Consider the following 57,671-nt stretch of genomic DNA (forward strand, 5'->3'; position numbering starts at 1 on the left):
TGACAGCGGTTCGCCGCTGGCATTTGGCCCTTCCGGGTTGACGTAAATCAGGCCCATTTCAGTGGCAGCCAAAGGACGTTTTGCCAGCGCTTCAGGATCGCGGTGGGTCAGCCAGGCTTTTTCATCGCCCCAGTTAACATCCAGATCTGGCTCCCAGACGTCTTCACGCCCGGCACCAAAGCCAAAGGTACGGAAGCCCGAGTTTTCCAGCGCCACGTTACCCGCCAGGATAAACAGGTCAGCCCAGGAAATTTTCTGCCCATATTTCTGTTTGATAGGCCACAACAGGCGGCGTGCTTTATCCAGGCTCACGTTATCTGGCCAGGAGTTCAGCGGCGCAAAGCGCTGTTGACCGCGTCCTGCACCACCGCGTCCGTCAACGGAGCGATAAGTACCAGCACCGTGCCAGGCCATGCGAATAAACAGGCCCGCATAGCTGCCCCAGTCGGCAGGCCACCACGGTTGAGAATCGGTTAAGAGTGCTTTGAGATCGCCCTTGAGGGCTGAGTAATCGAGTTTGCTGAATTCTTTGCGGTAGTCGAAGTCTTCACCCAGTGGGTTCGAACGGCTGGAATGTTGATTCAAAAGATCGACGCGAAGTTGCTTAGGCCACCACTCTTTACTGCCGGTGCCAGCACCCGCGCTTAGATCAACGCCGCCCTGATGGAACGGACACTTACCGGCTGATGCCGCTTTATTGGTATCGTCTGACGTGCTCATCGTTGTGCTCCCTTTACAGTGTTACCGTTACGATATATGCCCTTATTGATAAGGTATAGTTGGGATAACCCACAGATTCGATAGTTAATTCCGTTTAATTTCACATGGAAAATATGTGACTTTTGTACGTCAAAGGCAGCATTGCTGAAATGGCAGGAAAATAAAACCCTTATAAATCAAAAAACCCTCCGAAGAGGGCTTTTTTTTGTTACACGCCAGGTCGAACACCGAGCGTGTGGCAAATGGCGTAACTCATTTCCGCGCGGTTCAGAGTATAGAAGTGGAAGTCCTTCACCCCTTCACGACTTAAGATCTTCACCATGTCCATCGCGATATTTGCGCCCACCAGCTTGCGTGTTTCCGGGTCATCGTCCAGCCCTTCGTACATTTTAGACATCCAAAGCGGAATGCGCACGTTGGTCATATCAGCGAATTTTTTCGCCTGTTTGAAGTTAGACACCGGCAAAATGCCTGGGATGATTTCAACGTCGATGCCAGCAGAAACGCAGCGGTCACGAAAACGCAGGTAGCTTTCTACATCGAAGAAGAACTGGGTAATGGCGCGGTTTGCCCCGGCATCCACTTTACGCTTCAGGTTGAGCAAATCCGCCTGCGCGCTTTTCGCTTCCGGGTGAACTTCCGGGTACGCAGCAACGGAGATATCAAAGTCCGCCACCTCTTTCAGCAGCGTAACCAGGTCTGCCGCATACATTTCAGGTTTGCCGCTGCCCGGAGGCAGGTCGCCGCGCAGGGCGACGATATGACGAATACCGTTGTTCCAGTAGTCCTGGGCAATGGCGCGCAGTTCATCGCGGGTAGCATCGATGCAGGTCAGGTGCGGAGCCGCTTCCAGACCGGTTCTGTCTTTAATGCCCTTGATAATGCTGTGCGTGCGGTCACGCTCACCGGAGTTTGCTCCGTAGGTCACGGAGACAAATTTCGGCTTCAGGCTGCTCAGGCGATCGATAGAGCTCCACAGGGTTTGCTCCATTTCACTGGTGCGCGGCGGGAAAAATTCAAAAGAGACGTTAATCTGGCCGTTTACTTCGGCCAGGCTCTGATTCAGGGCTTCCCGCTGGTTGGCGTGAAAAAAGCTCATACCTTACCTCATCAATCGCGTGTCGTTGTTTGTTGTGATTCGAACTTCTATACGTTTAGACGTCCAGATGTAAAAATGACGGAAAAGCGGAGTGGCGTCAACAGAAATAATCAACAATAACGGTGAGGAATGCTCAGGGAAGATGAGGGAAGTTCATGATGACGAGAAGTTCCCTCTCCCAAAAGGAGAGGGAAATGCAGAGGTTACAGCAGCTTAGCCAGACGGTTGATGTCAGACTGGATTGCCCCAGCGGTCACATCGCGCCCAGCGCCCGGGCCACGGATCACCAGCGGGTTATCGCGATACCAGCGGCTTTCAATTGCAAAAACGTTGTCGCACGGCAACAGCGCCGCCAGCGGGTGCTCTGGACGAACCGCCTCGACACCAACACGCGCTTTACCGTTCGCCTCGAAGCGAGCCACATAGCGCAGCACCAGGCCCATTTCTTGCGCCGCTTCCAGACGTTGCACCATCTGGTCATTAAGCTCGTCACCGTTTTCGAAGAAGTGGTCGACAGAGCCTTCTTCACAGCCCGCAGGGACCAGTGACTCCACGCGCACCGAGCCCGGCTCGATGTCATAACCCGCTTCACGCGCCAGGATCACCAGCTTTCGCATCACGTCTTTCCCGGACAGGTCAACACGCGGGTCTGGCTCGGTCAATCCTTGCTGCCACGCCTGATCCACCAGGTCAGTAAATGGAACGGTGCCATCGAATTGCAGGAACAACCAGGAGAGCGTACCGGAGAAGATACCGCTCAGCGCCAGAATGCTGTCACCGCTTTCAATCAGATCGCGCACGGTATGGTTAACCGGCAGACCCGCGCCGACAGTGGCGTTATACAACCAGTGACGGCCCGTTTTCTCAAACGCGTCATGGATTTGACGGTATTTATCCGTGCTGCTCGCGCCCGCCAGTTTATTGGCACTGATGACGTGGAAACCGTGGCTGGCGAAATCCAGATACTGATCGGCAAGCTGTTCACTGGCCGTGACGTCCAGCACCACCAGGTCATCATACGGGTGCGCACGCATCCACAGGAACAGTGACTCTTCATCCTGTTCAACCGCTTCATCATTAAAGAACGCAAGCGCACGGCTGGCATCCAGGCCTTCGTAGTTCAGCAGGCTACGGCGGCTGTCCACCACGCCCGCGAGAATAAATTCAAACCCGGTACGCGCTGAAAGCGTCTCTTGCTCACGCGCGAACAGCTCCAGCCAGCGGGAACCGATATTCCCTTTGCCGAACAGCACCAGGCCGATACGTTTTTCCGCGCGGAACAGGGAGGTGTGCAGACCCTGAATCAGGCTTTCCGTTGGCCCTTTACGCAGAACGGCCACCAGGCTGATGCCCTCTTCCGACTGCCAGGTAAACTCAACCGGCTGGCCTTTCAGCTGCTGCCAGAAACGGTGGCAGTGCAGCGGGTTACGGGTGACGCCCGCACCCACCATCGCCACCAGCGCCAGCCCCTGACGCAGGCGAAGTTCACCCGGCAGGCCAGCTTCATCAAGAATTTTCAGCGCGCTGTCGGCCACTTCTGCGGTATAGCAGAATTGCAGCAACTGACGATCGTTATGCACGCCAACGGCCAACGGACGCACCTGCGCGCGTTTCAGAATAAGGTCGATATCTTTGTGTGCCAGTTTAAAGTCCTGGCCGGCTGGCACCTGGAACTCAATCAGGCAGATGTCGTCATGGCTGGTGACGATACGCGCGCCCGTGCCGGAGGCCAACACACGCTCAATGCGGGTAGAACCTTGATCCGGGGTGTAGCTACAGCGCAGTTGCAGGTCGATATCACTACCCGAAACAGGCTGAAGCGTACGGGCGTGCAGTACCGGAGCAGCCAGACGTGCCAGCTCGCTGGCTTCATCCAGGCGCAGCAACGGCAGCAGGCAGGCATCTTTCACTTTACGCGGGTCCGCGCTGTAAACACCTGCGACGTCACTCCAGATAGTTACGCGGGAAGCGCCGGCCAACGCACCGATTTGCGTTGCAGAGTAGTCAGAGCCATTACGCCCCAGCAGCACGGTTTCACCCGCGTTGCTGCGGCTGATAAAGCCGGTCACCACAATGCGTTTGCCCGGGTGCTGCACCAGCAGCTGTTGCAGGAGCGGGTAAGACAAGCCTTCGTCGACCTGCGGCTGTGCAGCACGCTCAGCACGCAGGAAGTCGCGCGCATCAAGCCACGCGGCTTCAACACCCAGGTGTTGCAAAACGGACGCCATCAGACGCGCAGACCAGACTTCACCGTGACCCACCACTTCGGCATACACCGCATCGGTAATGCCGCTGTCGAGCAGTGCAGCCAGGCGCTCAAGGTCATGGGTAAACGCAGAAATCAGCCCATCAGCGACCTCAGCTGGCAGCAAACCAGCAATGAGTTCGCTCTGGTAACGACGTAAGGACTGTTGAACCTGATGCGCAGAAAGGCGATCGGTCTGGCTTAATTTCAGCCAGCTAATCAACTGGTTGGTGGTGCTGCCAGCCGCGGAGACAACCATCATGTCACCTGGCTGTGAATACTCTGTCATGATCCCTGCGACACGCAGGTAACACTTCACATCAGCAAGACTACTACCACCAAACTTGTGCAGCTGACGACCCTTCGCCCCTGCCTGCGCTATCACACTCATGATTACCCCTTGGCTGCGACCTGGAAGCCATTTTCCAGATCGGCAATTAAATCTTCAGAATCTTCAATACCGGTCGAAATACGCAGCAGCGTTTCAGAAATACCGGCGGCGGCACGAGCTTCGGGTGCCATACCTGCGTGCGTCATGGTTGCGGCGTGGGAGATCAAGCTTTCGACCCCACCTAATGATTCCGCCAGCGTAAACAATGACAGCCCGCTCAGGAAGCGACGCAGCGTTTGCTCATCGCCATCCAGTTCAAAGCTTAACATCGCGCCAAAACCCTTCTGTTGACGCGCGGCAAACTCATGCCCCTGATTTTCCGGCAGCGATGGATGATACAGTTTTTTCACCAGCGGCTGCGTTTTCAGGAAATCGACAATCGCCAGGGCGTTACGTTGTGCCGCTTCCATGCGCGGCGACAGCGTGCGAATGCCACGTAACAACAGGTAGCTATCAAACGCGCCTGCGGTGACGCCAATGTTATTGGCCCACCATGCCAGTTCGGTGACAACGTCGGGATCTTTTGCAATCACCACGCCCGCCACCACATCAGAGTGGCCATTCAGATATTTAGTGCATGAATGCAATACAAGATCTGCACCCAGTGCCAGTGGGTTCTGAAGGGCCGGACTGAGGAACGTATTATCCACTACACTTATCGCTCCCGCATCCCTTGCGAGCTGACAAATTTTCGTAATATCGACAACACGCAACAATGGATTGCTTGGGCTTTCCACCAGAACCAGCTTTGGCTTCTCTGCCAGTGCTTGTTTCAGGGCTTGTTCGTCGTTTTGATCAACAAACAGCACGCGATAACAGCCCCGTTTTGCCAGGCTGTCGAACAGACGATAGCTGCCGCCATAACAGTCGTGCGGCGCAACCAGCAGATCGCCTGGTTTCAGGAAGACCGTTGTCACCAAATGGATGGCAGACATACCGGTGTTGGTTAACACCGCACCTGCGCCACCTTCCAGCTCCGCCAGCGCGCGCTGGGTCACGTCACGCGTAGGGTTGCCACGACGGGAATAGTCGTGCGCACGGGGTTCATTAAATCCGGTGAAATTGTAAGTACTGGAAAGATGAATCGGCGGGACAACACAGCCGTACTGCTCGTCATCATTCAATCCGCTACGCACTGCGATGGTGGCCTGTTTACGCGTCATGGTGAAGGCTTCCTGGCTTATTAGGTGAAAAGTCAGGCATCAGAGTAAACATTGAAAGTATGGACGTCAATACATCTGGACATCTAAACTTCTTTGCGTATAGATTGAGCAATGCGCAAATAGCCGTTAAAATTATATGCTTTAGTGCACGCCGCAGTGCCAATATCCGTGCCACGGTAGTGTCTCTACGGTAAACTACGCAAGATTACGGTCCAAAACACTCCTTTATTACAGGGTTTTGCACCTTTAGATTAATGACTGAGAGGATTAAAGGTATCTCATGGCTGAATGGAGCGGCGAATATATCAGCCCATACGCTGAGCACGGTAAGAAGAGTGAGCAAGTAAAGAAAATTACGGTTTCCATTCCTCTGAAGGTGTTGAAGATCCTCACCGATGAACGTACGCGTCGTCAGGTGAACAACCTGCGTCACGCGACCAACAGCGAACTGCTGTGTGAAGCATTTTTACATGCGTTTACCGGTCAACCGTTGCCGAATGATGAAGACCTGCGTAAAGAGCGCAGCGATGAAATCCCGGAAGAGGCAAAGGTGATTATGCGTGAACTGGGTATCGACCCGGATACGTGGGAATACTGATTTGCAGAAACAAAAAAGGCACCTTTCGGTGCCTTTTTTTCGGGAAACTTATTTAGCGCCCGGGATGCTGAAACGCTTGTTGAAGCGGTCAACACGGCCACCGGTTGCAACATCACGCTGCTTACCAGTGAAGAACGGGTGGCATTTGCCGCACACGTCCAGGTTCAGATCGTGACCCACGGTGGAGCGGATCTGAATAGAGTTACCGCAAGAACAGTTTGCAGTAATCATTTCGTATTTCGGGTGAATATCTTTTTTCATGGGAGAACCTCAGTTAAGGCCGCGTCGCTCTTCCAGCCCTAACGCCAGACACCACGCGATGTTAATAGTATAGTTTTGACACTGCATAAAGCGCATCAAAGGCGGCGAATCATACAGAATTTGACCTGCGTATGCAAACTGATCCGCACGCCGCTTTTACTAATGTGTATACTAACGCGCCACTTTTCAAGTCAGGAAGATTCGATGCCCGTCGCTCACGTTGCCCTGCCCGTTCCGCTTCCCCGCACCTTTGACTATCTGCTGCCTGACAGCATGAATGCCAAAGCGGGTTGTCGCGTGACCGTGCCCTTTGGCAAGCAGCAGCGCGTGGGGATTGTGGTTTCCATCAGCGATAAAAGTGAGCTTCCTGTTAATGAGCTGAAAGCCGTTGCAGAAGTGCTGGATAACGAGCCGGTCTTCTCAACAAGCACCTGGCGGCTGTTGCTGTGGGCGGCCGAATACTATCACCACCCGATTGGCGATGTTCTGTTCCATGCCCTGCCGATTTTACTGCGCCAGGGGAAGAGCGCCAGCCACGCGCCGATGTGGTACTGGTTCGCCACCGAACAGGGGCAAGCGGTAGACATTAACAGCCTGAAACGTTCCCCTAAACAGCAGCAGGCGCTGGCCGCCCTGCGCCAGAGGCGTATCTGGCGTCATCAGGTTGAAGAGCTCGACTTTAATGACGCGGCGCTTCAGGCGCTGCGTAAAAAAGGGTTGTGCGAGCTGGCAAGCGAAGCGCCCGCCCTTTATGACTGGCGCAACAATTTTTCCGTTTCCGGGGATCGCTTACGCCTGAATACCGAACAGGCGACCGCCGTGGGGGCGATTCACAGCGCCGCCGACCATTTCTCCGCCTGGCTGCTGGCGGGTGTTACGGGCTCCGGCAAGACCGAAGTCTATCTTAGCGTGCTGGAAAATGTGCTCTCCCAGGGCAAGCAGGCGCTGGTCATGGTGCCGGAAATTGGCCTGACGCCGCAAACCATCGCCCGTTTTCGTGAACGTTTTAATGCGCCGGTGGAAGTGCTGCACTCAGGTCTGAACGACAGCGAGCGACTCAGCGCGTGGCTCAAAGCGAAAAACGGTGAAGCCGCCATTGTCATTGGCACACGCTCGTCGCTGTTCACCCCGTTTAAAAATCTGGGCGTCATCGTAATAGATGAAGAGCATGACAGCTCCTATAAACAGCAGGAAGGCTGGCGCTACCATGCCCGCGACCTGGCCGTTTATCGCGCCCACAGCGAGCAGATCCCGATTATTCTCGGCTCCGCCACGCCTGCGCTGGAAACGCTGCACAACGTTCGCCAGCGTAAATACCATATGCTGCGCCTGACGCGCCGCGCGGGAAATGCCCGCCCGGCCATTCAGCATGTGCTGGATTTGAAAGGTCAGCAGGTGCAGGCCGGATTAGCACCGGCGTTAATCACCCGGATGCGCCAGCATTTGCAGGCCGGGAATCAGGTGATCCTGTTCCTGAACCGACGCGGATTCGCCCCGGCGCTGCTGTGCCACGACTGCGGGTGGATTGCGGAATGTCCGCGCTGTGACCACTACTACACGCTTCACCAGGCACAACGCCATTTACGCTGCCACCACTGTGACAGCCAAAGGCCTATCCCGCGCCAGTGCCCGTCGTGCGGTTCGACGCACATGGTGCCGGTCGGTCTGGGGACGGAACAGCTGGAGCAAGCGCTGGCCCCGTTCTTCCCGGATGTTCCTATTTCGCGTATCGACCGGGACACCACCAGCCGCAAAGGCGCGCTTGAGCAACAGCTCGCGGAAGTGCATCGCGGCGGCGCACGTATATTGATTGGGACTCAGATGCTGGCCAAAGGGCACCACTTCCCGGATGTCACGCTGGTCGCCCTGCTGGATGTGGATGGCGCGTTGTTCTCTGCCGATTTCCGCTCAGCCGAACGTTTTGCCCAGCTCTATACCCAGGTGGCGGGTCGCGCCGGTCGCGCCGGGAAGCAGGGAGAAGTGGTGCTACAAACGCACCATCCGGAACACCCTTTGCTGCAAACCTTGCTGCATAAAGGGTACGACGCGTTTGCCGAACAAGCGCTGGCTGAGCGTCAGACCATGCAGCTGCCGCCGTGGACCAGCCACGTGATCATCCGCGCGGAAGATCATAATAATCAGCAGGCACCGCTGTTCCTCCAGCAGTTGCGAAATCTGCTGCAAGCCAGCCCTCTGGTGGATAACCAGCTGTGGATTTTAGGGCCTGTTCCTGCACTGGCACCCAAGCGTGGCGGGCGTTTCCGCTGGCAAATTTTATTGCAGCACCCCTCGCGTATACGCTTACAACATATTGTCAGCGGCACGCTGGCATTGATAAATACCCTGCCGGAAGCGCGTAAGGTTAAATGGGTCCTGGATGTTGATCCCATTGAAGGCTAAGCCTCTGTTGCGAGACGGATCGAAAAAATTCAACCTTCCTCACACTTTTTATGAAAATTCTGTAACCGCTCTCATAAACTATCTGTAAAAATGAGGTGTCAGAAGTTCGGTGTTCATGCGAGGAGAAGACGTGAAGTCCAGGAAAGAGGTTGCCACGGCGACCATGAAAGACGTTGCCCAGAAAGCTCAGGTATCGACGGCAACCGTGTCCCGCGCATTAATGAACCCGGATAAAGTCTCCCAGGCGACCCGCAATCGGGTAGAGCAGGCGGCGCTGGAAGTCGGCTATTTCCCGCAGGCAATGGGACGTAACGTTAAGCGCAATGAATCGCGCACGATACTGGTGATAGTGCCGGACATCTGCGATCCCTTCTTTAGCGAAATCATCCGCGGCATTGAAGTCACCGCTGCCGAACAAGGCTATCTGGTGCTGATTGGCGACTGTGCTCACCAGAATCAGCAGGAAAAAACCTTTATCGACCTCATTATCACCAAGCAGATCGACGGTATGTTGCTGCTCGGCTCGCGCCTGCCTTTTGATGCCAGCATTGAAGAGCAGCGTAATTTACCGCCGATGGTGATGGCGAACGAATTCGCCCCTGAGCTGGAACTGCCGACGGTGCATATCGACAACCTCACCGCAGCCTTTAACGCGGTGAACTATCTTCAGGAGCTGGGGCACAAACGTATTGGCTGTATCGCCGGGCCTGAAGAGATGCCACTGTGCCACTACCGCCTGCAGGGCTACGTTCAGGCACTGCGACGTACCGGCGCAACGGTTGACCCGCATTATATTGCGCGCGGTGATTTCACCTTTGAAGCCGGTGGGCTGGCGCTGGAAAAACTGCTGGCGCTGCCGCAGCCGCCAACAGCGGTATTCTGCCACAGTGATGTGATGGCGCTGGGTGCGTTGTCTTATGCCAAACGTCGCGGTCTGCGCGTGCCAAAAGATTTGTCGATCATCGGGTTCGATAATATTTCTCTTTCAGAATTTTGCGATCCGCCGCTCTCAACCGTCGCGCAACCGCGCTACCAGATTGGCCGCGAAGCGATGCTCCTTCTGCTGGATCAGCTGCACGGTCAGACAGTTAGTAGCGGATCACGGCTGCTGGATTGCGAGCTGATTGTGCGCGGCACGACCCAGGCATTGACTTAAAGTAAATACCTTTAGGACACCTTATCTGGTCAAAGCCCCGCCGCTTAAGTAACATGGCGGGCTGACGAACGAATAAATACAGCGAAACGATAGTGGCACAACGAGATTATGTACGTCGCGGCCAGCCGGCACCTTCGCGACGCAAAAAGAGTAGCTCAAGGAATAAGCAACGTAGCCTGCCTGCTGTCTCCCCGGCGATGGTCGCTATTGCCGCGGCCGTAGTGGTAGCCTTTATCGGTGGCCTGTACTTTATTACTCACCATAAGAAAGAAGATGCCGAGGCGCTTCAGGGCAACAAGGTTGCCGGTAATGGCTTACCGCCAAAACCTGAAGAGCGCTGGCGTTATATCAAAGAGCTGGAAAGTCGCCAGCCGGGCGTTCGCGCACCGACTGAGCCTTCAGCCGGTGGTGAAGTCGTGAACGCGAATCAGCTGACCGACGAACAGCGTCAACTGTTGGCTCAGATGCAGGCCGATATGCGCCAGCAGCCGACACAGCTGAACGAAGTGCCGTGGAATGAACAAACGCCAGCGCAACGCCAGCAAACGCTGCAACGTCAGCGCCAGGCACAGCTGCTGAGCCAACAGCAGCAACAGCAGCAACCACAACAGCAGTGGACACAGACTCAGCCGGTGCAGCAGCCTCGCACGCAGCCGCGTGTGACAGAGCAACCTTACCAACAGCCACAGCAGCAAACGCGTACCGCACAGACGCAGCCTGTTCAGGCGCCTAAGGCACAAACGCAGAAACAGGCGACGCAGACCCAGGCGTATCAGGATCTGTTGCAAACCCCTGCGCACACCACGGCACAGCAACCGAAGACGCAACAGGCGGCCCCGGTCACGAAAGAGACAGAAGCGCCTAAGCAAACGGCAGAGAAAAAAGACGAGCGCCGCTGGATGGTGCAGTGCGGTTCGTTTAAAGGTGCAGAGCAGGCAGAAACGGTACGTGCTCAGCTGGCATTTGAAGGATTTGATTCACGCATCACCACCAACAATGGCTGGAACCGCGTGGTGATTGGCCCGGTCAAAGGCAAAGAAAATGCCGATGGCACTATCTCCCGATTGAAGGTTGCCGGTCACACAAACTGCATTCGACTTGCTTCCGGGGGTTGAAACCCCCAAATTCCCCCCCATCTATCATTCTATTCAGCCCTGAGCACAGGCTCAGGGCTTCTGTTTCCCGAATCTGTAACCAGGGGGTCTGCTCGTGACAACAATAGTAAGTGTACGCCGTAACGGCCAAGTGGTAATCGCCGGTGATGGCCAGGCCACGCTGGGTAATACCGTCATGAAAGGCAACGTGAAGAAAGTCCGTCGTTTATACAACGACAAAGTGATCGCCGGTTTTGCAGGCGGCACCGCTGATGCCTTCACGCTGTTTGAACTGTTTGAACGCAAACTGGAAATGCACCAGGGTCATCTGGTGAAAGCCGCCGTTGAGCTGGCGAAAGACTGGCGTACCGACCGGATGCTGCGCAAGCTCGAAGCCCTTCTGGCGGTGGCCGATGAAACCGCTTCGCTGATTATCACCGGTAACGGTGACGTTATTCAGCCCGAAAATGACCTGATTGCTATCGGCTCTGGTGGCCCGTACGCCCAGGCTGCTGCCCGCGCGCTGTTGGAAAATACCGACATGAACGCACGTGATATCGCGGTGAAAGCGTTGGATATTGCAGGTGATATCTGCATCTATACCAACCACAACCACACCATCGAAGAATTGACCTCCAAAGCGTAAGGATCTCCCATGTCTGAAATGACCCCACGCGAAATTGTCAGCGAACTGAACAAACACATTATCGGCCAGGATAACGCTAAGCGTTCCGTGGCGATCGCCCTGCGTAACCGCTGGCGTCGGATGCAGCTCGATGAAGAGCTGCGTCACGAAGTGACCCCAAAAAATATTCTGATGATCGGCCCGACCGGTGTCGGTAAAACCGAAATCGCCCGCCGTCTGGCGAAGCTGGCCAACGCGCCGTTCATCAAAGTTGAAGCGACTAAGTTCACCGAAGTGGGCTATGTCGGTAAAGAAGTGGATTCTATCATCCGCGATCTGACTGACTCCGCGATCAAGATGGTGCGTGTCCAGGCCATTGAGAAAAACCGCTATCGTGCCGAAGAGATGGCCGAAGAGCGCATTCTCGACGTGCTGATCCCACCGGCTAAAAACAACTGGGGCCAGGCTGAGCAGCAGGCTGAGCCATCCGCCGCACGCCAGGCATTCCGCAAAAAACTGCGTGAAGGCCAGCTGGACGACAAAGAGATTGAGATCGATCTTGCTGCCGCGCCGATGGGTGTTGAAATCATGGCTCCTCCAGGTATGGAAGAGATGACCAGCCAGTTGCAGTCCATGTTCCAGAACCTGGGCGGCCAGAAGCAGAAAGCGCGTAAGCTGAAAATCAAGGACGCGATGAAGCTGCTTATCGAAGAAGAAGCGGCAAAACTGGTGAACCCGGAAGAGCTGAAGCAAGATGCTATCGATGCGGTTGAGCAGCACGGTATCGTGTTTATCGACGAAATCGACAAAATCTGTAAGCGCGGCGGCAACAGCTCCGGCCCGGATGTGTCCCGTGAAGGCGTTCAGCGCGACCTGCTGCCTTTGGTTGAAGGCTGCACCGTCTCCACCAAGCACGGTATGGTGAAAACTGACCACATCCTGTTTATCGCGTCAGGCGCTTTCCAGGTTGCCAGCCCGTCCGATCTGATCCCGGAATTGCAGGGTCGTCTGCCAATCCGTGTTGAGCTTCAGGCACTGACCACCGAAGATTTCGAACGTATCCTGACCGAGCCAAACGCCTCTGCTACCGTACAGTACAAAGCGCTGATGGCGACCGAAGGGGTGAACCTTGAGTTCACTGAAGACGGTATCAAACGTATCGCCCAGGCCGCATGGCAGGTGAACGAAACCACCGAGAACATCGGTGCGCGTCGTCTGCACACCGTGCTGGAACGCCTGGTGGAAGATATCTCTTATGATGCGAGCGACCTGAACGGTCAAAGCATTACCATTGACGCAGAATATGTGAGTAAACATCTGGATGCGTTAGTGGCAGATGAAGATCTGAGCCGTTTTATCCTATAATCGCGGTTACTGCATTCTCATCACTGTTAATGGGGCTGAAAAGCCCCATTTTTATTGGCTAAATAACTATGACTGATATCAGCCGTACTCAGGCGTGGCTCGAAAGTCTGCGCCCTAAAACGCTTCCTCTGGCCTTTGCCGCGATTGTCGTGGGTTCCGCCCTTGCCTGGTGGCAGGGTTATTTTGACCCGCTGGTCGCCGGTCTGGCACTCATCACCGCCGGGCTGCTGCAAATCCTCTCCAATCTCGCCAACGATTATGGTGACGCCGTAAAAGGCAGCGATAAACCCGATCGCATCGGGCCACTGCGCGGGATGCAAAAGGGGGTGATCACCCAGGCACAGATGAAACGCGCGCTGATTATCACCGTCGTACTGATTTGTTTGTCCGGCCTGGCGCTGGTGTCTGTGGCCTGCAAAACCACGGCGGATTTCATTGGTTTTATGGTGCTGGGTTTACTCGCCATTATCGCCGCTATTACCTACACCGTCGGCACGCGACCTTACGGATATATTGGTCTGGGTGATATTTCCGTGCTGGTTTTCTTCGGCTGGCTGAGCGTAATGGGTAGCTGGTATTTGCAGGCACATACGCTCATCCCTGCCCTGTTCCTGCCTGCTACGGCGTGTGGCCTGCTGGCGACTGCGGTACTCAATATTAATAACCTGCGCGATATCGACAGCGACCGCGAAAACGGGAAAAACACGCTGGCGGTACGCCTGGGACCGGTTAATGCGCGTCGTTACCACACCTGTCTGCTGATGGGCGCACTGGTGTGTCTGGCGCTGTTTAACCTGATTTCGTTGCACAGCCTGTGGGGCTGGCTGTTTATTCTGGCCGCGCCGCTGCTGGTAAAACAGGCGCGGTTTGTGATGCATGAACGCAATCCAGCCGCAATGCCGCCGATGCTCGAACGCACGGTGAAAGGGGCATTATTGACTAACCTGTTGTTCGTAGTGGGTATTATTATGAGTCAGCTGCTACGTTAACTGACAAATATCAATTAACAATTGATGATTTTGCCAACAACGCATTTCGCACGATATACTGAACACATTCGCAGCAACAGAGCGTTAACCCTATGAAATACGATACCTCCGAGCTTTGTGACATCTACCAGGAAGATGTCAACGTCGTAGAACCCCTGTTTACCAACTTTGGTGGACGGTCGTCGTTTGGCGGACAAATCATCACGGTGAAATGTTTCGAGGATAACGGGTTGCTGTACGATCTGCTCGAACAGAACGGTCGTGGTCGTATCCTGCTGGTCGATGGCGGTGGGTCTATGCGCCGTGCGTTGATTGACGCCGATCTCGCCCGCCTGGCCATGCAAAACGAGTGGGAAGGGATAGTGGTGTACGGCTCAGTGCGCCAGGTCGATGACCTGGAAGAGCTGGATATCGGTATTCAGGCTATCGCGGCCATCCCGGTGGGTGCTGCGGGTGAAGGCATCGGTGAAAGCGACGTTCGCGTTAACTTCGGCGGCGTGACCTTCTTCTCCGGCGACCATCTCTATGCCGATAACACCGGCATTATCCTTTCCGAAGACCCGCTGGATATCGAGTAGTAGAACAGTCAGCGTGAACCATAAAAAAACCGCCAACAGCAATGTGGCGGTTTTTTTGTCCCTCGGGATTCGCGGTCCGTTGGGTTATCTTGCAACCTTTAACCAGGATTTTTATCTTACCCTGGTTCATCCCTCTGGTAACCCCCGTCGACCCTTTATAAATTCCTAATTTCCTCTGAAGGCCTTAACTACGCTACTGTTGCTCATTATGATGCATCGTCCCTTTCCGCCATCTCGCACATCGGCATCGGTCCAGGGAAAGGTGTATTCACAACCGTAAAGCAACCTTTAACCGGGCTTGTGTCCACCGACTTATCACCGGTGGTGAACGGTGGAGCGGTTAGCAGCAGGGACCGCATAATGAAACGCTATTTATGTATTGCGTTCATTGTCGCCAGCGTACTCGTGGTAAAGAGTGATGAACCGAGTGGGTTTTTTGCTTATGCTATGACAACGCAGGACAAGTAGCGTTAAGGCCGCCTCGGGCGGCCTTTTTTATGGCTTGACTCAGTTAGCGATAACCATAAAAAAGCCGGGTGGCGGCTTCGCCTTACCCGGCCTGGTCAGTCATCCCTAAGGGAATCAGACTTCTTCCATACGTCCCAGCAGCGCCTGTAAGCGATCCTGCCAGCCGTTCTGCTGCTCACGCAGTTGGTTGTTTTCGCGCTCAAGTTCTTCACGGCCGTGCTGAGCGGTCTGAACTTCCTGTGCCAGGCTGTTGTTCTTCTCTTTCAGCTCTTCAATTTCCATTTGCAGCAGCGTGATGGTGTCAATCGCCTGCTGTACTTTCGATTCCAGTTTCTCAAACACTTCTAAAGACATGATCCTACCTCTCCTGAATTGCAAGGCGACGCTTTAACGTAAACGCGCACAACATATATGCCGATTGTATGAAGCCCCGCCGCCCCTGTCCAGCGACATGCCGCGCAGATCGCGGTTTGCAACACTTTTCGGCCTCGTCCTGGTGCGTTCGCGGCATATACCCCTAAATTGTTAACTCTTTCGTTAATGAAATGATTCAGCTCTCATTTCGCTGTTGCGTTAAAAATGTGCTTTGTGGCGCGAAAACGCTCATTTTATTGACGGAGTACACACATTTTGATTTCGATATTTCTCGTTTTTGCTCGTTAACGATAAATTAACACTATGTCTACAGGACATCGTGGCTGTCACGGGCGGTCATGCTAACAATAAACATTCATTTTTCTTCAGGATTCCGATTATGAGTCAGACATCAACCTTAAAAGGCCAGTGCATCGCCGAGTTCCTTGGTACCGGGTTGTTGATATTCTTCGGAGTGGGCTGTGTCGCTGCACTGAAAGTGGCGGGTGCCAGTTTCGGTCAGTGGGAAATCAGTATCATCTGGGGTCTGGGCGTGGCGATGGCCATTTACCTGACCGCAGGCGTTTCTGGTGCACATCTTAACCCGGCGGTGACCATCGCGTTGTGGCTGTTCGCGTGCTTCGATGGACGCAAAGTTGTCCCTTTCATCATTTCTCAATTTGCTGGCGCGTTTTGCGCAGCAGCGTTAGTTTACGGGCTTTATTACAATCTTTTCATCGACTTCGAACAGACGCATCATATGGTGCGCGGCAGTGTCGAAAGTCTGGATCTGGCAGGCATCTTCTCAACTTATCCAAACCCGCATATCAATTTTGTGCAGGCGTTCGCGGTTGAAATGGTGATTACCGCTATCCTGATGGGCGTTATCCTGGCGCTGACCGACGATGGCAACGGCATCCCGCGTGGCCCGCTGGCGCCGCTGCTGATTGGCCTGCTGATTGCCGTTATCGGCGCATCCATGGGTCCACTGACTGGCTTCGCCATGAACCCGGCGCGTGACATCGGGCCAAAAGCCTTTGCCTTTATCGCGGGCTGGGGTGACATCGCGTTCACCGGTGGCAAAGACATCCCTTACTTCCTGGTGCCGCTGTTCGGGCCAATCGTGGGGGCATCACTGGGTGCATTTGGCTATCGCAAATTAATTGGTCGCCACTTACCGTGCGACACCTGTGTGGAAGAGGAGAAGGAAACGACTTCTGCCGCACAACAAAAAGCTTCGCTGTAATCTGACTACGGGACTCAAACCATGACCGAAAAAAAATATATCGTTGCGCTCGACCAGGGCACTACCAGCTCCCGCGCTGTCGTAATGGATCATGACGCGAATATCGTCAGCGTGTCACAGCGCGAATTCGAGCAAATCTATCCTCGTCCAGGCTGGGTAGAACACGACCCAATGGAAATCTGGGCGACGCAAAGCTCCACGCTGGTAGAAGTGCTGGCGAAAGCCGATATCAGCTCCGACGAAATTGCCGCCATCGGTATCACCAACCAGCGTGAAACCACCGTGGTGTGGGAGCGCGAAACCGGCAAGCCGATTTACAACGCGATCGTCTGGCAGTGCCGCCGTACCGCAGAAATCTGCGAGCAGCTCAAGCGCGACGGCATGGAAGAGTACGTGCGTAGCGCAACCGGCCTGGTGGTTGACCCGTATTTCTCCGGGACCAAAGTGAAATGGATCCTCGACCACGTGGAAGGCTCACGTGAACGTGCGAAACGCGGCGAGTTGCTGTTCGGTACCGTTGATACTTGGCTTATCTGGAAGATGACCCAGGGACGTGTCCACGTGACCGACTACACCAACGCCTCGCGCACCATGCTGTTCAACATCAACACCCTGGAGTGGGATGACAAGATGCTGGACGCGCTGGATATCCCGCGCGCCATGCTGCCAGAAGTGCGTAAGTCTTCAGAAGTGTATGGCCAGACCAACATCGGCGGTAAAGGCGGCACGCGTATTCCTATCTCCGGTATCGCCGGTGACCAGCAGGCGGCGCTGTTCGGCCAGCTGTGCGTCAAGGAAGGGATGGCGAAGAACACCTATGGCACCGGCTGCTTTATGCTGATGAACACCGGCGAGAAAGCGGTGAAATCAGAAAACGGCCTGCTGACCACCATCGCCTGCGGCCCGCGCGGCGAAGTGAACTATGCGCTGGAAGGTGCGGTGTTCATGGCGGGTGCGTCAATCCAGTGGCTGCGTGACGAGATGAAACTTATCAGCGATGCGTTCGACTCCGAATACTTCGCGACCAAAGTGAAGGACACCAACGGCGTGTACGTGGTGCCTGCGTTCACCGGTCTGGGCGCACCATACTGGGATCCGTATGCGCGCGGCGCGATTTTCGGTCTTACGCGTGGTGTGAACTCCAACCACATCATCCGCGCCACGCTGGAATCTATCGCCTACCAGACGCGTGATGTTCTGGAAGCGATGCAGGCTGACTCCGGTATTCGTCTGCACGCCCTGCGCGTGGATGGCGGCGCGGTTGCCAACAACTTCCTGATGCAGTTCCAGTCCGACATTCTGGGTACACGTGTAGAGCGCCCGGAAGTACGCGAAGTGACTGCACTGGGTGCGGCGTACCTGGCGGGTCTGGCGGTAGGCTTCTGGCAGAACCTGGACGAACTTCAGGAAAAAGCGGTGATCGAACGTGAATTCCGTCCAGGCATCGAAACCACCGAGCGTAACGTCCGCTACAGCGGCTGGAAGAAAGCGGTGAAACGCGCCCTGGCGTGGGAAGAGCACGAAGAGTAATTCCCCTCCCCCTAACCCTCTCCCCGCAGGGGAGAGGGAACTCGTCTTTCCACTCTGTGATAAACTTCGTGCAATTCCTTTTGATTGCACGAGTACCTCATGAAACGTGAACTTGCTATCGAGTTTTCCCGCGTAACCGAAGCCGCCGCGCTGGCGGGCTATAAATGGCTGGGTCGTGGCGACAAAAATACCGCAGACGGTGCGGCTGTCCATGCCATGCGCATTGTGCTTAACCAGGTCAATATCGACGGCACCATTGTGATTGGCGAAGGCGAGATCGACGAAGCGCCGATGCTCTACATCGGTGAAAAAGTCGGGACCGGCAAAGGCGATGCCGTGGATATCGCCGTCGACCCTATCGAAGGCACCCGCATGACGGCAATGGGCCAGGCCAATGCGCTGGCCGTACTGGCGGTGGGTGATAAAGGCTGCTTCCTCAACGCGCCGGATATGTACATGGAAAAGCTGATTGTCGGCCCTGGCGCGAAAGGCGCTATCGACCTCAGCCTGCCGCTGGACGAGAACCTGCGCAATATCGCCAAAGCCCTGGGTAAACCGCTCAGCGAACTCACCGTCACCATTCTGGCGAAACCGCGCCACGACGCCACCATTGCGCAGATGCAAAAGCTTGGCGTGCGCGTGTTCGCCATCCCGGACGGCGATGTTGCCGCCTCTATTCTGACCTGTATGCCGGACAGCGAAGTGGATGTGCTTTATGGCATCGGCGGCGCGCCTGAAGGCGTGGTATCTGCCGCGGTGATCCGCGCGCTGGATGGCGATATGCAGGCCCGCCTGCTGCCGCGTCATGACGTTAAAGGCGACAACGCGGAAAACCGTCGTATTGGCGAAGAAGAGCTGGCTCGTTGTGCAGCCATGGGCATTGAAGCCAATAAAGTCCTGGCGCTGGATGAAATGGCCCGCAGCGATAACGTGGTCTTCTCCGCAACCGGGATCACCAAAGGCGACCTGCTGGACGGCATCACCCGCAAGGGGAATATGGCCACCACCGAAACGCTGCTCATCCGTGGCAAATCGCGCACCATTCGCCGGATTCAGTCCATTCACTATCTCGATCGCAAAGACCCGGACGTGCAGACCCACATTCTGTAAAACCGTTTGATCGATAGAGCTTTCCGGCCCGAACGGGCTGGAAATTTTCGCCACAAGTACGGAAGATAGAAGAGAGAAACAGCACTGGAGAAGATCATGGCGGACTGGGTAACAGGTAAAGTCACAAAGATACAATTCTGGACCGATGCGCTATTTAGTCTCACCGTCCATGCCCCTATCCATCCGTTTACGGCCGGGCAGTTTGCAAAGCTGGGGCTGGATGTCGATGGCGAACGCGTGCAGCGCGCTTACTCTTACGTCAACGCGCCAGATAACCCGGATCTTGAGTTCTATCTTGTCACCGTCCCGGACGGCAAACTCAGCCCACGCCTTGCTGCGCTGAAACCCGGCGATGATGTACAGATTGTGAGCGAAGCGGCGGGCTTCTTCGTGCTGGACGAAATCCCGGAGTGCGACACCCTCTGGATGCTGGCTACCGGCACGGCGATTGGCCCCTATCTGTCTATCCTGCAATACGGCAAAGATCTGGAGCGCTTTAAAAATATCGTGCTGGTTCATGCCGCGCGTTATGCCGCTGACTTAAGTTATCTGCCGCAGATGCAAGAGCTGGAACAGCAGTATGGCGGGAAGCTGAAAATTCAGACCGTAGTCAGCCGCGAAACCGCAGCAGGCTCGCTCACCGGGCGTGTTCCGGCGTTGATTGAAAGTGGAGCACTGGAAGAAGCGGTTGGTTTGCCGATGAACACCGAAACCAGCCATGTGATGTTGTGTGGTAACCCGCAGATGGTCCGGGATACGCAACAGCTTCTGAAGGACACCCGGCAGATGACGAAACATCTTCGCCGCCGGCCGGGCCATATGACCGCCGAACACTACTGGTGATCAGCGGTACTTCACCTCAAGGGTATCTTTCCCGTACTTGTTCTCGCTCTGGGTGCCGATAAACGCGCCCAGATCGACAATCATCATGACAAAGATAATGGATGGCAACAGCCGCCCCACAACCCAGGGGAGGATCGACGGCAGAATCGCCCAGTTACCGGCCACCAGCATCCACGCCAGAATAATCAGAAATGCCCAAGCGCCGGAGCGACCGCGATCGTGCAGGCGTTTTACCACCACGGCCGCCGTTGGCCACAGCAAACAGACCAGAGCAAATGCCGCGGTTTGGGTACTCAGCCATGCATTGTAGGCAACGAAAAACAGAAGCAGCATGGCAACGACCCACGTCACCATCCAGATCCAGAAATCACGGCGTCCAATACGCCCTTTGAATGAAAACAGCCACTGCTGTATGGTCATGTAAGGTTCCTTCATTATTATATAGCGCGCATTTTACCCTGGAGTTGTGACCTTTTGACAAGCCGACCAGATATCGTTTTAATCATGAGCAATTACGGCCAGGGGCAATATTGATGAAAATTTCGGCTTACTCCCTTTTATTGTGTTTAGCCATGCCAGGCGCAAGCCTCTCTTTACACGCCGCCGAAACCGCTGCTCCTGCCACTGCGCCGTATCTTCTGGCAGGGGCCCCTTCGTTCGACCAGTCGATTAGCGAGTTTCGCGAAACTTTCAACCATAACAACCCCACGCTGCCGCTGGATGAATTCCGCGCGATTGATAGCGCTCGCGATACGCCGACGCTGACGCGCGCCGCCAGTAAAATTAACGAAAATCTGTATGCCTCTACCGCGCTTGAACGCGGGACGTTGAAAATCAAAAGTATGCAGATAACCTGGCTGCCGATTCAGGGGCCAGAGCAAAAAGCGGCCAAGGCCAAAGCGCTGGAGTATATGAGCGCCATCCTGCAAGCCTTTACCCCTGCCCTGACAAAAGCACAAAGCCAGCAAAAGCTGCAAAAATTGCTGACGGCGGGTAAAAACAAGCGCTATTACGCCGATACGGAAGGCGCTATTCGCTATGTTGTCGCAGATAACGGCGAAAAGGGACTGACCTTCGCTGTTGAACCGATTAAGCTGGCACTATCTGACTCACTCGGAGGGGCGAATTAATGACAAAAAGCAAAGCCTTTCGAGGGAAAATCTCTATACTGATTCACAGACCATGCTGCCCGTGAGGGTGGCCATATTCCTTAATTCGCTTATTTAGCGTGGAGAATTGAAATGCGACATCCTTTAGTGATGGGTAACTGGAAACTGAACGGCAGCCGCCACATGGTAAACGAACTGGTTGCTAACCTGCGTAAAGAGCTGGCTGGCGTAACTGGCTGCGCGGTTTCTATTGCTCCGCCGGATATGTACCTGGACCTGGCTAAACACGCGGCTGACGGCAGCCACATCGTTCTGGGTGCACAGAACGTTGACGTTAACCTGTCTGGCGCATTCACCGGTGAAACTTCCGCTGAAATGCTGAAAGATATCGGCGCGAAATACATCATCATCGGTCACTCAGAGCGTCGTACTTACCACAAAGAATCCGACGAGTTCATCGCGAAGAAATTCGCTGTGCTGAAAGAACAGGGTCTGATCCCGGTTCTGTGCATCGGTGAAACCGAAGCAGAAAACGAAGCAGGCAAAACTGAAGAAGTGTGCGCACGTCAGATCGACGCAGTGCTGAAAACTCAGGGCGCGGCAGCGTTCGAAGGCGCGGTTATTGCTTACGAGCCAGTCTGGGCTATCGGTACCGGCAAATCAGCAACCCCTGCGCAGGCTCAGGCTGTTCACAAGTTCATTCGTGACCACATCGCTAAAGCAGACGCAAAAGTGGCTGAACAAGTCATCATTCAGTACGGCGGTTCCGTAAACGCGGCTAACGCTGCTGAGCTGTTCACCCAGCCAGACATCGATGGCGCGCTGGTTGGCGGCGCATCCCTGAAAGCTGACGCTTTCGCGGTGATCGTTAAAGCAGCAGAAGCGGCTAAACAGGCATAATTGCCTTTGTGGCGGGTGGCGCTTCGCTAACCCGCCCTACGGTTCTGTAGGCCCGGTAAGCGTCAGCGCCACCGGGCTTTTTTACAGCTGTCCCATTAGGCTAAACCACAGATAATCCAGCGGCAGCAGCACCAGATACGTTGCAATCGCCAGCGCCAGACAGAGCAACATCCCCGCCCTTGCAGGCACCTTCCCTAGCCCCATTGCCACCACAATCGGCGATGCCTGATACGGCAGCAGCGGCGTGGAATAACCCAGCACCTGAATCATAATCACCGACAGCAGCGGGAAGCCGGTCGCGTCCGAGAAACTCTGCGCCAGCGTGGTATACAGCGCCGGCACGCCGTTGGCGGTCATAATGAAGTTGAGCGCCGTGGTGATCCCCGTCAGCGCCAGGAAACTGGTGAAGGGTTTATCGGCGTCCAGCGGCATGACCCGCAGCAAGGCTTCGCCAACGGCAGTGCCAATCCCGGTCTGCGTCACGACAATCGCCAGCCCAAGAATACCCGCCACATAAATACAGGTACGCATGTTCACACCTGTCGAAAACTCCTCCCCGGTGATAAAGCCAACGCGCGGCAGCAGCACAATCACCGATGCCGCCAGCCCCGTCCAGGCAGGCCCAATACCGTGCCAGCTCTCGGTAACCCACATGACCAGCACCACTGCCAGCAGCCAGGCGAGACGCTTTTCATCCCGTCCCATCGGTTCAGACGTTGCCATATCCCGCGCGGGTTTTGGGCTCCCCGGGAATAACCAACAGATAAGGCCAATCAGAATTAACCCTTTCAGAATGCCAAGCACCGGCGTATGCAGCAGCAGATATGGCACATAGTTCAGATGAATACCGTATGAGCCTTCGGCCGCACCGCTCATCACCAGGTTCGGCACGTTAGCCGGCAAAATGGTGGCGGAAAGCTGGAAGGTACCAAACCCAACGGCCAGCGCCAGGCCAAACCACGCCCGCGAACCGTCAGCGATACTCGCCCTTTTTGCCATCGCGGCAACGATGGGCATCAGCAGCGCGATACGCCCCATGTTTGATGGCATGACAAACGCCAGCGCGTAGCTCAACAACACCACGCTTGCCACCATCAACACCCAGGAATCGGTCAGCTTTGCAGAAAGCGCCCGCGCGGCCCTGTCAGCCAGACCGGTTTTACGGATCGCCACGCCGAGCACAAACCCGCTGAACACCAGCCAGAACGCCGACGAGGCAAAGCCGCCAAAGATCACCTCCGGCGGGGCAATTTTGGCGGTCATCGCCGCCGTGAAAAACAGCAGCGCGGTGATAAATTCCGGCAGCAGCGACGTCGCCCACAGCACGATGGTGACGCCAACAATCAATGAGGGAAGAAGCAGAGGGTGAGCTAACCAGAGCGACATACCTGTCTCCTGTCGTTTTTTTCAGCAAGTCTACGGCGACAGGCAGGGCGAGTAAACGCTATTTATGGTGGGGTCAATTCAGGATAGCGCATTGATGATCCTGTAGTTCTTCGGCCGATGCGCGGTTAAGGGTGAGCAAATTGCGCTCGGTCGCCAGCAGAACAAAAGATCCGTCGGACTGTTGCGCCATCGCCAGTGCGAAGCGCCCCATATGGTCGCGCGCCTCTGGCAGCTCCTCCGCCAGCATCATAAACGGGCTGCGCTGTACCAGTTCGTTCTCCGTCACTCTGCGGGCCAAATATTCATGCCCTTCCAGCCCGCCGGGGAACGGCAGCCACTGGGTGCCAATCTGCCCTTGATTCGCATTGAGCTTTTCACGTACGTCTGCACGCAGGCAGGAAATATGGATATGAAAATGGTTCTGCGTGCGCCCGGTTGGGGAGTTGATGGTCAGCGAAATTGCGCTGTCCGGCACGTCGGCGCCACGTCTGAGAGTCATAAAGCTACGCGACTGCCACGCCAGCCAGAAGAAATTCGGCGTGTGAGGCTCAGTTAACAGCGGGCTTTCCGTGCCGTTGATCCGGTACGTCGGCATCAGCAGATATTGCAGCGGCCCGTTGCGATCTTTAAACACCACGTATCCCGCATCCGGCTTCACCTGCGCACAGGGCGCAGGGTTTCGGTGTTGTATCTGGTTTGGCACACATTGATCGAGAACGATATGGCGTAAGGCATCCGGGTTACCGGACTTCATCCAGAACCAGCCACCCGCGGCAAGCGCGAGGACAATCAGCACCAACAGAATGAGTTTTTTCACAACGCGTTCCCTGTATCCATCTGAAGTGAAAGAGTAACGCAAAATGATGACCAAATAAAAAACCCGGTAGATTTCTCACACCGGGTCACCGTGTCGTTCTTTCTCAGCGCTTAGCGTTTGCTGATTTGGTCGAAGGTACCGCCGTTAGAGAAGTGCTCTTTCTGCGCTTTCGTCCAGCCGCCAAACTCGTCATCAATGGTGAAGAGCTTCAGTTTCGGGAATTCCCCTTCGTATTTCTTCGCGACAGCCGGGTCACGTGGGCGATAGAAGTTTTTCGCCGCAATTTCCTGGCCTTCTGGCGAGTAGAGATACTTCAGGTAGGCTTCCGCCACCGCTTTGGTGTCTTTCTTCTCAACCACTTTGTCGACCACAGAAACGGTCGGCTCCGCGAGGATCGATTCGCTTGGGGTCACAATTTCGAATTTGTCTTTACCCAGCTCGTTGGTGGCCAGCAGGGCTTCGTTTTCCCATGCAATCAGCACATCACCAATGCCGCGCTCAACGAAGGTGTTAGTTGCACCACGCGCGCCGGAGTCCAGCACTTCGACGTTTTTAAACAGCGCTTTCACGAACTCCTGAGCTTTCGCCTGGTCACCGTTGTTGTGGTGCAGCGCGTAGCCCCAGGCCGCCAGGTAGTTCCAGCGTGCGCCGCCAGAGCTTTTCGGGTTCGGGGTGATGACAGAAATGCCCGGCTTAATCAGGTCATTCCAGTCATGAATTTGTTTCGGGTTGCCTTTACGTACCAGGAAAACGATGGTCGAGGTATATGGCGCGGAGTTGTCCGGCAGGCGTTTGATCCAGTTTTTATCGATACGGCCACGTTCAGCAATCGCGTCAACATCATAGGCCAGCGCCAGGGTGACCACATCGGCTTCAATACCGTTGATGACCGAGGTCGCCTGTTTGCCGGAGCCGCCGTGAGACTGGCGCACCACGACGTTGTCGCCGGTTTCCTGTTTCCAGTGTGCCGCAAATGCCTTGTTGTACTGCTCGTAAAGTTCACGCGTCGGGTCGTATGACACGTTCAGTAACTGGATGTCCTTAGCCAGAACGCTGGTCGATGCCAGCAATAATGTTAAACCCACGCCCCATTTATTCATCGCCCAGCTCTCTTGTGTAGTGTTTTGATGAATGTAGCGTGCCAGAAAGATAACCAATGATTAAAGAATAAAAAAAGATTGGCTATAACGTAGAGGAATAAAAAAGGGGAATTGTAGGGACAAAAAAGCCGGGTGGCGGCTACGCCTTACCCGGCCGACGTGACTGCGAATGTAGGCCCGGTAAGCGCAGCGCCACCGGGCAAAAAACGCTAATCAGTACAGTTTTTTGGCGCAGTCCAGCCAGTCACCTTTAAACGGACGCTTCATATTTTCGATCGCGTCGATGATGTCATGGTGAACCAGTTTTTCGTTCTGAATACCGACGCAGCGACCACCGTGACCCTGCAGCAGCAGTTCGATGGCGTACGCCCCCATACGGGAGGCCAGAATACGGTCGTACGGGCCAGGGGAACCACCACGCTGGATGTGACCCAGAACGGTCGCGCGGGTTTCGCGTTTGGTTTCGGTTTCGATGTACTTCGCCAGCTCGTCAACGTCACAGATGTGCTCGGTGATGGCAACGATGGCGTGTTTTTTACCTTTCGCGATACCGGCTTTGATTTCAGCGACCAGATCTTCACGGCTGAATTCCACTTCCGGTACCACCACGAACTCACAGCCACCGGCGATAGCGGCTGCCAGGGTCAGGTCACCACAGTAACGCCCCATCACTTCAACGATGGAGATACGCTGGTGAGAAGAAGAGGTGTCACGCAGACGGTCAATCGCTTCAACTACGGTACCCAGCGCGGTGAAGTAACCGATGGTGTAGTCAGTGCCTTTGATGTCGTTGTCGATAGTGCCTGGCAGACCGATGCACGGGAAGCCCATTTCGGTCAGACGTTTTGCACCCATGTAGGAACCGTCACCACCGATAACAACCAGTGCGTCCAGGCCGCGCTTCTTCATGTTTTCGATAGCCACTTCACGGACGTGTTCATCACGGAATTCCGGGAAGCGTGCAGAACCGAGGAAAGTACCACCGCGGTTGATCATGTCAGACACGCTGTAGCGGTCCAGCTGCACCATGCGGTCTTCATACAGGCCCAGGTAACCGTCATAGACGCCAAAAACTTCCAGACCTTCCGTCAGCGCTGCACGAACAACACCACGAATTGCTGCGTTCATGCCCGGCGCATCACCGCCGCTTGTCAACACACCGATTTTCTTAATCATGACTACCTCTGAACTTAGGAATGCAAAATTGAAATCTGTTGCCGGAAGAAACTGTTCGACCAACGAATACTGCAAATAGTATATCAATCGCTTCCAGCTGAATTGATTCAGGTCAGACCAAATGGCGGTAATTTATACACAAAATGCTGGCCTGGCTCACTTTTTTACAACGAATTACGAAAGCTCAACTGTCCGGGTACAACCGAGCAGGGATCCTGGTGAATGATGACGTCCGAACCAGGAAAACGCTGCAAAATCGCCTGCTCGACCTGCTCAGCTATAACGTGAGCCTGAACCAACGGCAGGTTGTCTTCCATTTCAATGTGAATCTGTATAAAGCGGGTCGGCCCTGACTGCCGCGTACGAAGATCGTGCGCACCGCTGACGCCAGGCCAGGAGGTCACGATAGTAAAAATTTCATCACGTTCTGCATCGGGAAGTGCGCGATCAAGCAGCGATTGCACCGCTTCATAACCCATCCGCAAGGCGCTGGATAAAATATAGATCCCAATCCCTAACGCAAACAACGCATCGGCCCGATGCCAGCCATACCATGCCAGACCAAGCGCAATAAGAATTGCCCCATTCATCATAACATCAGACTGATAATGAAGCATATCTGCCCGTACCGCCTGGCTTTGCGTTTTACGTACGACCCAGCGCTGGAACGTTACCAGAACAAGTGTGCTAATAAGTGCAATGATCGTGACGATGACACCAACACCGGGGTCGTTCATCGGCGATGGCGACACAAGATGCTGAATACCGGTTAAAAATAGAAACAGCGCAGAGCCGGAAATAAACATGCTTTGCGCCAGCGCGGCCAGCGATTCCGCCTTACCATGCCCAAAGGTATGTTCTTCATCTGCCGGTTGCAGCGAATAGCGCACCACCAGCAGGTTGGTCAGCGAAGCGGCAATATCGACCAGCGAGTCCACCAGCGCTGCCAGAATACTGACCGAACCGGTATACCACCACGCGAAAATCTTGATTATCAGCAAACACGACGCCATGACCGTCGCCGCAATTGCCGCCCGGCTCACCAGCCGTCCATAGGATTGATTCATAAACACTCCTGTCATGCCATGCCGCTAGTATAACGGATGCTTAGGGAGTCAAAGGATGAATAAACGGTTAACAACGATGATTGAAGGGCAAAAAAAACCCCCACGTCATGTGGGGGAAGACAGGGATGGTGTCTATGGCAAGGAAAACAGGGTTTACTGGTTACTACGGGTATTGCTACTGAAAAGCGTCATTTCTGAGCTTCGTTGCATCCGTGCAACCTCACGCAACTGGTCCATCCGTTGCTGATGTTTCTCGTTCAAAACCGCTTGCTGCTCGGGCGATAGCAGGTGGAACATCTGGTTGCGAACCCTGGCCATTTCGACCTGGCGGGCAACCTGTACCTGTGCCATTTTTTCTGCCTGAGCGCGTACAGCGCTTTCGTCAAAATTTTCTGCAGTGACAAGGCTATGCATTGTCTCCATTTCGCTAACATTAACAGGGGGCTGGTCTTGTCTTGCCCTCTGCATCAGATCTCGCATCTGTTGACGCTGATGTTCGGTTAAACTTATGCCGTCAAACATATGGCTTTGGCCGCTGTGCTGCGCTTCACTCTCTCCAGAGAGTCCGTTGTCGCCGATAATAGCTACGGCAGCCTGGCTAAACGCACTGAACGCCAGCGTTGAGGCCATGACGGCAGCGGTAACTTTGCGCATCACTTGCTCCCAAAATCTTTCGTGTCGCGATTCAACGAGAGACAGTCTACGATTCAGGCTGCAAACATGCGTCAGGGGGTGTAAAACAACGTAAAGTCATGGATTAGATAGCCTTGATGTCGTAATTTCTGCCTCGGAGGTATTTAAACAATGAATAAAATCCTGTTAGTTGATGATGACCGAGAGCTCACATCCCTTTTAAAGGAGTTGCTCGACATGGAAGGTTTCAACGTTCTGGTTGCCCATGATGGCGAGCAGGCGCTGAGTCTCCTTGACGACAGCATCGATTTACTTTTGCTCGACGTCATGATGCCGAAGAAAAACGGCATTGATACGTTGAAAGAGCTTCGCCAGACACACCAGACCCCCGTCATTATGCTGACCGCGCGCGGCAGTGAACTTGACCGTGTACTCGGCCTTGAGCTGGGCGCGGATGACTATTTACCGAAACCGTTCAACGACCGTGAACTGGTTGCCCGTATTCGCGCTATCCTGCGTCGTTCCCACTGGAGCGAGCAGCAGCAGAATACCGATAACAGCTCACCGACGCTGGAAGTGGACTCCCTGAGCCTGAACCCGGGCCGCCAGGAAGCGAGCTTCGACGGCGAAACGCTGGAACTGACCGGCACCGAGTTCACCCTGCTGTATCTGCTGGCACAGCATCTGGGCCAGGTGGTATCGCGTGAACATTTAAGCCAGGAAGTGCTGGGCAAGCGCCTGACGCCGTTTGACCGTGCTATCGATATGCATATCTCTAACCTGCGTCGTAAACTGCCGGAACGCAAAGATGGTCACCCATGGTTTAAAACCCTGCGTGGTCGCGGTTATCTGATGGTTTCCGCTTCATGATAGGTAGCTTAACCGCCCGCATCTTCGCCATCTTCTGGCTGACGCTGGCACTGGTTTTAATGCTCGTATTGATGTTGCCAAAACTCGACTCACGCCAGATGACGGAGCTTCTCGACAGTGAGCAACGTCAGGGCGTGATGATCGAGCAGCACGTAGAAGCCGAGCTGGCAAACGATCCGCCGAACGATTTAATGTGGTGGCGCAGGCTGTTTCGCGCTATCGACAAATGGGCACCGCCCGGACAACGCCTGTTGCTGGTCACCAGCGAAGGCCGCGTCATTGGTGCCGATCGCAATGAAATGCAGATTATCCGCAACTTCATCGGCCAGGCGGATAACGCCGATCACCCTCAGAAGAAAAAATATGGTCGGGTAGAAATGGTTGGCCCCTTCTCCGTGCGGGATGGGGAAGATAACTACCAGCTCTATCTGATTCGCCCTGCGAGCAACTCCCAGTCTGACTTTATCAACCTGCTGTTTGACCGTCCGCTGCTGCTGCTGATTGTCACGATGCTGGTCAGTTCACCGCTGCTGCTCTGGCTGGCGTGGAGCCTGGCAAAACCGGCGCGTAAACTGAAAAATGCCGCCGACGAAGTGGCGCAGGGTAACCTGAGGCAGCACCCTGAGCTGGAATCCGGGCCGCAGGAGTTCCTTGCCGCAGGCGCCAGTTTTAACCAGATGGTGAGCGCGCTGGAGCGCATGATGACGGCGCAGCAACGGCTGCTCTCGGATATCTCGCACGAGCTTCGCACTCCGCTCACGCGACTCCAGCTTGGCACCGCGCTGCTGCGTCGCCGCAGCGGTGAAAGCAAAGAGCTGGAACGTATCGAAACGGAAGCGCATCGTCTGGACAGCATGATCAACGACCTGCTGGTGATGTCGCGCAATCAGCAGAAAAACGCGCTGGTCAGCGAAACGGTGAAAGCCAATCATCTGTGGCATGAGGTGTTAGACAATGCCGCATTCGAAGCAGAACAGATGGGCAAATCCTTTACCGTCAACTTCCCGCCGGGGCCATGGCCGCTGTACGGTAACCCCAACACGCTGGAAAGCGCGCTGGAGAATATTGTGCGTAACGCCCTGCGCTACTCGCATACGAAGATTGAGGTGGCGTTCTCGGTGGATAAAGACGGGATCACCGTCATTGTCGACGACGATGGTCCAGGCGTAAGCCCGGAAGATCGCGAGCAGATTTTCCGTCCGTTCTACCGTACCGACGAGGCGCGTGACCGTGAATCTGGCGGTACCGGGCTGGGTCTGGCGATTGTTGAAACCGCCATGCAGCAGCACCGCGGTTGGGTGAAAGCCGACGACAGCCCGCTGGGTGGGTTGCGGTTAACGCTGTGGTTGCCGCTGTATAAGCGTTCGTAGCAGTTTGTGCCGGGTGGCGGCTTCGCCTTACCCGGCCTACATTCTTCCGTGGGTTATTTACCCCACAATCTCCGCGAATTATCCTCGATCTCACCGCTAATGCGGCGCTTCTGCATCGTTCTGGTCCAGCTGGTCGATAACCCCGCCGCCGACAGCAGGCGATGATACTGTTCATCGTCAAACGGCATATGCCAGGCAATCGCACAGGCGTCGTATACCGAGACATCACTCAGGCGTGACGCCAGCTCCAGCGGCGCGTCGGCAGAAACCTGCCCTGCCAGCACCACGCGGTACAGCCAGCCGGTTTTGCCCGCCGTTTGCAGCCGGGCCGACATATCGCTGATGCCGAAATGGTAATTCAGTTTGAAGCACGGTGAGCGCGGTTGCGTCACCTGAATCAGGGCATCACCCCAGCGGAAAATATCACCGATAAAGACGTTGTTCTCGGTCAGCCCTTCGGTCGAGAGGTTCTCGCCAAACGCCGGTGCAACAAACAGATCGGCCTGTTCGGGGAACTCAGCAATCCAGTGCTGATAGTGTTCGCGCGGATAGTGGCACAGCGCGCGCTCAGGCCCGCCGTGGATTTTCTTTTCGGCCTGCTCGTCGCCCGCCAGCCCGAGGTCGGTTAGCGTCAGTTCGCCGTCAACCTGAATTTTAGCGATGGCGCTCGGGCGGCTGCCGTCATACTCCCTGACCTTGCCTGTAAACACATTCACCGGGTAATGCATTGCTGCCTCCATTACGCAGATACAAAAAAAGCGAGTCATCAGACTCGCTTCTCACAGGCGTCAATGCAACCTTATTTTTTAGCGGCGAAACGCGCTGCTGCTTCGTCCCAGTTAACCACATCCCAGAATGCTTTGATGTAGTCAGGGCGACGGTTCTGGAATTTCAGGTAGTAAGCGTGTTCCCACACGTCCAGGCCCACGATTGGGAAGCCAGATGCGCCAGAAATTGCTTCACCCATCAGCGGGGAGTCCTGGTTTGCGGTAGAGACAACAGCCAGTTTGTCGCCTTTCAGTACCAGCCACGCCCAGCCAGAGCCGAAACGGGTAGCAGCAGCTTTTTCAAACTCAGCTTTGAAGTTGTCTACAGAGCCGAAATCGCGCTCGATAGCCGCTTTCAGGTCGCCCTGCAGGGTAGTACCGGTTTTCAGGCCTTTCCAGAACAGGCTGTGGTTAGCGTGACCACCTGCGTTGTTACGCAGAACGGTTTTCTTGTCAGCTGGCAGCTGGTCAAGTTTGGTGATCAGCTCTTCAGCAGACAGGTTTGCGAACTCTGGCAGGCTTTCCAGCGCTGCGTTCGCGTTGTTCACATAAGTCTGGTGATGTTTAGTGTGATGGATTTCCATCGTCTGCTTGTCGAAATGCGGTTCCAGTGCGTCGTAGGCATACGGCAGGGATGGCAGTGTATAACTCATAATCCTCTCCATTAGTGTCGGGCGGCACAGCTGTTAATGCCGCGTAAGCAGTTGGTTCATTATAGTTAATTAAATGATATTGAAAATGATTATCAATGCCGTAGTTTTTATAAGGTTATTCACCTTTCGCAACAATCCCGAAATTGTGAGTCTGCTCACGCGGTTAACGCGTTAATTGCCATTTAAAACCAAATTGCGGCAACCTTCTGAAGGTTCCTAATCCGCCTAATTTTTACACTCATCAAGTCGGCGGGAAGCCTCCGACATATAAAAACGATGAGGATGTAAAAATGAATCATGCGATTACGATGGGTATTTTCTGGCATCTGATAGGCGCAGCCAGTGCGGCCTGTTTCTATGCCCCGTTTAAAAAGGTTAAACACTGGTCGTGGGAAACCATGTGGTCCGTTGGGGGTACCGTCTCCTGGCTTATCCTGCCCTGGACCATTAGCGCCATGTTGTTGCCCGATTTCTGGGCTTACTACTCTTCTTTTAACGCCTCCACGCTGCTACCGGTGTTTCTGTTCGGTGCGATGTGGGGTATCGGTAACATCAACTATGGCCTGACCATGCGCTACCTCGGCATGTCGATGGGCATTGGGATTGCCATCGGTATTACGTTGATTGTCGGTACGCTGATGACGCCGATCCTCAACGGTAATTTCGATGTGCTGATCCACACCCAGGGCGGGCAGATGACGCTGCTTGGCGTGCTGGTGGCGGTGATTGGTGTGGCTATCGTGACCCGCGCAGGCCAGCTCAAAGAGCGCAAAATGGGCATTAAGGCCGAAGACTTCAACCTGAAGAAAGGTCTGGTGCTGGCGGTGATGTGCGGCATTTTCTCCGCAGGCATGTCCTTTGCGATGAACGCCGCCAAACCGATGCATGACGCCGCTGCCGCGCTGGGCGTAGACCCGCTGTACGTTGCGCTGCCAAGCTACGTGGTGATCATGGGCGGTGGCGCGCTGGTGAATCTGGGCTTCTGCTTCATTCGTCTGGCAAAAGTGAAGAATCTGTCGGTAAAAGCTGACTTCTCGCTGGCAAAACCGTTGATCATCACCAACGTGCTGCTTTCTGCTCTCGGCGGCCTGATGTGGTACTTGCAGTTCTTCTTCTACGCCTGGGGTCACGCCAGTATTCCGGCGCAGTATGACTACATGAGCTGGATGCTGCACATGAGCTTCTACGTGCTATGCGGCGGGCTGGTGGGTTTGATCCTGAAGGAGTGGAACAATGCCGGGCGTCGTCCGGTGGGCGTTCTGAGCCTGGGCTGCGTGGTGATTATTATCGCCGCCAACATTGTTGGCCTCGGCATGGCGAACTGATTACGCCGCCTTTCGACTGCGATGACGCCACTGAACCGGCGTCATCCCCACCTCGCGATTAAACACCACCGAAAAGTAGTTACTGTCCTCAAAACCACAGCGCATCGCCACTTCGCTGACCATCAGCTCCGTGTGTTGCAGCAGATACTGAGCATGGCAGATGCGCAGCTGGCGCAGATAGTGGTTCACCGTCATTCCCGTCTGAGTGCGAAACTGCTGGCGCAACGCGCGCTCGCTGCACTGCTCCTGCTCGCAGAATTTCTCCAGCACAAAGCTCTTGTTGAGGCTGCCGGCGAGGGTGGTAATGAGCTTGTCCAGCAGCGCTTCCTGTTCACTCGCAGAAGGGTTATCGGTGGCATAGCGATAGCGTTTGAGTGTCATAACCAGCTGGGCGAAAAGCAGTTCCGCCATCGGGTGGGCAAGCGGGTCGGCCTTCTGGCTCTCCTGTTCCAGCAGGGAGATCACCTGACGCACCTGGGTCATACCGTTGCTGCTTAAACGCCAGTGCGGTGTGCTGCTGGCATCGTTAAACCCGGGAATATGCGCGGCCCAGTCGACGTTGAGCTTGAGCCTGTCAGGGCAGTAAATCACGTTCTGCAACACCAGATCGTTTACTGAGGCGTAGGAATGTTTGTCTTCAGCGCGGATATAAAACAGGTCGCCGCGCGTAATGCGATAGGGCCGGTCGTTGAGCACGTGTAAGCCATTTCCCCGCCACACCAGCACCAGCTCGCAAAACTCGTGCGTGTGTTCGGCAAAAACGTTTTGCGGATAGCGATCGGCCACCGCAACGGACTGGCCGGCGGAGGCAAAAAAATCATTTTTGCGAAGGATTAACTGAGCAGCCACACCACAACCTCAACGGCGAATAACCTGACATTATTAGCTTTTTTGCGGCAAGAAAAGGGTGACTGCCCTCGCGTTACTGAAGTGATGCGTCCTTACCCTGGCGAATATCGCGCGGTGACCAGTTAAATTCCCGGCGAAACAGGGTCGAAAAATGGTTACTGTCGCCAAAACCGCAGCGATAAGCGATATCCGTGACGCTTTCGTCAGTATGGCGCAGCAGGTGGCGCGCTTTGATCAGGCGCAGGCGGTTGAGGTAGCGCTGCGGCGTGAGCCCGGTGTGATGTTTGAGCTGGCGATGCAGGGTGCGCAGCGATAACGAGAAATCATCTGCCAGCGTTTCCCAGCTGATATCCTCGGCAAAGTGGTCTTCCAGCCAGGCCATCAGTTGATTCAGCCGCGCATCGTTATTTTCCAGCCCTTCCACCAGGCTACTGCGACGCAGCAGTACCAGTAACTGCATAAACAGCAGCTCGCGGGTGGCGATGACATGCGTCTCCTGCCCGTCTTCACTTTTTTCCATCTGATTAACCAGCTGGCGCACCTGTTGCAGCGTGGCCTGATTTACCCGCCAGTGCGAAGGATAATGCCCGTCCTTCTCCTGCGGTAGCAGCTGGTTAAGCCCCGAAAGAAACTGGAACGCATCCGGGGAACGGTAGAGGACATTAGTCAGACACAGGTTGTCCGTATGTTCATACAAGTGCCTGTCGTGGTCGCGCACAAAGCACACCGTACCGCCGCTGATGGTGTACGGCTGGCCGTTAAACACGTGGATCCCCGTACCGTGTTCAACAATCACAATTTCATGGAAATCATGATAATGCTCCGGAAATGCAGCCTGTGGGAGCCGTGGTTCAATCGCGACAGGCGAACCTCCCGAAGGAAAAAAATCCACGCTGTGTAGTACGGTCATAGCAGCCCCCACCGATGAGAAATGTTCTCAAAATAGTAATTAAGGCTCTTCAGACTCACCTTAAATTTTCGGCAGCAAACCTCGCAAAAGCTGTCCGTTTTTCAAGAAACAGATGGAAAGATCAGGAAATGCGGCAAGCGTCACATTGCCTGCAAAGCCCGCCATTACTGGAAACTGTGAACTCCCTCACGTTCATCTTTGCTTTCTTGCCAGCCCCGGTTTTCGCCTGTCAGTAACGAGAAGGTGACTTTTTCTTCCCTTTCTTACACTCATCCCCAATGACTTAAAGAGGGACCCGAACATGACATTTCGCCATTGTGTGGCAGTCGATTTAGGCGCATCCAGCGGCCGCGTAATGCTGGCCACATATGACTGTACCCAGCGCACACTTTCGCTTCGTGAAATGCACCGCTTTGTTAACTGCCTGCAAAAGCAGGATGGTTTTGACACCTGGGATATTGATGGCCTGGAAGCCGAGATCCGCATCGGGCTGACGAAAGTCTGCGATGACGGGATCCGTATCGATAGCATCGGCATTGATACCTGGGGCGTGGATTATGTGCTGATTGGCAAGAACAGCGAGCGCGTTGGCCTGCCCGTTTCGTATCGCGACAGTCGTACCGATGGCGTAATGATGCAGGCTATCGAACAGCTCGGCATGGCGAATATCTATGGCCGCTCAGGCATTCAGTTCCTCCCTTTCAATACGCTCTACCAGCTGCGCGCGCTGGTCGACACGCAGCCGGAACTGGTGGCGAATGTCACTCATGCTTTGATGATTCCGGATTACTTCAGCTACCGCCTGACCGGCAACATGAACTGGGAATACACCAACGCCACCACAACTCAGCTGGTCAACATCAATTCCGATAACTGGGACGAACACCTGCTGAACTGGACGGGCGCATCCGCATCCTGGTTCGGCACGCCAACCCATCCTGGTAATGTGATCGGTCAGTGGATGTGCCCGCAGGGCAATGAAATCCCGGTGGTGGCCGTTGCGAGCCACGATACCGCCAGCGCGGTGATTGCCTCACCGCTCGCCAGTAAGGACGCCGCCTACCTCTCTTCCGGCACCTGGTCGCTGATGGGCTTTGAGAGCAAAACGCCGTACACCAGTACCGCCGCTCTGACAGCAAACATCACCAACGAAGGCGGTGCGGAAGGCCGTTATCGGGTGCTGAAAAACATCATGGGTCTGTGGTTGCTTCAGCGCGTGCTGAAAGAGCAAAACATTACCGACCTGCAGCGCCTTATCGCCGATACCGCCGCGCTACCGGCATGTCGATTTCTGATTAACCCAAACGATGACCGTTTTATTAACCCGGCGCACATGAGCGCGGAGATCCAGGCCGCCTGCTTCGAGGCCGGACATGCCGTGCCATCCAGCCCCGCTGAGCTGGCACGCTGCATATTCGACAGCCTGGCGCTGCTGTATGCCGATGTACTGAGCGAGCTGGAAGCCCTTCGCGGTAAGCCATTCACCCAGTTACACATCGTGGGCGGTGGCTGCCAGAACCAGCTTTTGAACCAGCTTTGCGCCGATGCCTGCGGCATCACCGTGGTGGCAGGCCCTGTTGAAGCCTCCACGCTCGGCAATATCGGCATTCAGCTGATGACGCTGGATGAGCTTTCAAACGTTGACGATTTCCGCTCGGTGGTGACAGCGAACTACAGCCTGACCACCTTCACACCCAATCCCTGCAATGAAATTGCCCGCTACCGGGCCCAGTTTCAGCAAAAACGACTGACTAAGGAGCTTTGCGCATGACCACTCAACTTGAACAAGCCTGGGACCTGGCTAAACAGCGTTTCGCCGCCGTTGGCGTGGATGTCGAAGAGGCGCTGAGCCAGCTCGACCGTCTGCCGGTGTCCATGCACTGCTGGCAGGGCGATGACGTCGCCGGTTTCGAGAACCCGGGCGGCTCCCTGACGGGGGGCATTCAGGCGACCGGTAACTATCCGGGCAAAGCGCGTAACGCGACCGAACTGCGTGCCGATCTGGAGCTGGCGCTGAGCCTGATCCCGGGGCCAAAACGCCTGAACCTTCATGCGATTTACCTCGAATCAAGCGAGCCGGTTGCGCGTAACGAGATCAAACCAGAACACTTTAAGAATTGGGTTGAGTGGGCGAAAGCCAACAAGCTGGGGCTGGACTTTAACCCGTCCTGCTTCTCGCACCCGCTGAGCGCCGACGGTTTTACCCTCGCCCATGCGGATGATGAAATTCGTCAGTTCTGGATTGACCACGTGAAGGCCTGCCGCCGCGTCTCGGCCTGGTTCGGCGAACAGCTTGGCACGCCATCGGTGATGAACATCTGGATCCCGGACGGCATGAAAGATATCACCGTTGACCGTCTGGCCCCGCGTCAGCGCCTGCTGGCCGCACTGGATGAGGCTATCAGCGAAAAACTGAACCCGGCCCACCATATCGACGCCGTAGAGAGCAAGCTGTTCGGCATTGGCGCAGAAAGCTACACCGTGGGCTCTAACGAGTTCTACATGGGTTATGCCACCAGCCGCCAGACCGCGCTGTGCCTGGACGCCGGTCACTTCCATCCAACAGAGGTGATCTCCGACAAAATTTCCGCCGCCATGCTCTACGTGCCGCGCCTGCTGCTGCATGTGAGCCGCCCGGTACGCTGGGACAGCGACCACGTCGTGCTGCTGGATGACGAAACGCAGGCCATCGCCAGCGAAATCATCCGCCACGATCTGTTTGACCGGGTGCACATTGGCCTCGATTTCTTCGATGCCTCCATCAACCGCATTGCGGCGTGGGTTATCGGCACCCGCAACATGAAGAAAGCGCTGCTGCGTGCGCTGCTGGAACCAACCGATGCGCTCAAACAGCTGGAAGCAAACGGTGACTACACCGCGCGTCTGGCCCTGCTGGAAGAGCAGAAATCCCTGCCATGGCAGGCGGTCTGGGAGATGTATTGCCAGCGTAACGATGCTCCGGCAGGCAGCCAGTGGCTGGACAACGTACGGGCATATGAGAAAGAGATTTTGAGCAAACGTGGATGAGTCATCCCGGCAAGAACCGACTGCACCAGGTAAACGCCCGGTGCAGTCGGCGTTAGAACTGTACCAATAAAAACATCGCGTCCCGCTGATTCAGACGGGACGAAAACCACCTGCAATCCCTACAACTAACTCAAGTCAGTGGAGTAAAAGCAATGAAAATAAAGACAAGCTTGATCCTCACCGTTGCCGCTCTGGCGTTGTCCGGTTCCGCTTTAGCAGAAGTCAAAATCGCCCTGGTGGCGAAATCACTAGGAAATGGATTCTTCGAGGCAGCGAACGTTGGCGCGCAGGAGGCAGCCAAAGAGTTAGGCGATGTAAAAGTCATTTATACCGGCCCAACCACCACCACCGCTGAGGCGCAGATCGAAGTGCTGAACGGGTTGATCGCCCAGGGCGTTGATGCGATCGCGATTTCCGCAAACGATCCTGATGCGCTGGTTCCGGTACTGAAGAAAGCGATGCAGCGCGGGATCAAAGTCGTTTCCTGGGATTCCGGCGTGGCAAAAGCCGGGCGTCAAATCCACCTGAACCCGTCCAACAACGCCCTGATTGGCGAAACCAACGTCAAGCTCGCTGCCGATGCGCTAAAAGCGCTGAACGTGGATAAAGGCGAAGTGGCCGTGCTGAGCGCCACGCCAACCTCCACCAACCAGAACACCTGGATTGCGGAGATGAAAAAGGTGCTGCCGCAGTACCCGTCCATCAATCTGGTGACCGTAGCGTATGGCGACGATCTCTCTGACAAGAGCTACCGCGAAGCGGTCGGTCTGCTGAAAACCTACCCGGATCTGAAAGTGATTGTTTCACCATCGTCTGTCGGCATTGTGGCCGCAGCCCAGGCGGTCAAAGACCAGGGCAAGATTGGCAAAGTGTACGTCACGGGCTTAGGCCTGCCGTCTGAAATGGCGGGCGCGGTGAAATCTGGCGCCAGCAAAAGCTTTGCCATCTGGAACCCCATCGACCTGGGCTACGCCGCAACCTATTTAGCGGATGACCTGGTGAAAGGTACGGCAACAAAAGACGAAGCCAGCATGGGTAAACTGGGCAAAGTGAAGCTGGATGCCGACGGTAACGGGGCGATGGCCGAGCCGTTCGTCTACGATGCCAGCAATATTGATAAGTTCTCGAAGATCTTTTGATCCTTTCCCCCTCTCCCGAGGGGAGAGGGAATACTATGGAGAACTATCATGACCCCATTGCTACAGCTTTCCGGCATCACCAAGATTTTCCCGGGTGTGCGTGCCCTTGAGAACGTCCAGCTTGAGCTCTGGCCCGGCAAAGTCACCGCCCTTATTGGTGAAAACGGTGCAGGCAAGTCGACGCTGGTCAAAGTGATGACCGGCATTTACCAGCCTGAAGAGGGCGAGATCCTCTATAAGGCAATCCCTATTCAGCTCCCGACGCCGGAATCGGCGCACAAGGTCGGGATCACCGCCATCCATCAGGAAACCGTCCTGTTCGATGAACTGTCGGTCACCGAAAACATTTTCGTCGGGCAATACCTCTATACAGGCCTTTTCAAAAAGCTCGACTGGCCAGAGATGCACCGCCGGGCGCAGGTCATCCTCACCCGTCTGGAAGTCCCCATCGACCCGCGCGCCACGCTGAAAACCCTGAGCATCGCCCAGCGTCATATGGTGGCGATTGCCCGCGCGCTGTCGTTTGAGGCGCAGGTGGTTATTCTCGACGAACCCACGGCGGCCCTTTCGCAGCACGAAATCCTCGAATTTTACCAAATCGTTGAACGCTTAAAGCAGGAAGGCAAAGCCATCCTGTTTATTTCGCACAAGTTCGACGAGATCTTTGAGCTTGCCGACCACTACACCATTTTACGCGACGGCGTGTTTGTGGGGGCCGGGGCGATGAGCGAGATAACCGAAGAGCGGATGGTATCGATGATGGTCGGGCGCGCCATTACCCAGACCTTCCCGAAAGTCGACTGCGAAAAAGGCGCAACGGTGCTGGAGGTGAAAGACCTGTGTCACCCGACCGAGTTCGCCAATATCACCTTCTCCCTGCGGAAAGGGGAAATCCTTGGCTTCTATGGGCTGGTGGGCGCCGGGCGTACCGAGCTAATGCAGGCGCTTTCCGGCGTCACGCGGCCATCGTCGGGTGAGATTGTCCTGAACGGCCACACCCAGCACTTCCGCCAGCCTGCCGATGCCATCAAAGCCGGTATCGTCTGCGTGCCGGAAGAGCGTCAGAAACAGGGCGCGATTATCGAACTGCCGATTGCGCAGAACATCAGCCTGCCGCAGCTCAGCAAGCTCAACCCGAATGGCGTGCTGCACGATGACCGTGAATGGCAGCTGGCCGACGAGTACGCAAAGCGTTTGCAGGTCAAAGCCTTTAGCTGGAAGCAGGCGGTTGAAACCCTCTCCGGCGGTAACCAACAAAAAGTGGTGATCGGCAAATGGCTGGCCACGCATCCTGACGTGATCATCCTCGATGAGCCAACAAAAGGTATCGATATCGGCTCAAAAGCGGCCGTTCATCAATTTATGTCCGAACTGGTTGGGCAGGGGCTGGCGGTGATTATGGTGTCGTCAGAGCTGCCAGAAGTGATGGGCATGGCGGACAGAATAATCGTCATGCACGAAGGGCTGATGGTGGCGGAATACCTGGCGGGCGACGCCACGGCGGAAACCATCGTCAGCGCTGCCAGCGGTGCAAAACAGGAGGCAGCGTAATGTTGAACTCACTGCTTAAACACCGTGAAGCCCTGCTGGGGGCGGTCATTATTCTGATGGTAATTGCCATTGGCAGCCGCGTACCGTCGTTTATCGCGCCGGGTAACCTGGTGGAAATGTTTAACGACACCTCCATTCTGGTGATCCTCGCACTTGGGCAAATGATGGTGCTGCTGACCAAAGGCATTGATTTGTCGATGGCGGCAAACCTCGCGCTGACCGGAATGATTGTCGCGCTGATTAACTTCCATTACCCGGACGTTCCCGTCTGGACACTGCTGATCCTCGCCACTGCGCTTGGCCTGCTGATGGGCGTCATCAACGGTCTGCTGGTGTGGAAGCTGGGTATTCCGGCGATTGTCGTCACGCTGGGCACCATGAGCATTTATCGCGGGATTATCTTTTTGCTCTCCGGCGGCGGCTGGGTCAACTCCAACCAGATGGGGGCGGATTTTCTCGGCCTGCCGCGCGCCTTAGTGCTGGGGTTGCCGGTGCTGAGCTGGTGCGCCATCGCCGCACTGCTGCTGGTGGGCTATTTCCTGCGCTACAGCCGCACAGGGCGTGCGCTCTACACCGCGGGCGGTAACGCCACGGCGGCCTACTACACCGGGATCAACGCCGGAAAGATGCAGTTTGTCAGCTTCTGCCTGTCAGGGCTGCTGGCCGGATTCTGCGGCTATCTGTGGATTTCGCGCTTTGCGGTGGCGTATGTCGATGTCGCCAACGGCTTTGAGTTACAGGTGGTAGCGGCGTGCGTCATTGGCGGGATCAGCACCATGGGCGGTACCGGGCGGGTGCTCGGCTGTCTGTTTGGCGCGCTGTTCCTCGGCGTCATCAACAACGCCCTGCCGGTGATTGGCGTCTCTCCGTTCTGGCAAATGGCGATTTCCGGCACGGTTATCGTGATTGCGGTTCTGCTTAACGAGCGCGGCAATAAACGTAAAGGCCGCCTGATCCTGCGCGACGCGGCGCTGGCACGTCAGAAAATGGCGGTGAAATCATGAGCAAAATGATGACCTCTGAAGAGATCAAAAACGAGCCGGCTCCGGCGGGTATTTTCCAGCGCCTGCTGTGCTGGGAAGGTTTTCTGCTGGCGGTCACGCTGGCGGTGTTTGTGGTGAATGCCCTCGCCTCTCCCTATTTCCTCAACATCTGGAACCTCTCGGATGCGACGTTCAACTTCACCGAAAAAGCGATCATCGTGCTGCCTATGGCGATGTTGATTATCGCCCGGGAAATTGATCTGTCGGTGGCCTCCACCATCGCGCTCAGCTCCACGGTAATGGGGTTTTGCGCGGCGGCGGGCGTGGATACGCCACTGCTGGTGTGCGTGGGGTTAGGAGTGGGGCTGTTGTGCGGGTTGTTCAACGGCATCCTGGTGACGCGCTTTAACCTGTCGTCCATCGTCATCACCATCGGCACCATGAGCCTGTATCGCGGCATCACTTACATCCTGCTCGGCGATCAGGCGCTGAACAGCTACCCGGACAGCTTCGCCTGGTTAGGGCAAGGCTATGTCTTCGGTGCGCTGTCATTTGAGTTTGCCCTGTTCATCGTGCTCGCGGCGGTGTTTGCCTTTGTGCTGCACCGTACCAACTTTGGCCGCCGCACTTACGCCATCGGCAATAACCCCACCGGCGCGTGGTATTCGGGCATTAACGTCAAACGCCATAACCTGATCCTGTTTGCACTGGTGGGGCTGATGTCCGGCCTGGCCTCGGTGCTGCTGACCTCGCGTCTGGGCAGTACCCGCCCGACGATTGCGATGGGCTGGGAGCTGGCAGTAGTAACGATGGCGGTGCTCGGCGGGGTCAATATCCTGGGCGGGTCCGGCAGCATGGTCGGCGTGATTATCGCCGCCTTCCTGATGGGGCTGGTGACCTTTGGCCTGAGCCTGCTTAATGTGCCCGGCATTGTGATGTCGGTGATTATCGGTGCGATGCTGATCGTGGTGATTTCACTGCCCATTATTACGCGCCGGATTATGCAGCGAAGACGGATCTAATTGCCGGGTGGCACTGCGTTTACATGGCCTACATAACCGTAGGCCCGGTAAGCGCAGCGCCACCGGGCATAAAAATCACAGTAATTAAGGAGAATTATCATGAGCTTTATGTTGGCACTTCCCAAAATCAGCCTGCACGGCGCGGGCGCAATCGGCGATATGGTGAATCTGGTGGCAAACAAACAGTGGGGCAAAGCGCTGGTTGTCACCGATGGCCAGCTGGTGAAACTCGGCCTGCTGGACAGCCTGTTCGCCGCGCTGGACGCCCATAAGATGTCATATCATCTGTTTGACGAGGTATTCCCGAACCCGACGGAAGCCCTGGTGCAGAAAGGTTTTGCCGCTTACCAGAGCGCGGAATGTGACTACGTCATCGCCTTTGGCGGCGGCAGCCCGATTGATACCGCCAAAGCGATCAAGATCCTCACCGCCAACCCTGGCCCGTCAACCGATTACTCCGGCGTGGGCAAGGTGAAAAACGCGGGCGTGCCGCTGGTGGCGATTAATACCACCGCAGGCACGGCGGCAGAGATGACCAGCAACGCGGTCATCATCGATTCCGCGCGCCAGGTGAAAGAAGTGATCATCGACCCGAACATCATCCCGGATATCGCCGTGGACGATGCCAGCGTAATGCTCGATATTCCTGCGTCCGTCACCGCCGCTACCGGCATGGATGCATTAACTCACGCCATTGAAGCCTATGTCTCCGTTGGCGCCCACCCACTAACCGACGCTAATGCGCTGGAAGCCATTCGTCTGATCAACCTGTGGCTGCCAAAAGCGGTCGACGATGGCCATAACCTGGAAGCGCGTGAGCAAATGGCATTTGGTCAGTATCTGGCGGGTATGGCATTCAACAGCGCGGGTCTGGGGCTGGTACATGCCCTTGCGCATCAGCCAGGGGCAACCCACAACCTGCCGCACGGCGTGTGCAATGCCATCCTGCTGCCGATCATCGAAAACTTTAACCGCCCTAACGCTGTCGCACGCTTTGCCCGTGTGGCGCAGGCGATGGGCGTCGACACGCGCGGCATGAGCGATGAAGCGGCAAGCCAGTCGGCCATCCAGGCAATCCGCGATCTGAGCACCCGGGTTGGCATCCCGTCTGGTTTCAGCCAGCTAGGCGTGACCAAAGCGGATATCGAAGGCTGGCTGGATAAAGCCCTCGCCGACCCTTGTGCGCCATGCAACCCACGCACTGCCAGCCGCGATGAAGTCCGCGAGTTGTACCTGGAGGCATTATGATCCGCAAAGCCTTTGTGATGCAGGTAAATCCGGACGCGCACGAAGAGTACCAGCGTCGCCATAACCCCATCTGGCCGGAGCTGGAAGCCACGCTGAAAAGCCACGGCGCGCACCACTACGCCATTTATCTCGATAAGGAACGCAATCTGCTGTTTGCCACCGTAGAGATTGAATCGGAAGAGCGCTGGAACGCGGTAGCGAATACCGACGTTTGCCAGCGCTGGTGGAAATTCATGGGTGACGTCATGCCGTCGAACCCGGATAACAGCCCGGTCAGCGCCGGGCTGAAAGAGGTATTTTACCTGGCCTGATTGGGTAACGCTGCCGCGCCCGCGGCAGCGGCAATCTCCTGTCGGCTGCTCAGCGTAAACGCCGACACCACCGTAATCGCCAGCACAAAACAGCCCAGCATCAGGTAAGTATCCTGGAAGCCGATCCGGTCATACATATTCCCGGCAAAGGCGGAGAGGAAAATGGCCGCCGACTGTTTCGCAAACTGGAAGCCAATCAGGTAGATAGTGGCAGACAGGCGAGTATCAAACACCCCGGTGATGTACTTGAATGCCCCCACCAGCAGGAACGGCACTTCCAGCGCGTGCAGCATCTTCAGGGCAATCACCTCCACGGCGGTGGTGGCAAATGACGAGCCGATAATGCGCGTCGCCATAATCAGCCCGGCAATCAGCAGCGTGTTTTTCGCCCCGATGCGGTTAATGATCCACGGCGAACAGAACATGATAATCGCATTACAAATTTCCCCGGCCGTGGTGGCAAATCCAAAGGCGCGCGTCCCTTCCTGCGGTGTGGCAAAGAAGGTTTTGAAGAAGGTCGCGAACTGCTGGTCGAAGACGTCATACACGCAGGCCACGCCAATCACATACAGGATGAACATCCACATTCTGCGCTGGCGGAACAGATTAAAGACAGTTTTCGCGGTGATTTGCGGCTGATTGGCGCCCAGGGCATTCATCACCTGTGCGGTCTGATTCGGTTTCGGTTTGGCGACCACCAGCAACAGCATCAGCAGCAGCGCCGCCGCTGAACCCATCCAGAAGACATAGGACGGATCGATACCGAACAGGATCCCGCCCGTCGAGGCACACAGCCCCCAGCCGAGGCAGCCGAACATGCGTGCCTTGCCGTACTCGAAGAAGCTGTTGCGGCTCACGCGTTCAATGTAAGCCTCAATTGCCCCGGAACCCGCCGAGAAGACAAACCCGATATACAGCCCGCCGCTCAACGCCCCCAGCCAGATATTTGCTTTAAGCAGTGGCGCAAAGACGAACAGGAAGAACGGTGCGAATAAAAACAGCAGCACCGCGATAATCCACAGCAGATGTTTTTTCAGTCCCAGTTTATCTGAGATAACCCCCAGCACCGGCTGGAATGCGATAGCCGAAAGCGAAATACAGGAGAACACAATCCCGGTATGGGTTTTGTTCAGCCCGATGATATCTGACAGCCAGATCGGCAGGAACGGAAAGCAGGTGGCCATGATGAAGAAGTAGAGAAAGAAGAACAGCCCGAAGATCCAGAAATTAGGGTTGTCTTTGTGGGTACAGGTTGTTGTATTCATTATTTTTATCCTCAACGGAGGACCGGTTTCCCGGCCCATCACCCTTATATGCGTTCCACGCCAATCAGAATGGCGGTTTCCGGGTCCAGGATCGGCAGCGCGATCCCCGCCTGCATCAGCCACTCACCGCTCACCGTTTGCGGGATTTCCATCCACGCCGGTAACTTACGCATGGTGTGGCCACCCTCACCCGTTAAACGAATATTCGGGTGATCGAGCAGGGTGATACGATACTGCGCGCTGGCCTCCAGCCCCGGCATTCGCAGCGGCATCATCAGGGTGTAATCCGGCATCGCGAGCTGGCTGACGAGAAACAGCCCCTGCGTTTTGTCTTCGCTCACTATACCCTGCGCCAGGGTGCTGCTGTCCGGCATATCCACCCGCCACTGGGTACCGTGATGGATAACCGCGCGCCACTGCTTATGCAGCGCGGCGTAATGGCGATACCCTTCGCGCTCATCTTCATCAACGGTGAGCGGATCCAGCTCCAGCCCCATGTGACCAAACAACGCCGTCAAACCACGGAAGGCGATGCTGTGCTGGCGGAAGGTGGCATGGCATTTATGATGACCGATATGTGCGCCCATCACTTCCGGCGGGAAGAAATAGCTCATGCCACGCTGAATGGTGTTGCGCTCCAGCGCATCGTTATTATCAGAAGCCCAGAAACGGTGGCTGCGGGTCAACACTTCATAATCGATGCGTCCACCGCCTGAAGAACAGGATTCAAATTCGATATGCGGGAAGCGCTCGCCCAGCACATCCAGCAGACGATAGAACTGGCGCGTTTGTGCATCGGCGGCGGCTTTACCGTTATGCCCGGGCTGCACCAGCTCGCGGTTCATGTCCCATTTCACGTAGTCGACCGCATGTTCACCCAGCAGCCAGCTCATACGTTCGACCAGATAGTCGAAAGCTTCCGGGATATTCAGGTTGAGTACCAGCTGATGACGCCCGGTCACCTGCTCGTAGCCTGGCAGCGCCAGCACCCAGTCGGGATGCGCACGATAGAGATCAGAATCAGGGCTAATCATTTCTGGCTCAACCCAGATGCCAAACTCCATGCCGAGCTTTTTCACATGGTTGATGACCGGCGTCAGGCCATTCGGGTATTTTTGCTCGTCCAGATACCAGTCGCCCAGCGCGCGGTGGTCGTCGTTGCGCCCTTTGTACCAGCCATCGTCGATAATAAAGCGCTCGACACCCAACGCCGCCGCTTCGTCGGCCATCCGCATGATGTATTCAGGATCATGGTGGAAGTAGATCCCTTCCCAGGTGTTGAGATGCACCGGGCGCGGTTTGTTTTCCGGGAACTGGATAATGTTGCTACGCAGGTAGCGGTGGAACTGCTGGCTCATGCCGTTTAGCCCTTGCGCGGAGTAGCTCGCAAACAGGCGCGGCGTCCAGAGCGTTTCCCCTTCGTTAATCGCCATTTCCCCTGGCAGATAGAGCGCTTCGGCCTGGAGATAACGGCGTCCGTCCGTTTTGGCTTCAGCGCGCAGGCGGTGGTTACCGCTCCAGCCCAGATGTACGCCCCAGACGTCGCCCTGCATTTCGCTGAAAGACGAGGTACCGGAGATCAGCGCCGGGAAGTGTTCATGGGATGTTTTTCCGCGGCGGTTTTCGATCACAAAGCTGTTGTGTTCCAGCTTCACCCGGTGCGGCTGAAATTCGTGGATCCAGCGCCCATGAAAGGCCATCACTTCCTGCGCACGTTCCGCAACCGGCAGCGTCACCGCAAAGCGGTCCACCTGCCAGGGCTGCGCTTTCAGGTTAGTCAAACCATGGCGCACCACCAGCACGCCACTGGCATCCAGCGCCAGCTCGCTGTTCAGGCGCAGGCCAGCGTGCGCATCTTCTGCGATCACCGTCAGGGTTTGCCCCTGTAGTTGCACATCAGTGGTCTTAAATACCGGCGAGCCGTCCAGCCCCTGCCGATGCCCCTCAATCCCGGGCGAGCCAAACAAACCGTGGCCCAGCTCCGCCATCAGCGTGACCGGGGAATCCACATCCAGCCTGCCATTGGCCACCGGACGCGAGAGACTTGCGGCATCTTGGGGTGAAAAGTGGCCAAGATGCGGCCCCCAGTAGAGGATTTCGGCGAACGGGTGCGTTTTAATCACCACGTCTACCGTCTTGCTTTCGAGTCGTAAAATGGAATCTTGCATCAGACATCTCCTGTCATCGGGATGTCCTGAGTGTTGATCCGAAACGTTTCGGATGAGAACCAAAACGTTTCGGATCTGTGATCGGGTTTGGAAATTTGCGGTATTTAGGCCGTCTGGCCTGGGGAGAATTCCGGCTGCCAAAGCACCTGAAGCTGAGCGATATCATCGCCGTTAATCAACTGGCGCACCATATCGGCAATCTGTATTCCCACGCCCTGACGCGTAGACTGGATAACCGAAGCCACGTCGATTTCCACGATGCTGTCCTGTGGTAAACCGTCGTAGACCACCAGTGACACCGCGTTTTCGCCTGTTAAGCGGCCACGCTGTACCAGTGCCATCGCCGCGCCGTCGCCGTGGGTGTTGCAATCGGTAATGATGGCCGTTGGCGGTTGTGGCAGAGAGAGGAGTTCATTCGTGGTGGCATACCCCACGCGGCGCGATGGCGGCATGGCGCGCAGCCATTCGCTGGAAAGGCCAGCTTCCCGCAAGGCGTCCAGATAACCCTGGCGACGCTGCGTAATGAAAGCCTGGTTGTTGCTCTCGCCAAGAAACGCAATTCGCTGGTGGCCCTTTTCGATAAGCCAGCGGGTCGCCTGATACGTACCGGCATAATTGTCGAAATCGAACCATGCATACGGCTGCGGCAACTGGCTACGCCCGAGCGCCAGGAAGGGGAACCCGGCGGCCTGGAGTTGCTCCAGCCGCGGGTCATGATCCAGCGTGTGCGCCACAATCAGCGCATCCACGCGGCGGCTTTGCACCATGCGCATGTAGCTGTGCTTGTCGGCCAGATCGTCCTCGGCAATCAACAGGAGATCGATTTCATGTCGCGCAAGTTCATGGCTAATTTCGCCAACCATGTCCATAAATACGCTGTTATTGAGCGGAACAGGATGAACCGGAAACACCAGGCCGACGGCATCGATTTTACCCATCTTCAGACGTCGGGCAAAGGTATTAGGCCGGTAACCCCGGCGCTGGGCCTCCGCTTCAACGCGGGTGCGCGTCTCACTGGAGACGTCGTCGTATCCGTTCAGGGCGCGGCTGACGGTGGTAACAGACAGCCCCAGTTCTTTGGCAATGGCTTTAAGCGACATGATTTTCCGTAACTTCGTTAATTTTGTTCCGCAACCAGCAGCGCATGGGTATCCGGCTCCAGCGCCTTAAAAATATGCGGCAGATCGGCGGGATAACAAATGTAATCCCCCGGCCCCAGTTCCTCTGGCGCATCCGTCAGGCCAACCAGCGCCCGGCCTTGCGTCACAATAATATGCTCAACCGAACCCGGTGGATGCGGCTGGGAAATGCGGTCCGCGCCGGGTTGCGTCAGCAGTAAATAGACATCCCGACGGGCACCCGGCGGGCACGCGGCCAGCAAAATCGCCTGATAGTTTGCCTGTTCAGCAATCACTTTGGTGCCTTCACCACGGCGGATGACCTGCGTGGTGGGTTGTTGCGGCTCCAGCAAGCGGGCAAACGGAATGCCCAGTGCAACACAAAGCGACCAGAGCGTCTCCAGGCTCGGGTTGCCGTTACCGGATTCCAGCTGCGAAAGCGTGGATTTGGCGATCCCGGCACGACGGGCAATTTCCGCCAGTGAAAGCCCGGTTCGCAGGCGTTCTCGCACCAGACTTTTGGCGATTACGCTAATTGGCTGCGTCATATAACGGCCTCTGTTCTATAAATCGAACGAATCGTTCATCTTGAAAAACGATATTGATGCGTTCATTATAATGGAAATACGTTCGATATGGCTAAAATTGTATGAAGCATCACCTCTCCTGCCTCAAGGGCGACACGATAAAAGCAATCATCCTGGTGTGCCTGGCCGTTGGCGTTGTCGGAATGTCCTACGGCTCGCTGGCGATGGCGTATGGTTTCCCTGTCTGGGTGCCGTTTGTGCTGTCAATTACCGTGCTGGCGGGCGCGTCTGAATTTATGTTTATCGGCATTGTGGCGAGTGGCGGTAATCCCCTGGCGGCTGCCGCTGCGGGATTACTGGTCAACGCGCGCCATGTCCCGTTTGGCGTAACAGTGCGTGAACTGGTGGGTAAGCGCGGCCTCAGCCTGCTCGGCTGCCACATCATGAACGATGAAAGCGTGGTGTTCGGCCTGTCGCAAAAAACGCCTGAACAACGAAAAGCTGCCTACTGGTTGTGCGGCCTTGGCGTGGCGCTCATCTGGCCGCTTGGCGCGTTGCTGGGGGCGATGGTGGGCAAACTCTTACCCGCCCCGGAAACCATCGGGCTGGACGCCGTGTTCCCGGCCATTTTACTGGCGCTGGTGGTTCCGGCATTTAAAAACCGCACAACGCTTATCCGCGCCTGTAGCGGTGCGGTATTGTCGCTGGCCGCCGTGCCATTTGCGCCGGTCGGTTTGCCGGTGCTGCTTTCTTTACTGGGCCTCGCGGCGAGGAAAAAATAATGGGAAACATGACATTCTTTATTCTGGGTATCGCCATCTTATCGGCAGGGACGTATCTGATGCGTCTTGGCGGTGCAAAACTGGGCAGCCGGCTGGCGCTGTCAGAGCGTTCACAGGCGCTGCTTTCTGACGCGGCAACGGTCTTACTCTTTTCCGTGGCGCTGGCGACAACCTTTTATGAAGGGGAACACTTTGCGGGAATGGCGCGCGTTCTGGGCGTGGCGTTTGCCGTATTCCTTGCCTGGCGCAAAATGCCGTTAATTGTGGTGATCGTCGCGGCTGCGGTGGTGACAGCGCTGCTGCGCCTGGCGGGGATCCAATAAAAAAAGCGCCCCGGGGGCGCTCTTTCGACGGTAAAGCGGAATTATTTGTTCAGTTCAGCCGTCATGTGTACACGGTTACCAGAGAATGCCTGAGTAATTTTGTAAGATGACGCGCCAGCTTCCTGAGCCTGTGCTGCGATTTTCGCTTCTGCGCCGTCAATGGTAGAGGCGGTTGCGGTGACAGTCTGTGCAGCGAAAGAACCGAAAGAAGTAGCCAGAGCGATTACTGCGACAAAAGTTTTGATGCTGTTCATGATGTAAACCCTTTCGTTTAGTTGTTTAGGTAAGGCGCCGTGCCTTGATGAGATAAATACTAGACCTCATCACGAACAACTAAAAGCGGAAGGATTTGCTAATATCATTCAAAATTACTGATCAACAATTAAGCGCTGAGGATGGGTATAAATCGTCGCCCTTCCCGGCTTACAGAATCCGACCAGCGTCAGGTTACAGCGCTCTGCTACTTCCACAGCCAGCGTGGTCGCCGCTGACACTGCGAACAGAATTTCAATGCCGCACATCGCCGACTTCTGCACCATCTCATAGCTGGCCCGGCTGGACACCAGCGCTGCCCCCTGTTGCCAGATATCGCTCTCGCGCGCCCGGCGGCCCAGCAGTTTATCCAGTGCCACATGGCGACCCACATCCTCATGCCCACCGGCAATTTCACCTGATGGCTGCACCCAGGCCGCGGCGTGTGTACACCCGCTCAACTGGCCAATGGGCTGTACATCGTTCAGGTGCTCAAGTGCGCGGTCGAGGTGCGCCAGGTTAAATGTCTGGGTAAACGGCAACGGGGATATCGGTTTGCCAATATCGTTAAGCTGCTCAACGCCGCAGACTCCGCAGCCCGTGCGCCCGGCCAGCGCGCGACGCCGCTCTTTCAGCCCCATAAAGCGACGGCTTGAAAGTTCGATTTGCACTTCAAGGCCATTACAGGCCTGAACCACGTCCATGCCGTAGATATCCTGCGGGTGCTCAATGATGCCTTCCGAAAGGGAAAAGCCAATGGCGAACAGGTCGAGATCTTTGGGCGAGGCCATCATCACCACGTGCGAGATACCGTTGTAGACCAGGGCAACGGGGACTTCCTCCGCCAGAAAATCGGGAGTGACGCGGGTAATGTGGGGCGGTCTGTGTACCGACAGTTCCACAATGCCCGCAGGCAGTGGCGACGCGTGGGTAACACGGTTTTGTTTAGACACAACGGTATTCCTGAACAACCACAGAAGCAGGTCTGCTATTGCAGCATAAACGGCAGACCTTACGCATAGTATGGATCAACTTTTCTGCACCCATCCTCATCAAGTTTACCTACTCATTCAGGAGGGGGGCAACCAAATCCATGATACACCCCTTTAACATGAGGGGCCGATAATGTGATTAATATCACACTTTATAATCAATGCAGTGATAATACGTTCACTTTGTATTAACGCAGTTCAAACAGGCTTACCGACAATGTGGTATTCTGATGATATCCCTCGTGGAATTGAGGGATTAACGCAAATTTTTCTCCTTTGCGGTCAATTCTCAACCGCGAAGTTAAAACTACATATGTAAGCAATGTCGAAACAAGGAGTGACCCATGCAGGTCAGCAGAAGGCAGTTCTTTAAGATCTGCGCTGGCGGTATGGCAGGCACCACGGCAGCGGCACTGGGCTTTGCGCCCGGCGTAGCGCTGGCGGAAACGCGGCAGTACAAACTGCTGCGCACCCGTGAAACCCGTAATACCTGTACGTACTGCTCTGTCGGTTGCGGGCTGTTGATGTATAGCCTCGGCGACGGTGCAAAAAACGCCAAAGCGTCTATCTTCCACATCGAAGGCGATCCGGATCATCCGGTTAACCGCGGTGCGCTGTGCCCGAAAGGCGCAGGTCTGGTGGACTTTATCCACTCAGAAAGCCGCCTGAAATTCCCCGAATACCGCGCTCCAGGCTCCGACAAATGGCAGCAAATCAGCTGGGATGATGCGTTTGACCGCATCGCGAAACTGATTAAAGAAGACCGCGATGCCAACTTCATCGACAAGAACGCCGACGGCGTAACGGTGAACCGCTGGCTCTCTACCGGGATGTTGTGTGCCTCTGCCTCCAGCAACGAAACCGGTTATTTAACCCAGAAATTTACGCGTGCACTCGGTATGCTCGCGGTCGACAACCAGGCGCGTGTCTGACACGGACCAACGGTAGCAAGTCTTGCTCCAACATTTGGTCGCGGTGCGATGACCAACCACTGGGTCGACATCAAGAACGCCAACCTCATCGTGGTGATGGGCGGTAACGCCGCTGAAGCGCACCCTGTCGGGTTCCGCTGGGCGATGGAAGCCAAAATCCACAACGGCGCAAAATTGATTGTTATCGATCCCCGCTTTACGCGTACAGCGTCAGTGGCGGATTTCTACACCCCTATTCGTTCAGGTACTGACATCACTTTCCTGTCAGGCGTATTGCTGTACCTGATGACCAACGAAAAATATAACCGCGAATACACCGAAGCCTATACCAACGCCAGCCTGATCGTGCGTGAGGATTATCACTTCGAAGATGGCCTGTTCAGCGGTTATGACGCCGAAAAACGCAAGTACGACAAAACCAGCTGGAACTACGAGCTGGATGAGAAAGGCTTTGCGAAGCGCGACACCACGCTGCAACACCCGCGCTGCGTGTGGAACCTGCTGAAAGAGCACGTTTCTCGCTATACGCCGGATGTGGTTGAAAACATCTGTGGTACGCCGAAGGCGGACTTCCTGAAAGTCTGTGAACTTATCGCCGAAACCAGCGCGAAAGATAAAACCGCATCGTTCCTGTATGCACTCGGCTGGACACAACACTCCATCGGTGCGCAGAACATCCGTACCATGGCGATGGTGCAGCTGCTGCTCGGTAACATGGGGATGGCAGGCGGCGGCGTAAACGCCCTGCGCGGTCACTCCAACATTCAGGGTCTGACCGACCTCGGCCTGCTGTCTCAGAGCCTGACGGGTTATATGAACCTGCCAAGCGAAAAACAGCCTGACCTGCAAACCTATCTGACCGCCAGCACACCAAAACCACTGCTGGAAGGCCAGGTGAACTACTGGGGCAACTATCCGAAGTTCTTCGTCTCAATGATGAAAGCATTCTTCGGCGACAAAGCAACGGCTGAAAACAGCTGGGGCTATGACTGGCTGCCGAAGTGGGACAAAGGTTACGACGTTCTTCAGTACTTCGAGATGATGAACCAGGGCAAGGTCAACGGCTATCTGTGCCAGGGCTTTAACCCGGTTGCCTCGTTCCCGAACAAGAACAAGGTTGTCGCGTCCCTGTCAAAACTGAAGTTCCTGGTCACGATTGACCCGCTCAATACCGAAACCTCGACCTTCTGGCAGAACCACGGTGAATCGAACGATGTCGACCCATCGACGATTCAGACCGAGGTGTTCCGCCTGCCATCAACCTGCTTCGCGGAAGAGAACGGCTCTATCGTTAACTCCGGGCGCTGGTTGCAGTGGCACTGGAAAGGCGCAGACGCCCCGGGGCTTGCCATGAACGATGGCGAGATCCTGGCTGGCATCTTCTTACGCCTGCGTAAGATGTACGCAGCCGAAGGTGGCGCCAACCCGGAACCGGTTCTGAACATGTCCTGGAACTACTCAACGCCGGAAAATCCATCTGCAGAAGAAGTGGCGATGGAAAGCAACGGTAAGGCGCTGGCGGATGTTATCGACCCGGCTACCGGTGCGGTTCTGGCGAAGAAAGGCGAACAGCTGAGCACCTTCGCGCACCTGCGTGATGACGGTACAACATCCAGCGGTTGCTGGATCTTCGCCGGTAGCTGGACGCCGAAAGGCAACCAGATGGCCAACCGCGATAACGCCGACCCATCGGGTCTGGGTAATACGCTGGGCTGGGCATGGGCATGGCCGCTGAACCGCCGCATTCTGTACAACCGCGCCTCCGCAGACCCGCAGGGTAACCCGTGGGATCCGAAGCGTCAGCTTCTGAAGTGGGACGGCGCGAAATGGGGCGGCGTGGATATTCCGGACTACAGCACTGCCGCACCAGGCAGCGATGTCGGGCCGTTTATCATGCAGCCTGAAGGGATGGGACGCTTGTTTGCTATCGATAAGATGGCGGAAGGGCCGTTCCCGGAACACTACGAGCCGTTTGAAACGCCGCTGGGTACCAACCCGTTGCACCCGAACGTGGTCTCTAACCCGGCAGCCCGTATCTTCAAGGGCGATTTCGAAGCGCTGGGTAAAAAAGACAAGTTCCCGTACGTGGGTACAACCTATCGTCTGACCGAACACTTCCACTACTGGACCAAGCACGCGCTGCTTAACGCCATCGCGCAGCCGGAACAGTTTGTGGAGATCGGCGAGAAGCTGGCGAACAAGCTCGGCATTGCCCACGGCGATACCGTGAAAGTCTCCTCTAACCGCGGCTATATCAAGGCCAAGGCAGTGGTGACCAAGCGTATTCGCACGCTGAACGTTCACGGTCAGCAGGTGGACACCATTGGTATTCCTATCCACTGGGGTTACGAGGGCGTGGCGAAGAAAGGGTTTATTGCTAACACCCTGACGCCGTTCGTCGGTGATGCGAATACGCAGACGCCGGAGTTTAAGGCCTTCCTCGTGAACGTGGAAAAGGTGTAACGGAGACGACTTATGGCTTATCAATCGCAAGACATTATTCGTCGTTCCGCGACTAACGGTTTCACTCCCGCGCCTCAGGCGCGGGACCACCAGCAGGAAGTGGCGAAGCTTATCGACGTGACCACCTGTATCGGCTGTAAAGCCTGTCAGGTGGCCTGCTCGGAGTGGAACGACATTCGTGATGAAGTCGGTCACAACGTCGGGGTGTACGACAACCCGGCGGACCTGACCGCCAAGTCCTGGACGGTAATGCGTTTCTCGGAAGTGGAGCAGAACGACAAACTGGAATGGCTTATCCGCAAAGACGGCTGTATGCACTGTGCGGATCCGGGCTGCCTGAAGGCGTGCCCTTCAGAAGGCGCTATCATTCAGTATGCCAACGGTATCGTCGACTTCCAGTCCGAGCAGTGCATTGGCTGCGGCTACTGCATCGCTGGCTGTCCGTTCGACGTGCCGCGACTGAACCCGGAAGACAACCGCGTCTACAAATGTACGCTGTGTGTTGACCGCGTAAACGTCGGCCAGGAGCCAGCCTGCGTGAAGACCTGCCCAACCGGCGCTATCCACTTTGGTTCTAAAGAGGATATGAAAACGCTAGCGGCAGAACGCGTGGGTGAGCTGAAAACCCGTGGTTACGACAACGCAGGCCTGTACGATCCGGCCGGGGTTGGCGGTACGCACGTGATGTACGTGCTGCACCACGCCGACAAGCCGAATCTGTACCACGGCCTGCCGGAGAACCCTGAAATCAGCGCGACCGTTAAGTTCTGGAAAGGCATCTGGAAACCGCTGGCAGCGGTCGGTTTTGCTGCCACCTTCGCGGCAAGCATCTTCCACTACGTCGGTGTCGGTCCGAACCGTGCGGAAGAGGAAGACGATAACCTGCATGAAGAGAAAGACGAGGTGCGCAAATGAGAAAACGTGACACCATCGTGCGCTATACCGCGCCGGAGCGAATCAACCACTGGGTCACCGCCTTCTGCTTCATGCTGGCGGCGATAAGCGGACTGGGGTTCTTCTTCCCGTCCTTCAACTGGCTGATGCAGATCATGGGGACACCACAGCTGGCGCGTATACTGCACCCGTTTGTTGGCGTCATCATGTTCGCGTCGTTCATCATCATGTTTTTCCGATACTGGCACCATAACCTAATCAATCGGGATGATATCTTTTGGGCGAAGAATATTCGTAAGATCGTCGTCAACGAGGAAGTGGGTGATACCGGGCGTTATAACTTCGGCCAGAAATGCGTATTCTGGGCGGCGATTATCTTCCTGGTGCTGTTGCTGGTGAGCGGTGTGATCATCTGGCGTCCGTATTTTGCGCCTGCTTTCTCAATCCCGGTGATCCGATTTGCGCTGATGCTGCATTCATTTGCCGCAGTGGCGTTAATTGTGGTTATCATGGTGCATATTTACGCCGCCCTTTGGGTGAAAGGCACCATTACCGCGATGGTGGAAGGATGGGTAACCAGTACGTGGGCGAAGAAACACCACCCGCGCTGGTACCGTGAGGTCCGCCAGAAACAGGAAAAGTCATCTGAATGAGTATTCGCATAATCCCGCAAGATGAGCTGGGTTCGAGCGAAAAACGTACGGCGGAATATATTCCGCCGTTGTTATTCCCCAGACTCAAGAACCTCTATAACCGCCGCGCAGAGCGTCTGCGCGAGCTGGCAGAGAACAATCCTCTGGGCGACTTTTTGCGCTTTGCCGCGCTGATTGCCCACGCACAGGAAGTGGTGCTGTACGACCACCCTCTGCAAATGGATCTCACCGCGCGCATCAAAGAAGCCAATGAGCAGGGTAAACCGCCATTGGATATTCACGTGTTGCCGCGCGACAAACACTGGCACAAGCTGCTGCATTCGCTGATTGCTGAGCTGAAGCCGGAGATGAGTGGCACTGCGCTGGCAGTGATCGAGAACCTGGAAAAAGCGTCTGACATGGAGCTGGAAGAGATGGCGAGCGCGCTGTTTGCTTCCGACTTTACGCTTGTCAGCAGCGATAAAGCCCCGTTTATCTGGGCTGCGCTGTCGCTTTACTGGGCACAAATGGCCAGCCTGATCCCAGGCAAAGCCCGCGCCGAATATGGCGAAGCGCGTCAGTTCTGCCCAGTGTGCGGTTCAATGCCGGTGTCCAGCATGGTGCAGATCGGTACGACCCAGGGGCTGCGCTACCTGCACTGCAACCTGTGCGAAACCGAATGGCATGTGGTGCGCGTGAAGTGCAGCAACTGCGAGCAGACCCGCGATTTGAACTACTGGTCGCTGGAAAACGAAGAAGCGGCAGTGAAAGCCGAAAGCTGCGGCGACTGCGGCACTTACCTGAAGATCCTGTATCAGGAAAAAGACCCGAAAGTCGAAGCGGTTGCCGACGATCTCGCCTCGCTGATTCTGGAC

At 55.7% G+C, this 57,671-nt stretch carries 54 protein-coding genes (2 of these 54 only partly in view); 31 read left to right on the top strand and 23 right to left on the bottom strand.

The genetic code is table 11. The features are described 5' to 3' along the window. The 4 genes from katG to metB all read right to left on the bottom strand — a co-directional run. Nucleotides 1-720 carry the 5' portion of a catalase/peroxidase HPI gene (katG, locus tag N1249_RS21955; RefSeq protein ID WP_259833410.1) on the bottom strand. Its footprint begins 1,461 nt before the window's first position, so the window shows 720 of its 2,181 coding nt (coding positions 1-720); the start codon lies at nt 718-720; its stop codon lies off the left edge, out of view. A 208-nt stretch (nt 721-928) separates the two neighbouring features. Next, nucleotides 929-1,819: a methylenetetrahydrofolate reductase gene (gene metF / locus N1249_RS21960; RefSeq protein ID WP_014072337.1), complete on the bottom strand. Its 891-nt coding sequence runs from the start codon at nt 1,817-1,819 to the stop codon at nt 929-931. A gap of 203 nt (nt 1,820-2,022) precedes the next feature. Beyond that, nucleotides 2,023-4,455 carry a bifunctional aspartate kinase/homoserine dehydrogenase II gene (locus tag N1249_RS21965; RefSeq protein ID WP_259833411.1) on the bottom strand — a complete coding sequence of 811 codons (2,433 nt, stop codon included), beginning with the start codon at nt 4,453-4,455 and terminating at the stop codon, nt 2,023-2,025. Nucleotides 4,456-4,457: 2 nt separating this feature from the next. Beyond that, nucleotides 4,458-5,618, bottom strand: coding sequence for a cystathionine gamma-synthase (metB, locus tag N1249_RS21970; RefSeq protein WP_259833412.1), 1,161 nt, complete (start codon nt 5,616-5,618; stop codon nt 4,458-4,460). Nucleotides 5,619-5,898: 280 nt separating this feature from the next. Here metB and metJ point away from each other — a divergent pair, with 280 nt between their 5' ends. After that, nucleotides 5,899-6,216, top strand: a complete 318-nt coding sequence (gene metJ, locus N1249_RS21975; protein WP_007369220.1) for a met regulon transcriptional regulator MetJ — start codon at nt 5,899-5,901, stop codon at nt 6,214-6,216. Between the two features lie 48 nt (nt 6,217-6,264). On the opposite strand, the gene rpmE is transcribed toward metJ, so the two are convergent. Further along, nucleotides 6,265-6,477 carry a 50S ribosomal protein L31 gene (gene rpmE, locus N1249_RS21980; RefSeq protein WP_014072341.1) on the bottom strand — a complete coding sequence of 71 codons (213 nt, stop codon included), beginning with the start codon at nt 6,475-6,477 and terminating at the stop codon, nt 6,265-6,267. Between the two features lie 204 nt (nt 6,478-6,681). On the opposite strand from rpmE, the gene priA reads away from it, so the two are divergent. The 7 genes from priA (at nt 6,682) to rraA (ending at nt 14,684) form a co-directional block, all read left to right on the top strand. Then, the gene (gene priA / locus N1249_RS21985; RefSeq protein WP_259833413.1) at nt 6,682-8,877 is read left to right on the top strand and encodes a primosomal protein N'; all 2,196 of its coding nucleotides are present in this window, start codon (nt 6,682-6,684) and stop codon (nt 8,875-8,877) included. A gap of 130 nt (nt 8,878-9,007) precedes the next feature. Further along, nucleotides 9,008-10,033 (top strand): DNA-binding transcriptional regulator CytR, encoded by a 1,026-nt coding sequence (gene cytR / locus N1249_RS21990; RefSeq protein WP_217188661.1) that lies wholly within the window; start codon nt 9,008-9,010, stop codon nt 10,031-10,033. Between the two features lie 92 nt (nt 10,034-10,125). Continuing rightward, entirely contained in the window at nt 10,126-11,148 is a 1,023-nt protein-coding gene (gene ftsN / locus N1249_RS21995) for a cell division protein FtsN (RefSeq protein ID WP_259833415.1), read from the top strand. Nucleotides 11,149-11,242: 94 nt separating this feature from the next. Continuing rightward, nucleotides 11,243-11,773 carry an ATP-dependent protease subunit HslV gene (gene hslV, locus N1249_RS22000; RefSeq protein WP_014072345.1) on the top strand — a complete coding sequence of 177 codons (531 nt, stop codon included), beginning with the start codon at nt 11,243-11,245 and terminating at the stop codon, nt 11,771-11,773. A gap of 9 nt (nt 11,774-11,782) precedes the next feature. Further along, nucleotides 11,783-13,117, top strand: a complete 1,335-nt coding sequence (gene hslU / locus N1249_RS22005) for an HslU--HslV peptidase ATPase subunit (protein WP_166718504.1) — start codon at nt 11,783-11,785, stop codon at nt 13,115-13,117. 62 nt (nt 13,118-13,179) lie between these two features. Continuing rightward, nucleotides 13,180-14,106, top strand: a complete 927-nt coding sequence (gene menA / locus N1249_RS22010) for a 1,4-dihydroxy-2-naphthoate polyprenyltransferase (RefSeq protein WP_259838243.1) — start codon at nt 13,180-13,182, stop codon at nt 14,104-14,106. Nucleotides 14,107-14,198: 92 nt separating this feature from the next. Beyond that, nucleotides 14,199-14,684 (top strand): ribonuclease E activity regulator RraA, encoded by a 486-nt coding sequence (gene rraA / locus N1249_RS22015; protein ID WP_182062996.1) that lies wholly within the window; start codon nt 14,199-14,201, stop codon nt 14,682-14,684. Between the two features lie 582 nt (nt 14,685-15,266). On the opposite strand, the gene zapB is transcribed toward rraA, so the two are convergent. After that, a complete protein-coding gene (gene zapB / locus N1249_RS22020) occupies nt 15,267-15,506 on the bottom strand; it encodes a septal ring assembly protein ZapB (protein ID WP_014072349.1) in 240 nt (79 codons plus the stop codon). 400 nt (nt 15,507-15,906) lie between these two features. Here zapB and N1249_RS22025 point away from each other — a divergent pair, with 400 nt between their 5' ends. The 4 genes from N1249_RS22025 to fpr all read left to right on the top strand — a co-directional run bounded on the left by N1249_RS22025 (nt 15,907) and on the right by fpr (nt 20,235). Beyond that, entirely contained in the window at nt 15,907-16,752 is an 846-nt protein-coding gene (locus N1249_RS22025; protein WP_259833417.1) for an MIP/aquaporin family protein, read from the top strand. A gap of 21 nt (nt 16,753-16,773) precedes the next feature. After that, on the top strand, nt 16,774-18,282 hold the full coding sequence (gene glpK, locus N1249_RS22030; RefSeq protein ID WP_259833419.1) for a glycerol kinase GlpK: 1,509 nt from the start codon (nt 16,774-16,776) through the stop codon (nt 18,280-18,282). 99 nt (nt 18,283-18,381) lie between these two features. Further along, complete coding sequence (gene glpX / locus N1249_RS22035) at nt 18,382-19,392, top strand: class II fructose-bisphosphatase (RefSeq protein WP_259833421.1); 1,011 nt, start codon at nt 18,382-18,384, stop codon at nt 19,390-19,392. A 96-nt stretch (nt 19,393-19,488) separates the two neighbouring features. After that, a complete protein-coding gene (gene fpr / locus N1249_RS22040) occupies nt 19,489-20,235 on the top strand; it encodes a ferredoxin--NADP(+) reductase (RefSeq protein ID WP_014072353.1) in 747 nt (248 codons plus the stop codon). Here fpr and N1249_RS22045 read toward each other — a convergent pair whose 3' ends face one another. Then, on the bottom strand, nt 20,236-20,655 hold the full coding sequence (locus tag N1249_RS22045; protein WP_014072354.1) for a DUF805 domain-containing protein: 420 nt from the start codon (nt 20,653-20,655) through the stop codon (nt 20,236-20,238). Nucleotides 20,656-20,768: 113 nt separating this feature from the next. Here N1249_RS22045 and N1249_RS22050 point away from each other — a divergent pair, with 113 nt between their 5' ends. After that, nucleotides 20,769-21,365, top strand: coding sequence for a DUF1454 family protein (locus tag N1249_RS22050; protein WP_409193156.1), 597 nt, complete (start codon nt 20,769-20,771; stop codon nt 21,363-21,365). Between the two features lie 111 nt (nt 21,366-21,476). Continuing rightward, nucleotides 21,477-22,244 carry a triose-phosphate isomerase gene (gene tpiA, locus N1249_RS22055; protein WP_259833423.1) on the top strand — a complete coding sequence of 256 codons (768 nt, stop codon included), beginning with the start codon at nt 21,477-21,479 and terminating at the stop codon, nt 22,242-22,244. A gap of 81 nt (nt 22,245-22,325) precedes the next feature. On the opposite strand, the gene N1249_RS22060 is transcribed toward tpiA, so the two are convergent. The 6 genes from N1249_RS22060 to cpxP form a co-directional block, all read right to left on the bottom strand. After that, nucleotides 22,326-23,630, bottom strand: coding sequence for an SLC13 family permease (locus N1249_RS22060; protein ID WP_259833424.1), 1,305 nt, complete (start codon nt 23,628-23,630; stop codon nt 22,326-22,328). A 73-nt stretch (nt 23,631-23,703) separates the two neighbouring features. Continuing rightward, a complete protein-coding gene (locus N1249_RS22065) occupies nt 23,704-24,447 on the bottom strand; it encodes a CDP-diacylglycerol diphosphatase (protein ID WP_259833426.1) in 744 nt (247 codons plus the stop codon). A gap of 110 nt (nt 24,448-24,557) precedes the next feature. After that, nucleotides 24,558-25,547, bottom strand: coding sequence for a sulfate ABC transporter substrate-binding protein (locus N1249_RS22070; protein ID WP_259833428.1), 990 nt, complete (start codon nt 25,545-25,547; stop codon nt 24,558-24,560). A gap of 213 nt (nt 25,548-25,760) precedes the next feature. Continuing rightward, nucleotides 25,761-26,723 carry a 6-phosphofructokinase gene (gene pfkA / locus N1249_RS22075; protein ID WP_248274446.1) on the bottom strand — a complete coding sequence of 321 codons (963 nt, stop codon included), beginning with the start codon at nt 26,721-26,723 and terminating at the stop codon, nt 25,761-25,763. Nucleotides 26,724-26,887: 164 nt separating this feature from the next. Next, nucleotides 26,888-27,790: a CDF family cation-efflux transporter FieF gene (fieF, locus tag N1249_RS22080; RefSeq protein ID WP_259833431.1), complete on the bottom strand. Its 903-nt coding sequence runs from the start codon at nt 27,788-27,790 to the stop codon at nt 26,888-26,890. 153 nt (nt 27,791-27,943) lie between these two features. Beyond that, a complete protein-coding gene (cpxP, locus tag N1249_RS22085) occupies nt 27,944-28,444 on the bottom strand; it encodes a cell-envelope stress modulator CpxP (protein WP_259833433.1) in 501 nt (166 codons plus the stop codon). A 150-nt stretch (nt 28,445-28,594) separates the two neighbouring features. On the opposite strand from cpxP, the gene cpxR reads away from it, so the two are divergent. Together cpxR and cpxA are read left to right on the top strand one after the other, a co-directional pair. Beyond that, nucleotides 28,595-29,293, top strand: a complete 699-nt coding sequence (gene cpxR / locus N1249_RS22090) for an envelope stress response regulator transcription factor CpxR (RefSeq protein WP_003862004.1) — start codon at nt 28,595-28,597, stop codon at nt 29,291-29,293. Continuing rightward, on the top strand, nt 29,290-30,663 hold the full coding sequence (gene cpxA / locus N1249_RS22095; RefSeq protein WP_014072363.1) for an envelope stress sensor histidine kinase CpxA: 1,374 nt from the start codon (nt 29,290-29,292) through the stop codon (nt 30,661-30,663). Before cpxR ends, cpxA begins: the two co-directional genes overlap by 4 nt. 53 nt (nt 30,664-30,716) lie before the next feature. Here cpxA and yiiM read toward each other — a convergent pair whose 3' ends face one another. Further along, nucleotides 30,717-31,391 carry a 6-hydroxyaminopurine reductase gene (gene yiiM, locus N1249_RS22100; RefSeq protein WP_259838247.1) on the bottom strand — a complete coding sequence of 225 codons (675 nt, stop codon included), beginning with the start codon at nt 31,389-31,391 and terminating at the stop codon, nt 30,717-30,719. A 71-nt stretch (nt 31,392-31,462) separates the two neighbouring features. Further along, nucleotides 31,463-32,083 (bottom strand): superoxide dismutase [Mn], encoded by a 621-nt coding sequence (gene sodA, locus N1249_RS22105; RefSeq protein ID WP_010436906.1) that lies wholly within the window; start codon nt 32,081-32,083, stop codon nt 31,463-31,465. 290 nt (nt 32,084-32,373) lie between these two features. Here sodA and rhaT point away from each other — a divergent pair, with 290 nt between their 5' ends. Then, nucleotides 32,374-33,408: an L-rhamnose/proton symporter RhaT gene (rhaT, locus tag N1249_RS22110; protein ID WP_257271621.1), complete on the top strand. Its 1,035-nt coding sequence runs from the start codon at nt 32,374-32,376 to the stop codon at nt 33,406-33,408. Here rhaT and rhaR read toward each other — a convergent pair whose 3' ends face one another. Then, a complete protein-coding gene (rhaR, locus tag N1249_RS22115) occupies nt 33,409-34,257 on the bottom strand; it encodes an HTH-type transcriptional activator RhaR (RefSeq protein WP_259833439.1) in 849 nt (282 codons plus the stop codon). A 73-nt stretch (nt 34,258-34,330) separates the two neighbouring features. Then, complete coding sequence (gene rhaS, locus N1249_RS22120) at nt 34,331-35,167, bottom strand: HTH-type transcriptional activator RhaS (protein ID WP_259833440.1); 837 nt, start codon at nt 35,165-35,167, stop codon at nt 34,331-34,333. 301 nt (nt 35,168-35,468) lie between these two features. On the opposite strand from rhaS (N1249_RS22120), the gene rhaB reads away from it, so the two are divergent. The 8 genes from rhaB (at nt 35,469) to rhaM (ending at nt 44,448) form a co-directional block, all read left to right on the top strand. Beyond that, nucleotides 35,469-36,938 carry a rhamnulokinase gene (gene rhaB, locus N1249_RS22125; protein ID WP_259833442.1) on the top strand — a complete coding sequence of 490 codons (1,470 nt, stop codon included), beginning with the start codon at nt 35,469-35,471 and terminating at the stop codon, nt 36,936-36,938. After that, nucleotides 36,935-38,194 (top strand): L-rhamnose isomerase, encoded by a 1,260-nt coding sequence (gene rhaA / locus N1249_RS22130; RefSeq protein WP_182063014.1) that lies wholly within the window; start codon nt 36,935-36,937, stop codon nt 38,192-38,194. Before rhaB ends, rhaA begins: the two co-directional genes overlap by 4 nt. A 152-nt stretch (nt 38,195-38,346) precedes the next feature. Continuing rightward, the gene (gene rhaS / locus N1249_RS22135) at nt 38,347-39,333 is read left to right on the top strand and encodes a rhamnose ABC transporter substrate-binding protein (RefSeq protein WP_259833446.1); all 987 of its coding nucleotides are present in this window, start codon (nt 38,347-38,349) and stop codon (nt 39,331-39,333) included. A gap of 48 nt (nt 39,334-39,381) precedes the next feature. Beyond that, the gene (locus N1249_RS22140; RefSeq protein WP_259833448.1) at nt 39,382-40,884 is read left to right on the top strand and encodes a sugar ABC transporter ATP-binding protein; all 1,503 of its coding nucleotides are present in this window, start codon (nt 39,382-39,384) and stop codon (nt 40,882-40,884) included. Continuing rightward, a complete protein-coding gene (locus tag N1249_RS22145) occupies nt 40,884-41,888 on the top strand; it encodes an ABC transporter permease (protein ID WP_259833452.1) in 1,005 nt (334 codons plus the stop codon). The genes N1249_RS22140 and N1249_RS22145 overlap by 1 nt, the downstream gene beginning before the upstream one ends. Next, complete coding sequence (locus N1249_RS22150; RefSeq protein ID WP_259833455.1) at nt 41,885-42,889, top strand: ABC transporter permease; 1,005 nt, start codon at nt 41,885-41,887, stop codon at nt 42,887-42,889. Before N1249_RS22145 ends, N1249_RS22150 begins: the two co-directional genes overlap by 4 nt. Before the next feature lie 99 nt (nt 42,890-42,988). Further along, the gene (gene fucO / locus N1249_RS22155; RefSeq protein WP_259833457.1) at nt 42,989-44,137 is read left to right on the top strand and encodes a lactaldehyde reductase; all 1,149 of its coding nucleotides are present in this window, start codon (nt 42,989-42,991) and stop codon (nt 44,135-44,137) included. Next, on the top strand, nt 44,134-44,448 hold the full coding sequence (rhaM, locus tag N1249_RS22160; protein WP_259833459.1) for an L-rhamnose mutarotase: 315 nt from the start codon (nt 44,134-44,136) through the stop codon (nt 44,446-44,448). The genes fucO and rhaM overlap by 4 nt, the downstream gene beginning before the upstream one ends. Here the strand turns inward: rhaM and N1249_RS22165 are convergent. From N1249_RS22165 to N1249_RS22180, 4 genes are all read right to left on the bottom strand, one after another. Further along, nucleotides 44,436-45,713 (bottom strand): MFS transporter, encoded by a 1,278-nt coding sequence (locus N1249_RS22165; RefSeq protein ID WP_259833461.1) that lies wholly within the window; start codon nt 45,711-45,713, stop codon nt 44,436-44,438. The genes rhaM and N1249_RS22165 overlap by 13 nt on opposite strands. 44 nt (nt 45,714-45,757) lie before the next feature. Then, entirely contained in the window at nt 45,758-47,881 is a 2,124-nt protein-coding gene (locus N1249_RS22170) for an alpha-galactosidase (protein WP_259833463.1), read from the bottom strand. 104 nt (nt 47,882-47,985) lie between these two features. After that, a complete protein-coding gene (locus N1249_RS22175) occupies nt 47,986-48,981 on the bottom strand; it encodes a substrate-binding domain-containing protein (RefSeq protein WP_259833465.1) in 996 nt (331 codons plus the stop codon). 17 nt (nt 48,982-48,998) lie between these two features. Further along, nucleotides 48,999-49,547: a helix-turn-helix domain-containing protein gene (locus N1249_RS22180; protein ID WP_014072379.1), complete on the bottom strand. Its 549-nt coding sequence runs from the start codon at nt 49,545-49,547 to the stop codon at nt 48,999-49,001. 101 nt (nt 49,548-49,648) lie between these two features. Between N1249_RS22180 and N1249_RS22185 the strand changes: the two genes are divergently transcribed. Both N1249_RS22185 and N1249_RS22190 read left to right on the top strand, forming a co-directional pair. Continuing rightward, nucleotides 49,649-50,308 carry an AzlC family ABC transporter permease gene (locus N1249_RS22185; protein WP_014072380.1) on the top strand — a complete coding sequence of 220 codons (660 nt, stop codon included), beginning with the start codon at nt 49,649-49,651 and terminating at the stop codon, nt 50,306-50,308. Continuing rightward, complete coding sequence (locus N1249_RS22190; RefSeq protein ID WP_014072381.1) at nt 50,308-50,631, top strand: AzlD domain-containing protein; 324 nt, start codon at nt 50,308-50,310, stop codon at nt 50,629-50,631. The genes N1249_RS22185 and N1249_RS22190 overlap by 1 nt, the downstream gene beginning before the upstream one ends. A 41-nt stretch (nt 50,632-50,672) precedes the next feature. Here N1249_RS22190 and N1249_RS22195 read toward each other — a convergent pair whose 3' ends face one another. Then, a complete protein-coding gene (locus N1249_RS22195; RefSeq protein WP_259833469.1) occupies nt 50,673-50,885 on the bottom strand; it encodes a DUF1471 domain-containing protein in 213 nt (70 codons plus the stop codon). Nucleotides 50,886-50,999: 114 nt separating this feature from the next. After that, complete coding sequence (gene fdhD, locus N1249_RS22200; RefSeq protein WP_259833473.1) at nt 51,000-51,836, bottom strand: formate dehydrogenase accessory sulfurtransferase FdhD; 837 nt, start codon at nt 51,834-51,836, stop codon at nt 51,000-51,002. Between the two features lie 383 nt (nt 51,837-52,219). On the opposite strand from fdhD, the gene fdnG reads away from it, so the two are divergent. The 4 genes in view from fdnG to fdhE are tightly spaced (at most 12 nt apart) and all read left to right on the top strand, a layout consistent with a single transcriptional unit that may run on beyond the window. Continuing rightward, nucleotides 52,220-55,270, top strand: a complete 3,051-nt coding sequence (gene fdnG, locus N1249_RS22205) for a formate dehydrogenase-N subunit alpha (protein ID WP_259833476.1) — start codon at nt 52,220-52,222, stop codon at nt 55,268-55,270. 12 nt (nt 55,271-55,282) lie between these two features. Next, a complete protein-coding gene (gene fdxH, locus N1249_RS22210) occupies nt 55,283-56,185 on the top strand; it encodes a formate dehydrogenase subunit beta (protein ID WP_014072386.1) in 903 nt (300 codons plus the stop codon). After that, nucleotides 56,182-56,817 carry a formate dehydrogenase cytochrome b556 subunit gene (gene fdoI, locus N1249_RS22215; RefSeq protein WP_008501832.1) on the top strand — a complete coding sequence of 212 codons (636 nt, stop codon included), beginning with the start codon at nt 56,182-56,184 and terminating at the stop codon, nt 56,815-56,817. The genes fdxH and fdoI overlap by 4 nt, the downstream gene beginning before the upstream one ends. Continuing rightward, nucleotides 56,814-57,671, top strand: partial view of a formate dehydrogenase accessory protein FdhE gene (fdhE, locus tag N1249_RS22220; RefSeq protein WP_014072388.1) — the 5' portion only. 72 nt of this gene lie beyond the right edge of the window; the window shows 858 of its 930 coding nt (coding positions 1-858); the start codon lies at nt 56,814-56,816; its stop codon lies beyond the right edge, outside the window. Before fdoI ends, fdhE begins: the two co-directional genes overlap by 4 nt.

The sequence above is a fragment of the Enterobacter sp. CP102 genome (assembly GCF_025152625.1).
Lineage (GTDB): Bacteria > Pseudomonadota > Gammaproteobacteria > Enterobacterales > Enterobacteriaceae > Enterobacter > Enterobacter soli.

Bases quoted from the DNA above. Each gene is read 5' to 3' on its own strand.
- metF (WP_014072337.1), bottom strand. From the start codon at position 1,819: ATGAGCTTTTTTCACGCCAACCAGCGGGAAGCCCTGAATCAGAGCCTG.
- N1249_RS21965 (WP_259833411.1), bottom strand. From the start codon at position 4,455: ATGAGTGTGATAGCGCAGGCAGGGGCGAAGGGTCGTCAGCTGCACAAG.
- metB (WP_259833412.1), bottom strand. From the start codon at position 5,618: ATGACGCGTAAACAGGCCACCATCGCAGTGCGTAGCGGATTGAATGAT.
- metJ (WP_007369220.1), top strand. From the start codon at position 5,899: ATGGCTGAATGGAGCGGCGAATATATCAGCCCATACGCTGAGCACGGT.
- rpmE (WP_014072341.1), bottom strand. From the start codon at position 6,477: ATGAAAAAAGATATTCACCCGAAATACGAAATGATTACTGCAAACTGT.
- priA (WP_259833413.1), top strand. From the start codon at position 6,682: ATGCCCGTCGCTCACGTTGCCCTGCCCGTTCCGCTTCCCCGCACCTTT.
- hslU (WP_166718504.1), top strand. From the start codon at position 11,783: ATGTCTGAAATGACCCCACGCGAAATTGTCAGCGAACTGAACAAACAC.
- rraA (WP_182062996.1), top strand. From the start codon at position 14,199: ATGAAATACGATACCTCCGAGCTTTGTGACATCTACCAGGAAGATGTC.
- zapB (WP_014072349.1), bottom strand. From the start codon at position 15,506: ATGTCTTTAGAAGTGTTTGAGAAACTGGAATCGAAAGTACAGCAGGCG.
- N1249_RS22025 (WP_259833417.1), top strand. From the start codon at position 15,907: ATGAGTCAGACATCAACCTTAAAAGGCCAGTGCATCGCCGAGTTCCTT.
- glpK (WP_259833419.1), top strand. From the start codon at position 16,774: ATGACCGAAAAAAAATATATCGTTGCGCTCGACCAGGGCACTACCAGC.
- glpX (WP_259833421.1), top strand. From the start codon at position 18,382: ATGAAACGTGAACTTGCTATCGAGTTTTCCCGCGTAACCGAAGCCGCC.
- fpr (WP_014072353.1), top strand. From the start codon at position 19,489: ATGGCGGACTGGGTAACAGGTAAAGTCACAAAGATACAATTCTGGACC.
- N1249_RS22045 (WP_014072354.1), bottom strand. From the start codon at position 20,655: ATGACCATACAGCAGTGGCTGTTTTCATTCAAAGGGCGTATTGGACGC.
- N1249_RS22050 (WP_409193156.1), top strand. From the start codon at position 20,769: ATGAAAATTTCGGCTTACTCCCTTTTATTGTGTTTAGCCATGCCAGGC.
- tpiA (WP_259833423.1), top strand. From the start codon at position 21,477: ATGCGACATCCTTTAGTGATGGGTAACTGGAAACTGAACGGCAGCCGC.
- N1249_RS22060 (WP_259833424.1), bottom strand. From the start codon at position 23,630: ATGTCGCTCTGGTTAGCTCACCCTCTGCTTCTTCCCTCATTGATTGTT.
- N1249_RS22070 (WP_259833428.1), bottom strand. From the start codon at position 25,547: ATGAATAAATGGGGCGTGGGTTTAACATTATTGCTGGCATCGACCAGC.
- pfkA (WP_248274446.1), bottom strand. From the start codon at position 26,723: ATGATTAAGAAAATCGGTGTGTTGACAAGCGGCGGTGATGCGCCGGGC.
- fieF (WP_259833431.1), bottom strand. From the start codon at position 27,790: ATGAATCAATCCTATGGACGGCTGGTGAGCCGGGCGGCAATTGCGGCG.
- cpxP (WP_259833433.1), bottom strand. From the start codon at position 28,444: ATGCGCAAAGTTACCGCTGCCGTCATGGCCTCAACGCTGGCGTTCAGT.
- cpxR (WP_003862004.1), top strand. From the start codon at position 28,595: ATGAATAAAATCCTGTTAGTTGATGATGACCGAGAGCTCACATCCCTT.
- cpxA (WP_014072363.1), top strand. From the start codon at position 29,290: ATGATAGGTAGCTTAACCGCCCGCATCTTCGCCATCTTCTGGCTGACG.
- yiiM (WP_259838247.1), bottom strand. From the start codon at position 31,391: ATGCATTACCCGGTGAATGTGTTTACAGGCAAGGTCAGGGAGTATGAC.
- sodA (WP_010436906.1), bottom strand. From the start codon at position 32,083: ATGAGTTATACACTGCCATCCCTGCCGTATGCCTACGACGCACTGGAA.
- rhaT (WP_257271621.1), top strand. From the start codon at position 32,374: ATGAATCATGCGATTACGATGGGTATTTTCTGGCATCTGATAGGCGCA.
- rhaS (WP_259833440.1), bottom strand. From the start codon at position 35,167: ATGACCGTACTACACAGCGTGGATTTTTTTCCTTCGGGAGGTTCGCCT.
- rhaB (WP_259833442.1), top strand. From the start codon at position 35,469: ATGACATTTCGCCATTGTGTGGCAGTCGATTTAGGCGCATCCAGCGGC.
- rhaA (WP_182063014.1), top strand. From the start codon at position 36,935: ATGACCACTCAACTTGAACAAGCCTGGGACCTGGCTAAACAGCGTTTC.
- rhaS (WP_259833446.1), top strand. From the start codon at position 38,347: ATGAAAATAAAGACAAGCTTGATCCTCACCGTTGCCGCTCTGGCGTTG.
- N1249_RS22140 (WP_259833448.1), top strand. From the start codon at position 39,382: ATGACCCCATTGCTACAGCTTTCCGGCATCACCAAGATTTTCCCGGGT.
- N1249_RS22145 (WP_259833452.1), top strand. From the start codon at position 40,884: ATGTTGAACTCACTGCTTAAACACCGTGAAGCCCTGCTGGGGGCGGTC.
- N1249_RS22150 (WP_259833455.1), top strand. From the start codon at position 41,885: ATGAGCAAAATGATGACCTCTGAAGAGATCAAAAACGAGCCGGCTCCG.
- fucO (WP_259833457.1), top strand. From the start codon at position 42,989: ATGAGCTTTATGTTGGCACTTCCCAAAATCAGCCTGCACGGCGCGGGC.
- rhaM (WP_259833459.1), top strand. From the start codon at position 44,134: ATGATCCGCAAAGCCTTTGTGATGCAGGTAAATCCGGACGCGCACGAA.
- N1249_RS22165 (WP_259833461.1), bottom strand. From the start codon at position 45,713: ATGAATACAACAACCTGTACCCACAAAGACAACCCTAATTTCTGGATC.
- N1249_RS22170 (WP_259833463.1), bottom strand. From the start codon at position 47,881: ATGCAAGATTCCATTTTACGACTCGAAAGCAAGACGGTAGACGTGGTG.
- N1249_RS22175 (WP_259833465.1), bottom strand. From the start codon at position 48,981: ATGTCGCTTAAAGCCATTGCCAAAGAACTGGGGCTGTCTGTTACCACC.
- N1249_RS22180 (WP_014072379.1), bottom strand. From the start codon at position 49,547: ATGACGCAGCCAATTAGCGTAATCGCCAAAAGTCTGGTGCGAGAACGC.
- N1249_RS22185 (WP_014072380.1), top strand. From the start codon at position 49,649: ATGAAGCATCACCTCTCCTGCCTCAAGGGCGACACGATAAAAGCAATC.
- N1249_RS22190 (WP_014072381.1), top strand. From the start codon at position 50,308: ATGGGAAACATGACATTCTTTATTCTGGGTATCGCCATCTTATCGGCA.
- N1249_RS22195 (WP_259833469.1), bottom strand. From the start codon at position 50,885: ATGAACAGCATCAAAACTTTTGTCGCAGTAATCGCTCTGGCTACTTCT.
- fdxH (WP_014072386.1), top strand. From the start codon at position 55,283: ATGGCTTATCAATCGCAAGACATTATTCGTCGTTCCGCGACTAACGGT.
- fdoI (WP_008501832.1), top strand. From the start codon at position 56,182: ATGAGAAAACGTGACACCATCGTGCGCTATACCGCGCCGGAGCGAATC.